This is a genomic window from Oleiphilus sp. HI0043 (genome assembly GCF_001634935.1).
On sequence record NZ_LWEY01001689.1, the window covers coordinates 1 to 57,671 of the forward strand.

The 57,671-nt window shown below is 43.0% G+C and carries 51 protein-coding genes and 3 tRNA genes (1 of these 54 running past the window's edge); 30 read left to right on the top strand and 24 right to left on the bottom strand.

Features of this window, described 5'->3' with window-relative positions; translation table 11 throughout:
- Window positions 1-98 precede the first annotated feature (98 nt).
- Window positions 99-1,163, top strand: a complete 1,065-nt coding sequence (locus tag A3729_RS25550) for a hypothetical protein (RefSeq protein ID WP_068634421.1) — start codon at window positions 99-101, stop codon at window positions 1,161-1,163.
- Window positions 1,164-1,201: 38 nt separating this feature from the next.
- Here A3729_RS25550 and A3729_RS31865 read toward each other — a convergent pair whose 3' ends face one another.
- Together A3729_RS31865 and A3729_RS25555 are read right to left on the bottom strand one after the other, a co-directional pair.
- Window positions 1,202-1,366 carry a hypothetical protein gene (locus A3729_RS31865; RefSeq protein ID WP_156495079.1) on the bottom strand — a complete coding sequence of 55 codons (165 nt, stop codon included), beginning with the start codon at window positions 1,364-1,366 and terminating at the stop codon, window positions 1,202-1,204.
- 196 nt (window positions 1,367-1,562) lie between these two features.
- Window positions 1,563-2,378: a competence protein CoiA family protein gene (locus A3729_RS25555; protein ID WP_068634422.1), complete on the bottom strand. Its 816-nt coding sequence runs from the start codon at window positions 2,376-2,378 to the stop codon at window positions 1,563-1,565.
- A gap of 290 nt (window positions 2,379-2,668) precedes the next feature.
- On the opposite strand from A3729_RS25555, the gene A3729_RS31870 reads away from it, so the two are divergent.
- Window positions 2,669-2,740 (top strand) — tRNA-OTHER (locus A3729_RS31870).
- A 50-nt stretch (window positions 2,741-2,790) separates the two neighbouring features.
- On the opposite strand, the gene A3729_RS25560 is transcribed toward A3729_RS31870, so the two are convergent.
- Complete coding sequence (locus A3729_RS25560) at window positions 2,791-3,801, bottom strand: hypothetical protein (protein ID WP_068507793.1); 1,011 nt, start codon at window positions 3,799-3,801, stop codon at window positions 2,791-2,793.
- A gap of 18 nt (window positions 3,802-3,819) precedes the next feature.
- Complete coding sequence (locus A3729_RS25565) at window positions 3,820-5,109, bottom strand: putative solute-binding protein (protein WP_156490486.1); 1,290 nt, start codon at window positions 5,107-5,109, stop codon at window positions 3,820-3,822.
- A gap of 626 nt (window positions 5,110-5,735) precedes the next feature.
- On the opposite strand from A3729_RS25565, the gene A3729_RS25570 reads away from it, so the two are divergent.
- The gene (locus A3729_RS25570) at window positions 5,736-6,536 is read left to right on the top strand and encodes a hypothetical protein (protein WP_068507789.1); all 801 of its coding nucleotides are present in this window, start codon (window positions 5,736-5,738) and stop codon (window positions 6,534-6,536) included.
- A 79-nt stretch (window positions 6,537-6,615) separates the two neighbouring features.
- Here A3729_RS25570 and A3729_RS25575 read toward each other — a convergent pair whose 3' ends face one another.
- Window positions 6,616-7,965: a DEAD/DEAH box helicase gene (locus A3729_RS25575; protein WP_068507786.1), complete on the bottom strand. Its 1,350-nt coding sequence runs from the start codon at window positions 7,963-7,965 to the stop codon at window positions 6,616-6,618.
- A gap of 241 nt (window positions 7,966-8,206) precedes the next feature.
- On the opposite strand from A3729_RS25575, the gene A3729_RS25585 reads away from it, so the two are divergent.
- The 5 genes from A3729_RS25585 (at window position 8,207) to pstB (ending at window position 14,273) form a co-directional block, all read left to right on the top strand.
- A protein-coding gene (locus A3729_RS25585) for an IS3 family transposase (protein WP_369808611.1) occupies window positions 8,207-9,375 on the top strand; the annotation gives its coding sequence in 2 pieces (ribosomal slippage) (window positions 8,207-8,459 and window positions 8,459-9,375; 1,170 coding nt in all).
- A gap of 15 nt (window positions 9,376-9,390) precedes the next feature.
- Window positions 9,391-11,229: a hypothetical protein gene (locus A3729_RS25590; RefSeq protein WP_068512729.1), complete on the top strand. Its 1,839-nt coding sequence runs from the start codon at window positions 9,391-9,393 to the stop codon at window positions 11,227-11,229.
- 182 nt (window positions 11,230-11,411) lie between these two features.
- Window positions 11,412-12,341 carry a phosphate ABC transporter permease subunit PstC gene (gene pstC / locus A3729_RS25595; RefSeq protein WP_068512730.1) on the top strand — a complete coding sequence of 310 codons (930 nt, stop codon included), beginning with the start codon at window positions 11,412-11,414 and terminating at the stop codon, window positions 12,339-12,341.
- Complete coding sequence (gene pstA, locus A3729_RS25600; RefSeq protein WP_068512727.1) at window positions 12,338-13,513, top strand: phosphate ABC transporter permease PstA; 1,176 nt, start codon at window positions 12,338-12,340, stop codon at window positions 13,511-13,513. Before pstC ends, pstA begins: the two co-directional genes overlap by 4 nt.
- Window positions 13,497-14,273, top strand: a complete 777-nt coding sequence (pstB, locus tag A3729_RS25605; protein ID WP_068512725.1) for a phosphate ABC transporter ATP-binding protein PstB — start codon at window positions 13,497-13,499, stop codon at window positions 14,271-14,273. Before pstA ends, pstB begins: the two co-directional genes overlap by 17 nt.
- 89 nt (window positions 14,274-14,362) lie before the next feature.
- Here the strand turns inward: pstB and A3729_RS25610 are convergent, their stop codons facing one another.
- The 7 genes from A3729_RS25610 to A3729_RS25640 form a co-directional block, all read right to left on the bottom strand.
- Window positions 14,363-15,064, bottom strand: coding sequence for an NrdJb (locus tag A3729_RS25610; protein WP_068512706.1), 702 nt, complete (start codon window positions 15,062-15,064; stop codon window positions 14,363-14,365).
- Between the two features lie 60 nt (window positions 15,065-15,124).
- Window positions 15,125-17,263: an adenosylcobalamin-dependent ribonucleoside-diphosphate reductase gene (locus A3729_RS25615; protein ID WP_068512703.1), complete on the bottom strand. Its 2,139-nt coding sequence runs from the start codon at window positions 17,261-17,263 to the stop codon at window positions 15,125-15,127.
- Between the two features lie 592 nt (window positions 17,264-17,855).
- Window positions 17,856-20,036, bottom strand: a complete 2,181-nt coding sequence (gene pta, locus A3729_RS25620; protein ID WP_068512700.1) for a phosphate acetyltransferase — start codon at window positions 20,034-20,036, stop codon at window positions 17,856-17,858.
- 96 nt (window positions 20,037-20,132) lie between these two features.
- Window positions 20,133-21,347, bottom strand: a complete 1,215-nt coding sequence (locus tag A3729_RS25625) for an acetate/propionate family kinase (protein ID WP_068512696.1) — start codon at window positions 21,345-21,347, stop codon at window positions 20,133-20,135.
- Window positions 21,348-21,389: 42 nt separating this feature from the next.
- Window positions 21,390-22,607 carry an EAL and HDOD domain-containing protein gene (locus A3729_RS25630; protein WP_068512688.1) on the bottom strand — a complete coding sequence of 406 codons (1,218 nt, stop codon included), beginning with the start codon at window positions 22,605-22,607 and terminating at the stop codon, window positions 21,390-21,392.
- Window positions 22,608-22,820: 213 nt separating this feature from the next.
- A tRNA-Glu gene (locus A3729_RS25635) sits at window positions 22,821-22,896 on the bottom strand.
- Between the two features lie 74 nt (window positions 22,897-22,970).
- On the bottom strand, window positions 22,971-23,312 hold the full coding sequence (locus tag A3729_RS25640; protein WP_068509768.1) for a hypothetical protein: 342 nt from the start codon (window positions 23,310-23,312) through the stop codon (window positions 22,971-22,973).
- A gap of 99 nt (window positions 23,313-23,411) precedes the next feature.
- On the opposite strand from A3729_RS25640, the gene A3729_RS25645 reads away from it, so the two are divergent.
- The 13 genes from A3729_RS25645 to A3729_RS25705 all read left to right on the top strand — a co-directional run bounded on the left by A3729_RS25645 (window position 23,412) and on the right by A3729_RS25705 (window position 37,041).
- Complete coding sequence (locus A3729_RS25645; RefSeq protein ID WP_068512686.1) at window positions 23,412-23,621, top strand: hypothetical protein; 210 nt, start codon at window positions 23,412-23,414, stop codon at window positions 23,619-23,621.
- Between the two features lie 189 nt (window positions 23,622-23,810).
- Window positions 23,811-24,653, top strand: coding sequence for a MoxR family ATPase (locus A3729_RS25650; RefSeq protein WP_068512684.1), 843 nt, complete (start codon window positions 23,811-23,813; stop codon window positions 24,651-24,653).
- 56 nt (window positions 24,654-24,709) lie between these two features.
- The gene (locus A3729_RS25655; RefSeq protein WP_068512682.1) at window positions 24,710-25,888 is read left to right on the top strand and encodes a VWA domain-containing protein; all 1,179 of its coding nucleotides are present in this window, start codon (window positions 24,710-24,712) and stop codon (window positions 25,886-25,888) included.
- A gap of 199 nt (window positions 25,889-26,087) precedes the next feature.
- Window positions 26,088-26,624 (top strand): AraC family transcriptional regulator, encoded by a 537-nt coding sequence (locus A3729_RS25660; RefSeq protein ID WP_156498140.1) that lies wholly within the window; start codon window positions 26,088-26,090, stop codon window positions 26,622-26,624.
- Complete coding sequence (locus A3729_RS25665) at window positions 26,618-28,378, top strand: lipopolysaccharide assembly protein LapB (RefSeq protein ID WP_068512669.1); 1,761 nt, start codon at window positions 26,618-26,620, stop codon at window positions 28,376-28,378. The genes A3729_RS25660 and A3729_RS25665 overlap by 7 nt, the downstream gene beginning before the upstream one ends.
- 71 nt (window positions 28,379-28,449) lie before the next feature.
- Window positions 28,450-31,266 carry a tol-pal system YbgF family protein gene (locus tag A3729_RS25670; RefSeq protein ID WP_068512667.1) on the top strand — a complete coding sequence of 939 codons (2,817 nt, stop codon included), beginning with the start codon at window positions 28,450-28,452 and terminating at the stop codon, window positions 31,264-31,266.
- Window positions 31,247-31,870 carry a tetratricopeptide repeat protein gene (locus A3729_RS25675; RefSeq protein WP_068512665.1) on the top strand — a complete coding sequence of 208 codons (624 nt, stop codon included), beginning with the start codon at window positions 31,247-31,249 and terminating at the stop codon, window positions 31,868-31,870. Before A3729_RS25670 ends, A3729_RS25675 begins: the two co-directional genes overlap by 20 nt.
- Entirely contained in the window at window positions 31,871-32,203 is a 333-nt protein-coding gene (locus A3729_RS25680; RefSeq protein ID WP_068506862.1) for a hypothetical protein, read from the top strand.
- A 335-nt stretch (window positions 32,204-32,538) separates the two neighbouring features.
- Entirely contained in the window at window positions 32,539-33,177 is a 639-nt protein-coding gene (locus A3729_RS25685) for a MotA/TolQ/ExbB proton channel family protein (protein WP_068512663.1), read from the top strand.
- Window positions 33,178-33,266: 89 nt separating this feature from the next.
- Window positions 33,267-33,791, top strand: coding sequence for a biopolymer transporter ExbD (locus tag A3729_RS25690; RefSeq protein ID WP_068512655.1), 525 nt, complete (start codon window positions 33,267-33,269; stop codon window positions 33,789-33,791).
- Window positions 33,788-34,282 (top strand): biopolymer transporter ExbD, encoded by a 495-nt coding sequence (locus tag A3729_RS25695; protein ID WP_068509548.1) that lies wholly within the window; start codon window positions 33,788-33,790, stop codon window positions 34,280-34,282. Before A3729_RS25690 ends, A3729_RS25695 begins: the two co-directional genes overlap by 4 nt.
- Before the next feature lie 2 nt (window positions 34,283-34,284).
- Entirely contained in the window at window positions 34,285-35,271 is a 987-nt protein-coding gene (locus tag A3729_RS25700; protein WP_068512652.1) for an AgmX/PglI C-terminal domain-containing protein, read from the top strand.
- A gap of 462 nt (window positions 35,272-35,733) precedes the next feature.
- Complete coding sequence (locus A3729_RS25705) at window positions 35,734-37,041, top strand: AarF/ABC1/UbiB kinase family protein (RefSeq protein ID WP_068512650.1); 1,308 nt, start codon at window positions 35,734-35,736, stop codon at window positions 37,039-37,041.
- Between the two features lie 5 nt (window positions 37,042-37,046).
- On the opposite strand, the gene A3729_RS25710 is transcribed toward A3729_RS25705, so the two are convergent.
- Window positions 37,047-38,201: an acyl-CoA dehydrogenase family protein gene (locus A3729_RS25710; RefSeq protein ID WP_068512646.1), complete on the bottom strand. Its 1,155-nt coding sequence runs from the start codon at window positions 38,199-38,201 to the stop codon at window positions 37,047-37,049.
- Between the two features lie 105 nt (window positions 38,202-38,306).
- Entirely contained in the window at window positions 38,307-39,068 is a 762-nt protein-coding gene (locus tag A3729_RS25715) for an SDR family NAD(P)-dependent oxidoreductase (protein ID WP_068512644.1), read from the bottom strand.
- Window positions 39,069-39,212: 144 nt separating this feature from the next.
- Here A3729_RS25715 and A3729_RS25720 point away from each other — a divergent pair, with 144 nt between their 5' ends.
- On the top strand, window positions 39,213-40,241 hold the full coding sequence (locus A3729_RS25720; protein WP_068512642.1) for an AraC family transcriptional regulator: 1,029 nt from the start codon (window positions 39,213-39,215) through the stop codon (window positions 40,239-40,241).
- Between the two features lie 6 nt (window positions 40,242-40,247).
- Here A3729_RS25720 and A3729_RS31875 read toward each other — a convergent pair whose 3' ends face one another.
- Window positions 40,248-40,646: a hypothetical protein gene (locus tag A3729_RS31875; RefSeq protein WP_068510814.1), complete on the bottom strand. Its 399-nt coding sequence runs from the start codon at window positions 40,644-40,646 to the stop codon at window positions 40,248-40,250.
- A gap of 226 nt (window positions 40,647-40,872) precedes the next feature.
- On the opposite strand from A3729_RS31875, the gene A3729_RS25730 reads away from it, so the two are divergent.
- Together A3729_RS25730 and A3729_RS25735 are read left to right on the top strand one after the other, a co-directional pair.
- The gene (locus A3729_RS25730; RefSeq protein ID WP_068510812.1) at window positions 40,873-43,275 is read left to right on the top strand and encodes a Lon protease family protein; all 2,403 of its coding nucleotides are present in this window, start codon (window positions 40,873-40,875) and stop codon (window positions 43,273-43,275) included.
- Window positions 43,259-44,122, top strand: a complete 864-nt coding sequence (locus A3729_RS25735; protein WP_082880459.1) for a M23 family metallopeptidase — start codon at window positions 43,259-43,261, stop codon at window positions 44,120-44,122. The genes A3729_RS25730 and A3729_RS25735 overlap by 17 nt, the downstream gene beginning before the upstream one ends.
- A gap of 60 nt (window positions 44,123-44,182) precedes the next feature.
- On the opposite strand, the gene A3729_RS25740 is transcribed toward A3729_RS25735, so the two are convergent.
- Window positions 44,183-45,616 carry a 3-oxoacyl-ACP reductase gene (locus A3729_RS25740; RefSeq protein WP_068510809.1) on the bottom strand — a complete coding sequence of 478 codons (1,434 nt, stop codon included), beginning with the start codon at window positions 45,614-45,616 and terminating at the stop codon, window positions 44,183-44,185.
- 116 nt (window positions 45,617-45,732) lie between these two features.
- Here A3729_RS25740 and A3729_RS25745 point away from each other — a divergent pair, with 116 nt between their 5' ends.
- Window positions 45,733-46,764, top strand: coding sequence for a hypothetical protein (locus tag A3729_RS25745; RefSeq protein WP_068510807.1), 1,032 nt, complete (start codon window positions 45,733-45,735; stop codon window positions 46,762-46,764).
- 31 nt (window positions 46,765-46,795) lie between these two features.
- Window positions 46,796-47,671: a hypothetical protein gene (locus A3729_RS25750; protein WP_068510805.1), complete on the top strand. Its 876-nt coding sequence runs from the start codon at window positions 46,796-46,798 to the stop codon at window positions 47,669-47,671.
- A 53-nt stretch (window positions 47,672-47,724) separates the two neighbouring features.
- Here A3729_RS25750 and A3729_RS25755 read toward each other — a convergent pair whose 3' ends face one another.
- Window positions 47,725-48,780, bottom strand: a complete 1,056-nt coding sequence (locus A3729_RS25755) for a methyltransferase domain-containing protein (protein WP_068510803.1) — start codon at window positions 48,778-48,780, stop codon at window positions 47,725-47,727.
- A gap of 190 nt (window positions 48,781-48,970) precedes the next feature.
- On the opposite strand from A3729_RS25755, the gene A3729_RS25760 reads away from it, so the two are divergent.
- Window positions 48,971-50,179: an HD-GYP domain-containing protein gene (locus A3729_RS25760; RefSeq protein ID WP_068510800.1), complete on the top strand. Its 1,209-nt coding sequence runs from the start codon at window positions 48,971-48,973 to the stop codon at window positions 50,177-50,179.
- Window positions 50,180-50,320: 141 nt separating this feature from the next.
- Window positions 50,321-51,865 carry a sulfotransferase gene (locus tag A3729_RS25765; RefSeq protein WP_068510798.1) on the top strand — a complete coding sequence of 515 codons (1,545 nt, stop codon included), beginning with the start codon at window positions 50,321-50,323 and terminating at the stop codon, window positions 51,863-51,865.
- Here the strand turns inward: A3729_RS25765 and A3729_RS25770 are convergent.
- The 6 genes from A3729_RS25770 to A3729_RS25795 form a co-directional block, all read right to left on the bottom strand.
- Entirely contained in the window at window positions 51,862-52,869 is a 1,008-nt protein-coding gene (locus tag A3729_RS25770) for a glycosyl transferase family protein (protein ID WP_068552770.1), read from the bottom strand. The genes A3729_RS25765 and A3729_RS25770 overlap by 4 nt on opposite strands.
- A gap of 30 nt (window positions 52,870-52,899) precedes the next feature.
- Window positions 52,900-53,232, bottom strand: a complete 333-nt coding sequence (locus A3729_RS25775; RefSeq protein ID WP_068513637.1) for a TusE/DsrC/DsvC family sulfur relay protein — start codon at window positions 53,230-53,232, stop codon at window positions 52,900-52,902.
- A 25-nt stretch (window positions 53,233-53,257) separates the two neighbouring features.
- A complete protein-coding gene (tusB, locus tag A3729_RS25780) occupies window positions 53,258-53,548 on the bottom strand; it encodes a sulfurtransferase complex subunit TusB (RefSeq protein WP_068513640.1) in 291 nt (96 codons plus the stop codon).
- Window positions 53,549-53,565: 17 nt separating this feature from the next.
- On the bottom strand, window positions 53,566-53,928 hold the full coding sequence (tusC, locus tag A3729_RS25785; RefSeq protein ID WP_068509772.1) for a sulfurtransferase complex subunit TusC: 363 nt from the start codon (window positions 53,926-53,928) through the stop codon (window positions 53,566-53,568).
- Window positions 53,929-53,939: 11 nt separating this feature from the next.
- Window positions 53,940-54,332, bottom strand: a complete 393-nt coding sequence (gene tusD, locus A3729_RS25790) for a sulfurtransferase complex subunit TusD (RefSeq protein ID WP_068513642.1) — start codon at window positions 54,330-54,332, stop codon at window positions 53,940-53,942.
- A gap of 75 nt (window positions 54,333-54,407) precedes the next feature.
- Complete coding sequence (locus tag A3729_RS25795; protein ID WP_068509429.1) at window positions 54,408-55,058, bottom strand: Bax inhibitor-1/YccA family protein; 651 nt, start codon at window positions 55,056-55,058, stop codon at window positions 54,408-54,410.
- Window positions 55,059-55,295: 237 nt separating this feature from the next.
- Between A3729_RS25795 and A3729_RS25800 the strand changes: the two genes are divergently transcribed.
- Window positions 55,296-55,386: transfer RNA gene (locus tag A3729_RS25800), tRNA-Ser, on the top strand.
- A 305-nt stretch (window positions 55,387-55,691) separates the two neighbouring features.
- Here the strand turns inward: A3729_RS25800 and A3729_RS25805 are convergent.
- The gene (locus tag A3729_RS25805) at window positions 55,692-56,684 is read right to left on the bottom strand and encodes a GlxA family transcriptional regulator (RefSeq protein ID WP_068515087.1); all 993 of its coding nucleotides are present in this window, start codon (window positions 56,682-56,684) and stop codon (window positions 55,692-55,694) included.
- Window positions 56,685-56,814: 130 nt separating this feature from the next.
- On the opposite strand from A3729_RS25805, the gene A3729_RS25810 reads away from it, so the two are divergent.
- A protein-coding gene (locus A3729_RS25810) for an acyl-CoA dehydrogenase (RefSeq protein ID WP_068515089.1) crosses the window boundary here: on the top strand, window positions 56,815-57,671 show its 5' end (the start). Its footprint extends 958 nt past the window's final position; only the first 857 of its 1,815 coding nucleotides appear in the window; the start codon lies at window positions 56,815-56,817; its stop codon lies off the right edge, out of view.

Genomic DNA, 57,671 nt, shown 5'->3' on the forward strand with positions numbered 1-57,671 from the left:
TTTAACTATGTATAATAACTATATATATAAACTAGGTAAAATAACTAGGTACAAATTTGTCTGGTTTTAAAAATAAGCTTCTAGGAAAGTAGTGCCATATGATTAGTAAAGATGAATTTGAAGATGAACTTTTCCAGAAAGATATTAGCGAGGAAAGAGTTGAGAAACTTTTAGCTGCAATAAAAGCTAATGAAAAACAGAATTCAGAAGAATCTTATTATGGCAAAAACTATGATGCTGATCTGATCGAGAAGAAGGATAGCGGGGATTATGGGATAGTTGATTATGATTTACCAAAGTACCATGCGCCAATATTAAATGTTGTGCTGCAATCAACTTTGTTTAGACCGATTAAAAGTGGAAGAGAGTCCGAGGAATTTCTAGATACTGGCGATGTAAGACATAACAAGGGGTTTAAATCTGAATACGCTATACACGGATCTGAGTGCAACTCAAAACTAGATTTTATTGTTTATGCAACCTTGTTGCGTTTAATTGATCAGACTGGATTTCAAAGCTTAATTATTTCTCCTAATGCCTTTATTCAAGAAATGGGTTTTGAAAAGAAAGTTAATAACACATCGTTCTTGGTGCGTCTGGACAAAGCTTTTAAGCGTTTGGAAAGCGTAGTGATAACTCTTACATCACATTGCCCAGAATCAACTATTGAGAAGAACTGCCGCGCGTTTGAATTGGTCAAGTCAGTTGAGGTAATCAAAGATGGACTTTTGGAGTTTAAGTTATCTAAAGATTTTTTCGAGGCTTATAGAGATAAAGAGCTATATCACCATCGAGCTATAGACATGAAATTCTTTTCGGGTATTGGCTTGGATACGGCTAGATCTTTATTTCTACTTTACGAATCATGGCATGATTCAAGTAAGGAGGTTAGTTTCGACTATTATGAGAGGGATAGACTGATTAAGCGTTGCAATCTAGAGACAGTTAGTAGAGATAACAATAGAACTGCGCGTTTAAAAGAGGCTCATGAGAAATTGATTGAATGTGGTTACTTAGCCCACTGCGATCATAATACAAAAAATTTCAAGACAACGTATTACGTTTATATCAATGGCAAGAAAACTGACCGACGATTTACAAAACCTAAATTGAGTAAAGCGGATATAAAACGTGCCGAAAAAGGGTGGGACTTGTCGTCGTAAGAATCCAATGCGCGCACTCTTGAAACAATAAAAATATTCTATAACTTGTATTGATACCAACTATAAAAATAAGAGGTAACAATATGAAAAAATGCAACGGAGAGATCTGTTTCTGCCAGCCGGGCAGTATCGTAGACTTTGCGATCAGCAATTCTGAAAATACTGACAGGCCACTCAAAGACTTCTTCGATGTGGGTAGCCATTGTCTTTTTCCCGCATAGGAATACCTATCACCTAATGACGTGATTTTATTGCTTTCCCACTTTCTTAAGCGGGTATCATTCAACGACGAAGGACTTATCACATACCTGCTTTCAAGAGCCGTTCTTCATCGTGTGGCTGACGAAATATCGGCCATTGATTCATGGCGCAGCACCATGGATGAATGTAATTAAAGATTTAAAAACACTGATTTGAAATAGAGGCGGATGGTTCAAAGCGGCTATACAGATATTTATCGCAATTTGGGCATTTGTGGTCAACATGCTCAGTTCCATACCATTCGTGCTTACAATTCAAACATGAGTAGGTGCCTTTAGCTGTTAGCTGTTTTTTTGTGGCTGCTATCAACTCATATTCAAGATGTTGTCTGGCAGCCTTGGCATTAGGGTGATAGAGCCAGCTTTTTAGATCGTTATCTTCTTCGATCAATGCTGTTAGCAATTTTGCTATTAGGTCAGGTTCGCTTGGCAATTTAGCATACTGGAACTTTAGGAAACCAATATCTACCTCTATTACACCTGCTTTTTCGTCATCTGGTTCTGGTGGTATGGCACGACCACCGTAGTAAAAGAAAAGATAAAGCGTGTAGCCGTTAATCTCTGTTTTTATGTCGGCGTAGTTCGACTCAGTAAATCGCAGGTCTTTAAACTGGTGTGGTGAAGTGACCTTTTTAGCTTTGGAGAATTCTGCGCGCTCACCAACGTAAACCTGAACATTTAATGCTGGGGTGGAGAGTGTCGATATTGCTCCATTGGTCAGCAGTTTGGAAAGATACTGCCTGCAACAGGACTCGAACGAAAGATCGCAAATTCGCTTTGGTTGAGTTGCGGGGTTTGGATCATGAGCGAAGTGCCATGCCTTTTTCTTTCCGTGGCGGGCGATGACACTTTGTTCGCAACTAGGACAAAAACAGTTGCAGTTTTTGCCCTTAGGAACATTGCCAACCTCAACATATTCTCCATTTTTGTCTAGAGCGAAAGGTATGTGGTTCATGCTTCTACTAAATCCTTGTTAAGCGTTGAAGACTCCATCAATTACCCACTTTATCAGACTTTAATTAGAGACAAAAAGCTAGATTAGGTACAATCTTTTTCAGGGAATATATTGAGCGAAATATTGAAGACCTCTACCATGAATTCGATTAAAATCGTCAAAAGAGTAGAGGTCAAACGTGGCAAAAAAAAGTGGTGACAAGTTTGTAAGTTGTTGATTTTAGGTGTCGAAAATGACGAAATTGACAGATTAAAAACTAATCAGAAATCTGTTTAATATACTGATAAATAAGGATTAAATGGTTTTTCTGCTCTCCCTTGACATGGTAGAGGTCGGCAGTTCGAATCTGCCTAGTCCTACCAATTTCCCTATTCGCTCCTTATTTTTATAGTTGTGGCATGTCGCGATCGTTCTAGCGATTTAAAAATACAAATTTTGGATAGCCTCCAAGTGCATAGCTAACCTCGTAAGTTGCTTCACCATTCAATTGCGATATTTCTAAACAAGGCCTCGGGAGAGATAGGTCGCAATCACCGTTGCTCAATATGTAATCTTTGTACGCTTGTATTGTAGTTGTCTGGAATAGGGAGTGGCGACCTGATAGATTTTGTTTGGGGAGTGTGAAGCTGCAGCAGTAAAAGGATAGCTCAGCGTTGGAGCTATTGTTTTTTGCTTCAGCGCAATATTTAACTGCGTGTTTTGGCGTTAGGTCTATTAACCTTGCAACCGGGTAGAATGTAGCGTTTGCAGAATCAGCGCTGTTATTCTTCACAACCTTAAGCTCTAAAGACACATTAATAGATTGTGGAATAAATATACCATGCGGCTTAAGTTGGTCTGCTAGGTTTGCCGTTATTTCTACTTGAGGCTCATGCTCAAGAGACTTCTGCATTGTTTCGCTGATGATAATGTCGAGTGTATCAGGGTGCTGGTATTCACAGGCATTAGCGTTGACAAGGTGACTGGAATACTTCGTTAATTCAAAGGCCTGTAATAGGCGTTCAACACTGTCAAGCGATTCTTGATGGATATCTAAAAAGTATGGTTCTATTTCATCAGAGCAAAACTGAGTTAGTAGCGGTAGTAGGAGCGTTGCGTAGGGCCCGCAGCCAGCGTAAAGAATTTTTATTGGCTGATCGATAGAGTTGGCTAATGTATCGCTTATAGCGGCATTGACAGCCTGAATGAAGGTTATGCTGCGCTGATGATCAAGTGTGCACTGAGCTGCTGCTTCCGAGCAAATAGCTAAGCCTTGAGGGAGGTATGAATCACTCGCCCATGCATCGAAGGCAGGAGATGCTGTTATACCGCCAAGATCACTACAGACCTTTGCATAGTCCTCTAAGGCTTTTGTTTTGTATGAATATGGCGACGACTTATCCAGGATAGCCTTCGTTATTTCTTCTAATTTGGAGCGGTTCATCGTTTGCTCTATTGCCGCTTAGATCCAGCCAAATAGAAAGTCCCATAAACTCCATGACTCTTTTTTCTCAAGCTCATTTTTTGCTTGTTCAAGTACGATGCGTTCTTGTTCTAAGGCTTTCTTTTCTTCTTCTAGCTTGAGTTTTTCTTGCGCTATTCGTTGTTCTTCAATACGGCGCTCTTCCTCAAGTCGTGCTTGTTCTTGCTGTTGCTGGGCTAGAAGCTGCTTTTCCTCTTCAAGCTTGCGTTGCTCTTGTTCTTTTTGCTCTTGAAGCCGCTTCTCTTCTTCTGCTCTTTGTTTAGCTAAGCGTTCAGCTTCAGCTTTTTTTGCGTGAGCGATGCGCTCGGCTTCGAGCTTCTTTTTAGCAGCTGCGTCTGCTTGGGCCTTTTGCTTCTCTATGTTGTTCTTTTTGACGCGTTTGCTAACCACCTTGGGCGGTGCTTTGCATTCGCCACGAGAAGGGTCTAGACGGCAGCGAATTTTCCAGAATAACTTCAGTGCGGTAGGGTTGTTGATCTGATCGTCTTGTAAGGCAAGTCTAATGCGTTTACTGAAGTGATCAATCTCATCCTTTACGAATTGATTAGTTTTAATCCAGTAGTGCTTGGGGATTTCCTCTTCGGCATCAACTACCATTTTGTTCATCGCTTTCATTCGTGTCAGCATGTAGTTTCGCATTTTATTCCCGAAATCCTCAGGGAACTGATCACGACGAGCAATGGTTTGAAGCATTCCGTAATATAGCCGGTAATCAATAATTCCTCCTTTATCTGCAAGACCCTCGTAAAGCTCAAAGGTGTTGTAGGCAAGAGCGGGCATGATCACAATATCAACTTCGCCGGTTTTAAATTTATCTGCAAAGTTTGATAGTGTTACCGTGACAGGTTTGGACTTAGATAAACTTGCAAATTTATACATTTGCGGATCATTATTCAAAATCGCAATCTTTTGACCAGAAAATTCGTCAATTGTGTCAATCGAGCGGTCTTTAACAAAGGCATACATCGAACCAACAGGGAAGGTTGTTACAACCTCATAATTGTTTTCGATCATCAGCTTGCCAGCCCTAGAGCGGCTTAGCGTAGCGATAGCAAGCTCAAGCCCTTTCTCTGAGTTAATTGCTCCAATTGCGTCCATTGTGCCGGCAAACTTAACAAACTGGCGCGACAGGATGCTCGTAAGAACGGCAGCCTCGCAGTTGCCAGCCTTAAATTGCTTAACAACATCGGTTTCTTCGGTGTAGGCGACAAATTTGAGCTTTAATCCCCAGGCTTGAGCTCGTGGAATAACGTCGGAATAAAATGTCATCACTGGGCCACTTCGGCCAACAGGATCCCAAACGCAGAACGTTTTAGATTCTAAAGAAAAAGCAGAGCTACTGAACAGGCTTATCAAGATGCAAAGAAATATAGAGAAGAGCTTCATACAGCACACCTCTGCTGAAGAGCTGGGCGGTATATATATGAATTCATGTGGCTGTTGAAAAAAAGCTGGCCAGTGAAATGACTAAATAGTCGAGTAGTCATTCGTATTCATCCTTGTTTAGAGCGTATTGTGGTGCATTATTTTTTGCTGGCAAAGCCTATCATAGTCCTTGGCTAGATAGGGTGAATCAGATAACAAAAATTATAATTAGGGGCAGAAAGGCTTGAATTGCTATCAACGTCCATGCTTTTGCAATTATATAGAAAATCCAGATGTTTCGTTTTATTGTCGAATTGTAAAATATTGTACAATATATGCTCAATTTACTGGTCGTGTTGATAAAGCTATGTTCTCATCTATATTAATAGAAACATTACGCAACATTGGTTCACGTATTACTCCCGCAGTTTGTTGCAAGCTTTAGACAATCGCTATGGTGATTTAGCTTGTCTTTAAGTAGTTGGAATACAGGTTCGTGCGAGAGAAAATGATGATAGGCGGGTAAAAATATGTACGCGACTCAACAAACAGAAAAAACGCGTCTAGGTGATATTCTTTTAGATAAAGGCCTAATAAACGAAACGCAGTTGAATGAAGCAATTGCTTCTCAGCAAGGCACTGATCTGCCCTTGGGTCAGATTCTCGTCGATAAAGGCTGGTTGAGTCGTAGACAGATTGACCAAGCTCTTAAAGTACAGAGTAAATTACGTAGCGCCATTGTTTCTTCGATTATTAGTTTATCTCCCTTGGCTTTGGTTGGTTGTGGCTCAGCAGCGACCTCTGACGAAGAACCTGTAGAAATTCAGCAAGTTGAAGAGCCTGGTGGGCAAGAGGCTCAGGGGAACAGTGAAGAGGCTTCCAACGATTCTTCAGATAATTCAAGCGATGCTGGAGATACTGGCGGCTCAGTAGTCGGTGGACAAGATGACAGTGGCTCTGACGACCAGCAAGCGGGCAGTGGGGAAAGTCAAAGCGGGTCGAGTGATTCTAGCGGTAGTGACAACGAAGGTTCTTCTGACGCTACTGACGGGCAGGAGCAAGAAGCGTCTCTCGGCGCTATAGAATTTAGCTGGGCTTATCCAAGTCAGCGAGCAGATGGTTCAGATTTCGAAGTTTACGAAATACAGGGCTTTAGAATCTATCAAGTTGCTGGTAACGGTGAGGTTGATACTGTTCATGAGGTCGATGGTCTAGATACCTCATATATTGTTACTGAGCTGGCCGATGGTGATTATCATTTTGCAATTACCGTTGTAGATACTGACGGCCTCGAAAGCGACTTATCCGACTCTATTTCTGTAACAATCTAATCGTCTTTTTTCAATAAAGCTCAGATTACCTGGATCTGAGCTTTTTAAGTTCTTTCAAAACAATTCTTAGTGGCTACGGCTACTTTTGTTTCCATATATCCTTGTTACTTGACTGGCTGCTTGACTGATTTCCGCGGGATTGCTTTTGAGTAGGGCGTCTTTTTGCTCTTCTAGGCTTATTTTTATCGGAGTCGGTCTTCGCCTGATTGCCGTGCTGCTCGGCTTTTGGCTTTTTGGGTTTCTTGGGCTTTTTTGCTTTGATCGGACGAGTATCTAGCTGGGATTCGGGTAGGGAGTGCACAGGTTCGAAGCCTTCGACCGTTCTACGTTGAATCACTTGTTTAGTTAACCGTTCAATACCTTTGAGTTCTTTAAATTCATCGGCACAAACCAAAGATATCGCTAAACCATCCGACCCCGCGCGGCCGGTTCTACCTATTCTGTGCACGTAATCTTCAGATACGTGAGGTAGCTCAAAGTTAACAACCTGAGGTAGCTGATCTATATCGATGCCGCGTGCTGCAATATCAGTCGCAACTAAAACTTGAATGACACCAGACTTAAACTCTTGTAGGGCTCGAGTTCGGGCACCTTGACTTTTATTGCCGTGAATCGCGGCAGCTTTGATACCTGCCCCTTCGAGAACTCTTGTTAGGCGGTTTGATCCATGTTTGGTACGACAAAAAACCAAAGTTTGTTGCCAGTTTTCTTCCTTAATCAATTGGCATAAAAGTTTTGATTTTCTATTTTTATCGACTGGGTATATCCACTGCTCAATTGTTTTTGCTGTTGTATTACTGGGACTAACTGAGACCTCAACGGGGTTATGTGTAAACTCTCTTGAGAGCATCTTGATTTCGTCTGAAAAGGTGGCTGAGAATAATAGGCTTTGCCTGTTCTTTGGAAGCAAGGAAATAATTTTCCGAATATCCCTTATAAAGCCCATATCTAGCATTCTGTCAGCTTCATCGAGAACAAGGATTTCGAGGTCTTCAAATTTCACTGCATTTTGAGAGTGTAGGTCGAGAAGACGTCCCGGAGTGGCTACAAGTATATCGAGACCTTTACGTAGCAGCATCATCTGAGGGTTAATCTTGACGCCACCGTAGACAACAGAAGAACGTAGAGGAAGGTGTTTCGAATACTGCTCAACACTTACGGCAATTTGTGCTGCGAGTTCTCTGGTTGGGGCGAGGATAACTGCACGAACTCGATTACCTTTTGGTTTTTCGCCTTTAACGAGACGATCTAGGATGGGCAATGTAAAACCAGCAGTTTTCCCTGTGCCGGTTTGTGCTGCTGCTAAAAGGTCATGGCCGGCAAGTACTTCAGGTATAGCTTTTTCTTGTATAGGGGATGGGGTTTTATACCCTAATTCTTCAATAGCTTTTAATAGTGGAAGCGAAAGACCTAAAGACTCGAAACTCATAAACTGCTCAACTGTAGGGGCTGTACAATAACAATACAGCCAAAATAAGGAGAGCGAGCTTATAGGATTCTAGTGGTTGGCGCTAGTATTGTTTTTGAGCGATAGCTGTTCACGATGTTTAAGAAATCAAGGCATAAACTCCTGATTGATCTTGTCGATCGAGCCATCCCGGTACTGACGTGGTCTAATAGATATGACCAGTCCAGTTAAGACATAATACGTCCTAACTGGAGAAGGTAAATTGAATACACGAAAAAAATATTCCCAAGAATTTAAATTGGACGCGATTAGTCTGGTGCTTGATCAAGGCCACACTAGGACAGAGGCAGCCCGTAGCCTGGGTATTAGCGCACAGGTACTGGGGCGTTGGATAAAAGAATATCAAAACGATTCAGGCAATGCTTTCAGAGGCAATGGCAAGCTTACGTCAGAGCAAGAAGAAATTAGAAGACTTAAGGCGCAGGTTAAGCGCCTTGAAATAGAAAAGGAAATACTAAAAAAGGCGACGGTCTTCTTTGCCAAAGAAACGAAGTGAAGTATGACTTTATCACTCAACATAAGAAGACCTGGCCGGTTGACCTGATGTGTCAGCTATTTGGAGTGAAACGAAACAGTTATTATAGCTTTGCCAAGCGCAAGCGTAGTCAACCAGATGACCCGGATCATCAGGAAATGCTTGATTGGATAACGGATATAGCAGAGTCCAGCGACCACACTTATGGAGAGCGCAGGATGAAGAAAGCATTGAACATTTTGGGTTATCCAGTAAGTCGAGCTAAAACAAAAAAACTGATGAATGAGGCTGGTGTGAAGGTGCGCCACAAGAAGAAATTTAAAGTGACCACTAATAGCAATCATAAGAAGCCTGTTTATCCAAATCGCTTAAAGCGAGAGTTTGATGTTGTTCAACCTAATCAGGCATACGTCGCGGATATTACATATATCTGGACTCAAGAGGGTTGGCTGTACCTAGCTGTCGTGATTGACTTGTTTTCACGGAAGGTTGTTGGCTGGAGCATGAGTTCACGCATGAAAGCGAGTCTGGTTTGCGATGCGCTTACCATGGCAATTTGGCAGCGGCGACCGAAAGCAGGCTTGATTCATCATTCGGATCGTGGCTCTCAATATGCGAGTGATGCCTTTAGAAGGTTATTGGATCAACACGGCATCCAAGGAAGCATGAGTCGGCGTGGCGACTGTTGGGATAATGCGGTAGTAGAAAGCTTCTTTGGAAGCCTGAAGCAAGAGCGCGTGCAATGGCGAAGTTACCAAACTCGCTATGAGGCACAGCAGGATATTTTGGATTACATATCCATGTTTTATAACAGTCGGCGGCTGCATTCTTACTTGGGCTACATGAGCCCGAATGAATACGAAGCTCAGGCAATTGAAATGAAAAAAGTATCTTAACTGGGTTGGTCAAAAATGCTAGACCACGTCATTGAGCTTTGGGGTGGTACGGTTGATGTTGATGGTCTGTACATCTACAACGCAGGTGATGATTCAATCGATACTGACCAGGGTTATATCGGCACTCTTTCAAACGTTTACGTTCAGCAAGTTGTTGTTGATGATGAGATTGACTCACGTGCAATCGAAGCTGACTCGCACAGCACTGACGATGCAGGCACACCAATTGCTAAGCCAACGCTTGAAAATGCAACACTAGATACAATCGGTCGCGCTATTCGTCTTCGTGAAGGTACAGGCTACGTATTTAACAACGTACAAGTTAATGTTAAGTCTTCAAGTGCTGATGCATCACTAATTGGGACACAGGTTGATGACGGTGAAGGTGGTACTGAAGAGTACACTGAAGCTGATTACATTGCAGACATCGCAGCAATCCGTGTAAGTGATACTGCTGTAACTGGCGATGAAATTGAAACAGCAGGTGCTGGTATCGCGATCAAGAATGACGCAGTTGAGTTAGTGATTGATGATGCTGTAACAGGCGACATCGGTGCTGACGGTATCATCACTAGTGGTAAGGGTATCTATCGTGACGAAGGTACACGTGAAATTTTCCGTGCACTTGGTGATGTACATGAAACAGTCGGTGTTTCTGGTGATATGGTTGACGAAACATATCTAGACTCTTCTGGTGTAGCATTTGCTGCAGAAGTTGATGCTGACAACGCTGTAACTGGTGTTGATTTGAGCATCTTCGAATGGGCATTGGCAGAGGTTAACGATCAGGCTGTTTCAGTTATTAGTGGCGACATCACAAGCGATACAACACTAACTAGCGATAGCTTGTATGCAATCACTGGTGAAGTGAATGTTGTTGACGGTGTTACGCTTACTATTGAAGCTGGAACAACACTTTTCGGTGCTTCAGGTAACTCTTACCTAGCGATAAACCGTGGTGCAATGATTGATGCTCAAGGTACAGAGTCAAACCCAATCATCTTTACGTCTGCTCAAGACGTTGCTGGTCTTAATACTGGTGACGAGCAGGGTCAATGGGGTGGCTTGACTATCCTTGGTCAATCTACCAACAACAAAGGCGAGCGTACTTATGAAGCTGGTACTCAGTCTTATGGTCCTGACGCTGGTGTAACGATTGCGGACGATAACAGTGGAACACTGACTTACGTTGCGATCAAATACTCTGGTTATGAAGTAGAAAAAGACAAAGAGCTTAACGGTCTTTCTCTTGGTTCTGTAGGTTCAGGTACAACTATCGAGAACATCGCAATCATTGGTTCTGCGGATGATGGTATCGAGCTTTGGGGCGGTACAGTAAGCGTCGACGGTTTGTATATCTACAACGCTGGTGACGATTCAATCGATACCGACCAAGGTTATATCGGTACACTTTCAAACGTTTATGCTGAGCAGAACATCGTTGATGACGAAACTGGTTCACGTGTAATTGAAGCAGATAGTCACAGCACCTCTACTGATGGTGACCCTAAAGCGCAACCTACTCTTGAAAACGCAATCTTGAAGTCAGTTGGTCGTGCAGTTCGCTTGCGCGAAGGTACAGACTACGTGTTCAACAATGTTCAAATTTTGGTTGAGTCTTCATCAGATGCAGACGTTGAGGCGATCCGTGTAAGTGACACTGGTGTTGATACTGATACTCGCGCAACGGTAACAGGTGCAGGTCTAGCGATTAAGAACAATGTAAACGCTAGTGCTGACCTGTTCACTGCAGGTTCTGAAGCTCGCTTCACTGTAGATGCTGGTAGCACGCTTTATACAGACGATGATACCTCTTTGACTATCACTGAGTACGATGCGAGCTGGGCTGAATAATCCCGCTTAAGTCTAAAAGTGTAAGGTCTTAGGAAGTTTAATGACAGGGATGTTAAGTCTAACTACAAGGAAGTAGTTGGACTTAAATAAATCAAAAGGCCCGCTGTGTAGTGGGCTTTTTATTTTGTAGGTATAAATTTAGCCACTCAGTTATTCGGCTCTTAAATAATGGAAGTATAGATTTGTTTCAAGTTGAATCCAAAAAGCGTTCAACCCTTATTAAAGAACGTTGTATTACTGCAACTCTCGCGATCTCAGCCGCAATTGCCATTGTTACAACTATTGGTATTTTGTTTTCTATCCTGTTCCAGGCGTTAGAGTTCTTTCAATTAAAAAGCCTTTGGTATTTTATTACAGGTACCGAGTGGCACATGAGCCATGGAGAAAGCTCCTTCGGTGCAGTACCGATTTTCGCCGGTACCTTCATGATCACAATTATTGCGTTAGCGGTATCGATACCCATTGGCTTGGGTAATGCGATTTATATGAGTGAATATGCCTCATCAGCTCAGCGAAAAATATTGAAGCCCTTGCTCGAAATTCTGGCGGGTATCCCGACTGTCGTTTATGGCTTCTTTGCTGCGTTGACAGTGGCTCCAGCTATCGTGGCAATAGCAGAACAGTTTGGTGTCGATGCTGCTTTTAACAGCGCACTAGCAAGCGGCTTGGTGATGGGCGTTATGATTATTCCGGTCATTTCATCCTTGAGTGATGACGTACTTCGTGCTGTACCAAGCAGTCAACGCAATGCCGCCTATGCGTTAGGTATGACGCAAAGCGAGACGATCAAAAATATAGTTTTACCCTCTGCGCTTCCGGGTATTATCTCAGCCTGTTTGCTTGGCTTTGCTAAAGCGATTGGTGAAACCATGATTGTGGTTATGGCTGCCGGTCTTAGACCAAATTTGTCGTGGAACCCTTTAGAAGATATGACCACCGTAACAGTGAGAATTGTTGACTCCCTTGTCGGGGATCACGCCTTTGACTCACCGCAAACGCTTTCGGCTTTTGCCTTAGGCTTGGTCTTATTTGTGATCACATTGATTCTCAATATGGTCTCGTTGTCCCAAATCCGTAAGTTTAAAGAAAAATACAAGATAAGCAGGCTATGACTTCAAAACAGAATTCTAACCCTTTTTACGACCCGACCTTAAGTAAACGGCATCGTGCCTCGCGATTTTTCAAACTTTTCGCAAAGAGCTCCGTCGTATTTACTCTGTCGTTTCTGATCTTCTTCATGGTCGATATCCTTAGTACTGCTGCGCCTGCTGTGAAGCAAGCTTATGTGCAAGTTGAAGTAGAGTTTTCTGAGCGAAATGCTAAGTCCACGCGTCGCGCCATTCCAAAAGGTTATCGCAAAATTGTAAGTAGGGCTTGGCTACGTACGTTAACAAAAACCATGCGAGACCAGCCTGAATTGATGGGTACAAGCCAAACAATGTGGGCATTGGCTGATGACCAGGTTGACCAGTATTTAAAAGGTCATCACTATAACCTGAAAGAAAAGCAGCTTGCCCTAGTCGATAAGTTGAAAGAAGAAGGTAAGTTAGAATTACGCTGGAATAGTGTTTTCTTCAGTAAGGGTGACTCTAAAATGCCAGAGAATGCCGGGATACTGTCTGCCATCGTAGGCTCGGTACTGACCTTGTTAGTAACAATGGCCTTTGCTTTCCCGATTGGTGTGATGACGGCAATTTACCTGGAAGAGTTTGCATCCGACAACCGCTTTACCCGTTTTGTTGAAGTGAATATAAACAACCTCGCGGCTATTCCTTCAATATTATTCGGCCTACTAGGCTTATCAGTATTTATTAATTTATTTGGTCTGCCAAGAAGCTCGCCATTAGTGGGCGGTATCACTTTAGCGCTAATGACATTACCAATTATTATTGTCAGTTCTCGTGCTGCACTCAGAAGTGTACCCGAGTCAATTCGCCATGCAGGTTATGGTTTGGGCCTTAACAAAATTCAAGTTGTCAAAGACCACGTTCTACCCATTGCGCTACCAGGCATCTTGACCGGTACGATAATTGGCATGGCGCAAGCCATGGGGGAAACCGCTCCATTAATCATTATTGGAATGATTGCATTCATCCCAGATTCACCTTCGTCGATCATGGAGGCTGCGACGGTACTGCCGGCCCAGATCTTTACGTGGGCGGGTATGCCTGAACGTGCATATGTAGAAAAAACAGCAGCGGGCATTGTTGTCATACTGTCGATATTAATCACACTGAACGCTGCAGCTATTTACCTAAGGAAGAAGTATGAAATCAAGTGGTAATAACATAAAGATCGTCGCTGAAGACTTAAACCTTCACTATGGTGATCACCATGCTTTACATGGTATCAATATGCAGGTGCCAGAGAATAATATTACGGCCTTGATCGGGCCTTCGGGTTGCGGTAAATCGACATTTTTGCGCTGCCTAAACAGAATGAATGACCTGATCGACATCGTTGATATTGCCGGAAGAGTAGTCATTGATGGTAAGAATATATATGACAAAGACGTAGACGAAGTTTCGGTAAGAAAGCGTGTAGGAATGGTGTTTCAGCAGCCAAACCCTTTCCCAAAGTCTATCTACGAGAATGTTGCTTACGGACCAATTAAGCATAGCCAGGTTAAAAAGGGTAGTACCGAATGTGATGACTTAGTTGAGCGTTCTCTTATATCGGCAGGTCTGTGGAATGAAGTTAAAGACAAACTGCATTCCCCTGGTACGAGTTTGTCAGGTGGTCAGCAACAAAGACTTTGTATTGCCCGAACGATAGCGGTTAAGCCTGACGTTATACTAATGGACGAACCTACCTCAGCACTCGACCCGATCTCGACACAAAAAATCGAAGAGCTAATGCTTGAGCTAAAGAAAAGTTACACGATTGTAATTGTGACGCATAACATGCAACAAGCACATCGTACTGCCGACATGACTGCTCACTTCCACCTAGGGAAGCTAATGGAGTTTGACCAAACGACAAAAGTTTTTGAATCGCCAAGTAATCAGGTAACGCAGGATTATATCGGTGGGCGGTTTGGCTAACTGTTAGAAATAGCGCCGCATAAATGCAAAAAAGGCCAAGTAAAATATTTACTTGGCCTTTTTCGTTTAGCTTATTTAGCTAGAAAGCACTAGCCGCACTTGCTATCACCGCAGTTCAAGCAAGTCTGGCAACCATCCATAACGATCACCGACTTATTGTGGCACTTCTTACAAAGCGTCGCGTTAGCAGGGAATGGGTTATCTTCAGGTGGCTCTTCAGTGTTAACGTGAGTAGCGCTGCCTTCCTTTTCGAACTGGGCTTTCTTTTCAGCAAGAATCTGCTTTGTATGATCGCTCATTTCTTCAGACTTGATTAGACCGATAGTCTTCATGTGCTTCTCGACTACAGAGCTAATCTCGGCTACTAATGATGGCATATAGACGCCACCTTTCTTGTAGTAACCACCGTTCGGGTCATAAACTGAAGATAGCTCTTCGATCATGAAGGTGATGTCGCCACCTTTACGGAAGACGGCAGAGATAACGCGAGTTAAAGCGATTACCCACTGATAGTGTTCCATCGACTTAGAATTAATGAAGACTTCATAAGGTCGTCTAATTTCGTGGTCAGTATCTTCATTAAGAATGATGTCGTTAATAGTAATATATAACGCATGCTCAGATACGGGTGGTTTAATTTTATAAGTTGAGCCGAGAAGATAGTCTGGTCGTTTAATCGACTCATTCATCTCTACTGGAACAACCTTTGGCGTGTTGTCTACAACATGCGCTTTATCACCGGAGTTGTCTACTTGATAACCGACGATTTTCTTTTCAATTTTAATTGCCATAATTTTTTACCTATCAATCTGCTACATAGTGAAGGGTGCTTAGTGTATTGCTCACTATGTCTAGTATTTTCCGTAGGTACCTTCTTTCAATGCGTCGAATAAGTTCGCTGCTGAATGAATTTCACCGTCGTATTCTATTTCTTCGTTACCTTTCGCTTTTACTTTTGTACCATCTTCTAGCGTAAATTCGTAGATGGTGTTCTCAAGATCAGACTCTTTCACCAATACGCCCTGGAATGCTTCAGGGTTAAAGCGGAAAGTTGTGCATCCCTTCAAGCCTTTCTCGTACGCGTACATGTAGATATCCTTGAATTCCTCATATGGGAACTCTGTAGGAATATTTGCAGTCTTCGAGATTGACGAGTCAACCCACTGTTGAGCTGCCGCCTGAATGTCTACATGTTGCTTAGGCGTTACGTCATCTGCCGAGATAAAGTAATCAGGTAATTGTGTCTTCGGGTCAGTAGAAAACGGCATTGCATCAGCATTGACGAAATGACGGTAAGCGAGAAGCTCGTATGAGAATACGTCTACTTTTTCTTTCGTCTTCTTGCCTTCACGAATAATGTTTCGTGAATAGTGATGAGCAAAACTAGGCTCAATACCATTACTTGCGTTATTGGCAAGTGAAAGCGAAATGGTACCCGTTGGTGCGATAGAAGTGTGGTGAGTAAAACGAGCACCTTGTTCGGCTAATTTTTCGATTAGTTCCGGCTCATGCTCACCAACTTTCTGCATGTAACGGCTGTATTTTGCGTGAAGTACTTTACCTTTTACTTCATCGCCAACCTGGTAGCCTTCAGCTCTCATTTCAGGGCGTTTAAGAAGCATCTCCTCATCAACGATGAAGGTCTCTTCCATGATTGGCGCAGGGCCTTTTTCTTCTGAAAGCGCTAGGCCTTGTTTCCAGCCTTCAATAGACATCTCACGGTTTACCTTTTCAGTAAACTCGATTGACTCAGGTGAGCCATAAGCCATCTTAAGCATGGTGCAGGTAGAGCCAAGACCCAGAATTCCCATACCGTGACGGCGCTTGAAGTTAATTTCGTTACGCTGGCCAATTAGCGGAAGGCCGTTGATCTCGACAACGTTATCAAGCATGCGCGTAAAGATGCCCACAGCTTTTTTATACTTTTCGAAGTTAAAAAAGGCTTTGTCAGTAAATGGACGCTCAACAAATTTGGTCAGGTTCACCGAGCCTAGCAAGCAGCTGCCATAAGGTGGTAGAGGTTGCTCGCCGCATGGGTTGGTTGCGCGAATGTTTTCACAATACCAGTTGTTGTTCATCTCGTTAACTTTATCGATAAGGATAAAGCCTGGCTCAGCGAAGTCATAGGTAGACGTCATGATGCTGTCCCAGATGTACTTCGCTTTTACAGTGTTATAAATGCGACACGCTACCTGACCTTCATCATTAGTAATATAGCTTGTTTTAACTGGGAAGCTACGAAATACGAATTGGCTCTCATCACTTAGGTCAAGATTGTCTTCTTCAACTTCTTCAGCAGTAACAGGGAAGGATAGCTGCCAGTCAGCGTCATTCTGAACCGCTTTAATGAAGTCTTCGGTAATTAGTAATGAAAGATTGAACTGACGTAGTCGGCCGTCTTCACGTTTTGCACGTACGAAGTCCAGAACGTCAGGGTGGTGTACATCAAAGGTCGCCATTTGCGCACCACGACGCCCACCAGCAGATGAAACGGTGAAGCACATCTTGTCAAAGATATCCATGAAAGATAGAGGGCCTGAAGTGGTTGCACCTGCACCAGCAACGTAAGCACCTTTAGGGCGTAGCGTTGAAAACTCATAACCAATACCGCAACCAGCTTTAAGAGTTAGGCCTGCTTCATGGTTTTTGAGCAAGATATCATCCATTGAATCGAACACAGTACCCGAGACAGTACAGTTAATGGTTGATGTTGCCGGCTTATGCTCGCCTGCGCCGGCATTAGACATGATTCGGCCGGCTGGAATAACGCCGTTTTCTAGTGCCCACTTGAAGTCGTTGTAGACGGTTTCTCTTTTGCCCTCTTCTTCTACAGATGAAAGCGCTTTGGCAACACGCTCATAGGTAGCGTCAATGTTTTGATCGACGGCCTGACCAGTTTTAGTTTTTAGCTGGTACTTAGTGTGCCAGATATCTTGAGAAGCGTCTTGCATTGGTAATGGAGAGACAAGTGGTTCAACTTTGGCGTTCATGTATGACCTCTATCTGGAATATCATTTTTTCAGTTGTTATTAATAGTAGGCTAAAACGGCTGAGTTAATGCTGATTAGCGCTTCTATATATAGTGTTAGTTTGGTACATCACTTTACCGCACACTGTTTCTAGCTTTAGTGGCATAAGCCGCTGACATCAAAGCTTGTTCAGTATGTAAAAACCCGAAAAAGGCTGGTCCATTGGGGGCTAATACTGTCCTTATTACATCAATATATAGGGGGCGTTTTGTTTTAGTATCCACTACATGTTGTTGTGTATGCGGGAAGTATAACACTATATTGTGGTGTGTGAAGTTTCTTTTCCGATTTTTTTATTGTGTAAATATCAAGGTGGTCGAGACTGGTTTGTCAATACTTTGGGGCGATAAAATATGAGGAAAAGGAAGGTGCTTGTATTTATGGGCTTTGCAGAATTAGTGCTTACTTATCTTTTTATGTTAGCACTAGATATAGTGTTTTGTTATAGGCATCTCAGTCCTAGATCTGTAAGCGGAATGTGTAGGTTTTGCTAATACTAGAGGCGAACTAAATGAAGGCGCTAAGATATAGCGCCTTAAATTCGGTTTGCTTTTTAATCGCCTTTTTGTTCAGACTGACATGCCTGTACGGCCGTTAGTGCAATGGTAAAGACGATATCTTCTATTAATGCGCCACGAGATAAGTCGTTAACAGGTTTGCGCAAACCTTGTAGCATTGGGCCGATACTGATTACATTGGCGCTACGTTGTACAGCTTTGTAGGTGGTGTTACCAGTATTTAGATCTGGGAAGATAAAAACGGTTGCTTGACCGGCCACCGGGCTGTTCGGTGCCTTTTTCTTGGCGACACTTTCAATCGCCGCCGCATCGTATTGGAGGGGGCCGTCAATTACGAGGTCTGGCCTTAAGTTCTTAGCGATCTCAGTAGCTTCACGAACTTTGTCGACGTCTGCGCCGGTGCCGCTTACACCTGTGCTATAGGAAATCATGGCGACTTTGGGGTCAATGCCAAATGCTTTGGCTGAGTCGGCACTTTGTATCGCAATATCGGCCAGCTGTTCGGCATTCGGGTCTGGGTTGATGGCGCAGTCACCATATACAAGTACTTGGTCGGGGAGGCACATGAAGAAAACTGAAGACACTACCTTGGCGCAATCGTTTGTTTTAATCAACTGAAGCGCGGGGCGCACAGTGTTGGCTGTTGTGTGAACAGCTCCTGATACAAGCCCGTCAACTTCATCTAGCGCCACCATCATCGTTGCGAGTACGACATTGTCTTCTAGCATTGCTCGCGCCATTTGGTGACTCACGCCTTTATGCTTTCTGATCTCTGTCATTGGGATGACATAGCGTTCACGTGCTTCGTCAGGGTCGACGATCTGAATATCACTCGAAAGCGTAACACCCTGAGCACTTGCGACCGCCTTAATTTCATCGGGCTTCCCGATTAGTATGCACTGAGCTAGTTCTCGCTCATGGCAAGCAATAGCGGCACATATCGTTCTTGGTTCATTGCCTTCAGGTAATACGATCGTCTTAGCTGCACTGCGCGCATTTTCAGATAATTGATAGCGAAATGCCGGCGGAGAAAGGCGTGTTGCGCGTTCTTTATCGCAGTGTAGCTTGAGCCAGTCTATATCCAGATGGTCGGCAACTGTCGTCATTACCTCATCCATTCTATTTAAATCATCTAGCGGAACTTTGTTTTCAAGCTTGGATAATGCGACGGCGGTTTCAAAGGTGTCATGATGCGTACTAAGCAGTGGTAAGCCGTTTTGAAGTGCCGGGCGGCAGAAGTCGAGAATACTTTCGTCGGGTTGGTAGTTGCCCGTTAACACGATGCCCGCTAGAGGAAGGCCATTTTGTACCGCCATTCCAGCAGCAAGTAGCACGTCACTCCTATCGCCAGGGGTTACCAGCAGGCAGCCTGGGGTTAGGGCACTGATGAGATTGCTAACACTGCGCGCGCAAATGGCGATCCTCGTAACCCTTCGGGTACGCAAAATCTCCTCGTTACCCGTTCCGGGTACAACCTTCATTTGTAGCTCATTTGCGATATCAAAGACTCGCGGCGCCTGTAAAGCCGGTACAAGCGGTATCTGGCCTATAGAATGAAAACTTTCACTAAGCACTGTGGATGCTTCTATTAAGGTGCTGGTGCTGAGTAGTTGTTGGCAGTTTTCGACCTCTGTTGCTTCGGTGAGCGAAATCGCATCATCGTGCAGTTGTTTGGCGTTTTGTGCGCAGCCTACTTTATTCAAAATACAGCCAATGACACCGGCTTTAATTGAGGAGAATAGGCTCAAGGATGTTTTTAGGTGGTCATCGAAGGTATCAACTGAACAATTGCTTGGCAAGGAGGTCATTGGCACAAGCAGAATGATTTCTGCGTCGAGACTGTTTGCCATTTCCTTATTGAGCACGCTGGTATGAGCTTCGTCTGTTGTTGGAACAATTCCTTCAATGATTATTACGTCGTACAGCTTTTTTATCTTATGGAAGTTTTCGATTACTTCTTCCATAAGAAGGTCTTTGTCGCCGCGTGTAAGGTAATCTTGTGCTGTCTTCAGTGGAATAGGCTTTGGGCTGTCTATATGATTGATTGCATTAGCAAAGTGGACAGAGTGATCGGGGTGACTTTGGGTAATTTGTGTAATCGGCTTAAAAAAACCAACTCTTACACCTATCTGGTCAAGCGCTCTGAGTAGGCCAAGGCTGACGGATGTTAAGCCGGCATTTTTAGCGGTTGGTGCAATAAAAAATGACTTAGACATATTAGACTTTCCTTAAATCTGTTCTCAAATATTCTAAGGGTTTGAGAGCATAATGGTTCGTTGCAATAGCTGGTAGAAGTGGCCGCATAGCATTTGTTATATTAGCGATAGAGTGTCTTCTACAATCATAGCTTCTTCGTCAGTTGGGATGACGAGTACCGGGATAGATTGGTCTTCATGAATAGAAAGCCCGTTGTAGCATTCGTTACGTGAAGAAGGCTGATTGTTTGCTGCATGGTTAATAGTAAAGCCGAAAATTGACAAGTGTTTGACAATATTTTGCCTAACGACAGCTGAGTTCTCGCCAATTCCACCGGTGAACACCAGTGCATCTATTTGTTCTAGTGAGGTCATCATGCCGGCCAGGTGTTTGGCCGCTCTAAAGCAAAATACCTCCAAAGCAAGTTTGCATTGGGTATGACCTTCATCTGCCTTCTCACAAATTGTGCGCATATCGTTGCTCAGCTCAGATATACCGAGTAAACCGCTTTGCTTGTTTAGGAGTTCGGATATCTCCTCGGGTGAGTAATTCTGACTGATTAGAAAGTCAAAAATACCTGGGTCGATGTCGCCAGATCGGGTGCCCATTACAAGCCCTTCAAGTGGGGTCATGCCCATACTTGTATCAGCGCTTTTACCGTTTTTTATTGCCGCAACACTTGCGCCGTTACCCAGGTGAGCGGTAATAATGTTTAGCTCTGGCAATGACTTATTTATCGTTTCAGATGCACGCTTAGCAATATAGCGGTGACTGGTACCGTGAAAACCATAGCGGCGAACATTATGTTCAGAATAAAGCTTGTAGGGTAGTGCGTAAGTATAAGCTTTGGCTGGCATTGTTTGATGGAATGCCGTATCAAATACTGCAACTTGTGGGAGATTAGGGTGCAGCACTTGTAAGCTCTCGATACCCACTATATTGGCTGGATTATGCAATGGAGCAAGGGGGATGCAGGCTTTGATCTGCTCAAGTACTTGTTCGCTAATCACAACAGATTCGCTAAAGATATTACCGCCGTGAACAACTCTATGTCCGATGGCCTTGAGTTCTTCTTTGATTGGAAAGTGCCGAGCAAGTTTCTCTATTGCTGCTTGTAGGGCAAGCGCATGGCTGTTGCCAAGTTCCGAAGATAGGTTTAATAAGAGGGTTTCTTTCTCACCTGAGTGCTTAACAGTAAGTTTGCCTTCTGTCTGATTAAGCGACTCTGCCAAGCCTTCTGCGAGAAGGCTTGTTTCAGGGTGGGTTGAGTAGAGTGCAAACTTTAAAGATGAACTGCCACAATTGATAACAAGAATAAGGGAGTTAGCCATGCTAAATAAACGTTTCCTAAGTTTATTGGGGTGGCCTGAGTACTAATTCTCTGCAGAAATTTCCAAGGCCCTTCGAGATGATTCGAAATAGATCTCATTGATTTGTTTAGCATTTAACTCGAATTTGGCTAATGCTGTCCAGTCTAACTTTTGCCATTCAGACTGTTCAAAGGCAATTGTGGTGGATAGGGCAAGTCCGGCATTACCTTTTAATAGAGTGAGCGCATCATTTATTCCCGGTGCTAATGAAATATGAGAGACGATATCGCTTAGTGATTGATCAAAAAATGCATCAAGGCAAGAAAGCAGGCCGACGGTGTAAAACTGGTCTTTTAGGCTTGGTTCAATATATTCCGATAGCCTTTCACACATTAGTGCACGTACCAGCGCCATATAGTGCAGCGCTTCGGGCTTGTCGTCCAACTTGCTTAATGCCAGCAAGCTGGCCCAGCTCTTAATTTTATCTATGCCCAGTAAGGTGACAGCCTTGTGAATAGAGTCTATGGTGTTGCTTCGTTTAAAGGCGGCGGAGTTAATAAGCTTGAGTAGCTTGAAGCTTAGTGCCGGGTCTCGGGAAATGATGGAGGTTAAGCCATCCATATCAATCTCGGGTGCTTGAATTTCAGAAATTAGGTTAATTATTGTCATTTTTCCTGCAGCGATTTTCTTACCTTTAATTATCTCGGGCTTGGATAAAAAATAGCCTTGGAAGAGGTCGCAGCCAAGTTCGTGGCAGCGCTTAAATTGCTCAGGTGTTTCGATCTTTTCCGCCAGAAGAGTTACGTCATGCTGCTTAAGGTTTTTAATAGTTGCCTGTAATTCATCATCGTCCATTTCAGGTAGTTCTAGTTTAATAATGTCTACCAGTGGCAATATGCGTTGATAACGTTCATCCATAATAAAGTCATCAAGTGCTAGCGTGAAACCGCGTTGTTTAAGCTTTTTTAGGCTGGAAACAACCTTGTCTGTAATTTCGATATTTTCCAGTACTTCTATTACCGCCGTATCAGGGTTGAATAGTGGTGGGTTATGCAGGAGTTCAGCAGTAAAATTGACATAGGCAGGCAGGTTATTCGTAATGCTTGATATATCGCTTTCTGTAAATAAATTAAGTAAAACCCGTGACGTTGCTAGGTTGCCATCAAAGCTACTAATGGGGGTGTCGCATTCACTGCGAAAGAGTAGCTCGTAACCAGTGACTGTTTTTGAACGGTCGTAAATTGGTTGTCTGGCAAGTAATACGTCGTTTTTATCGGTCATACTTTGTCTCAATAGAAAATCCCTAAATCGCACCAAAACTTGTTCGGATAAGTTGGGCGCGTAGTTTGTCTATAAGCAGTTTAGTTGACGCGGGTAAAAACAGGTGGAAAATGGTGCAAAAAAACGTAAAAAGATTGGGTTGGTATCTATATCTAGGGGGAGACTAAGTTCTTGGAAGTATTCGAGAGGTATTGGAGAAGTTAAGAAGGAAAATGGCGTCCCCTAGGGGAGTCGAACCCCTGTTACCGCCGTGAAAGGGCGGTGTCCTAGGCCTCTAGACGAAGGGGACGCAACTGCTTCTCCGTCGAAGTGGCGCGTATACTAGAGAAGAGGCTCGACCAAGTCAACACTTTAAATAAAAAACTATTCAATTTGTTGTAAGCAAGCTTTGAGATTGTTTGCAGTGAGGTCAAATGCTGCAAGAGTGCCCTTACGTTTTATTAGATTTTGGTACTGTTTTAATACTTTATGATGCGTAGTAGGAATCTGAGCTTCTAATTTTTCTTGCGAAAGTCCCTGGTCGATGAGCAGGATAATCTCGAATCGAAGTTTGTTTTCACCAGAGCAAAAATAGTATGCGTGCTCGGCCAAATCTATGGCGGGTAGACCTTTGTTCTTGTATACAAGAGTTGAACAGCGGGCAAAATTTGTGTTGATATCGGAATAGGCGTTTAACGTACCAATATCTTTGGCCAGTTGATACACATACTCGACGCGCTTACGGGCTTTTCTGCTTATATCTGGTAGTGAATCAATTGCGACTTGTTGAGGTAGTCCTCGTTGGAATAATTGTAAAATTGTTAGATGTTCGCTGGTAATTATGGCGCAGGAAAGGTGGGTCTGTTTATTGCCGACTTCGCTAGGGCTTTGTTGGGCGTTTGTGGTAGTGGTGAAGAAGCAAATAAACGTCACTATCAAGAAAAAAACTTGTTTCAATTGGAAGAGCTCACTGATGATTTAAGGTTATTAATTGCACAAATTCCACATGCTTTAGTACCTTATTATAGCGCTTAAAACTCAATATGGATGGTTTCTGGAACACACTGTTGTTGAAATAATCTATTGCCAGGATTTCCGTTGCACTTAAAACTAGAATAGAATTCACGTTTTTCCTATTCAGGCTTTAGTTTCAGTCTGTCTATTTGTTGGTTTTAGTTTGTCTTGGCTGCTTGAGGCAAAGAGTCTATATCAAAAGGTATTAGTATGAGTTTTAAGGGTACTAGCGATTATGTAGCGACCGGTGATTTACAGATGGCTGTAAATGCTGCGATTCAATTAGAAAAGCCTCTTCTTATTAAGGGTGAGCCAGGTACTGGTAAAACTATGCTGGCTGAGCAGTTAGCAGAATCACTTGGCACGCGTTTAATTCAGTGGCACATCAAGTCGACAACAAAGGCTCAGCAGGGCTTGTACGAATATGATGCTGTGTCACGTCTAAGAGATTCCCAGTTAGGAAATGACCGTGTTCACGATATATCTAACTACATAGTGAAAGGGAAGTTGTGGGAAGCCTTCGAAGCAGAAGAGCGTGTTGTGCTATTGATTGATGAAATTGATAAAGCCGATATCGAGTTTCCAAACGATTTGCTTCTTGAAATCGATAAAATGGAATTTTTTGTTTACGAGACACAAGAACGTGTTGTGGCGAAAAATCGACCAATTGTATTGATTACCAGTAACAACGAAAAAGAACTACCGGACGCATTCCTAAGACGCTGCTTTTTCCATTACATCAACTTCCCAGACCACGAAACAATGGAGAAAATTGTGGAGGTTCACTACCCCGGCTTGAAGCAGAGCTTGGTTAAAGAGGCGCTCGATGTGTTTTTTGATGTGCGTAAAGTTCCTGGCTTGAAGAAAAAGCCTTCAACAAGCGAATTGATCGATTGGCTTAAACTATTGATGGCTGACGAAGTATCCGAACAAATTCTACAAGAGCGAGACCCCTCTAAAGCAATACCACCCTTGTATGGTGCATTGATTAAGAATGAACAGGATGTCCACTTGCTGCAGCGCTTGGCATTTATGGCAAGGCGCAAGGGTTAGCCTAAAAGTATTTTTTACTCGCAATCGGTTTGTATTAGTAGAAAAGAGGTATCTCGATGTTAATAGAGTTTTTTCAGGAAGTGCGCCGTTCTAAGGTTCCAGCAACGCTTAAGGAGTTCTTAGACTTAATGGAGGCGCTTGAGAAAAATATAGTCTTTGCTGATATCGATGAGTTTTACTATTTAAGCCGCTTGTGCCTTGTAAAAGATGAGAAAAACTTCGACAAATTTGATCGCGCCTATGGCAAATATTTTGAGGGAATCGAAGCGCTTGATGATCTCTTCGAAGAAATGATTCCAGAAGATTGGCTCAAGGCAGAGTTTGAGAAGAACTTAACTCAGGAAGAAAAGGATAAAATCGAAGCCATGGGCGGCCTCGAAGAGCTAATGGAAGCGTTTAAAGAGCGGATCGAGCAGCAAAAGAAAAAGCACCAAGGCGGGAACCGGATGATTGGTACCGGTGGTACATCACCTTTTGGTGCGAATGGCTATAACCCTGAAGGTTTTCGAATTGGACAGAAAAACGGTCGAAATGGTCGTGCTGTTAAAGTTTGGGAGAAGCGTGGCTACAAAGACCTTGATGGCGATGTAACGCTTGGGATTCGAAATATCAAACTTGCGCTGCGTCGTTTGCGTAAGTTCGCTCGTCAGGGGGCAGCTGATGAGTTGGACTTGGATGATACAATAAGGTCTACCGCGCGTAATGCCGGTTACCTTGACCTTAAGCTTGTGCCTGAGCGCCACAATACTGTGAAGGTGCTGATCTTCTTTGATATTGGTGGTTCAATGGACCCTCATGTAAAAGTTTGCGAAGAGTTGTTTTCTGCGGCGCGTGTTGAATTCAAGCATATGGAGTATTTCTACTTTCATAACTTTATTTACGAAAGTGTATGGAAGAACAATATTCGTCGTTCAAACGAAAGCATGCCGATCTACGATGTGATTCACAAATATTCTTCTGACTACAAAGTACTCTTTGTTGGTGACGCATCAATGGCACCTTACGAGATAACTCAGCCAGGTGGCAGTATCGAGCATTGGAATGAAGAAGCTGGCGCTGTATGGATGCAGCGTGTGACCGATCATTTTGATAAAGTGGCTTGGGTTAACCCTCTGCCAGAGTCATACTGGGGGGAGGGCGGCTCTTTGGGGATAACCAAGCAGCTCTTAGAGGACAATATGTACCCAATGACGGTTGAAGGGCTCGAAGACGCAATGCGCTATCTCAGTCGCTAAGTTGGGGTGTTTGGATAATCTTTAATCAATATTTCTTTCACGATTACAATTACTTACTTATTTAGTGACATAGCACAGATTTTTTTCTTTAAGACTTGCTATTATCAGAATAACAATCACTTATAAAATTTTGAAGTTTGTTATGGGTATCCAGCGGTTTCTTGTTTTCGTTGTTCTAATCTCTATATCGTGTATGCAGTTGAATGCAGCGCCCCCTGTTGCTCAGCCCGCTAACAATAGCCTTCCTGCAAGCCAGTCTCAGAAATCTCCTGTAAAGAAAAAGTCTCCCGAGTTGGTTAAGCTTGCCAAAGAGGCCGAACAGATCAAGTCAGACTTAATTGAGCTAAATAGAGAACTTTATAATTTTGAAGAACAGTTACTATATCCAACTGAAACCCAGTTGGCTGTTTTTCTATCCCTTGATGCCAAAACTACTTTTACGCTTGATTCAATTGAAGTTCTGTTAGATGACAAATTAGTCGCTACGCATTTGTACAACAAGTCTGAGTTGGCAGCCTTAAAGAAGGGCGGGGTTCAAAAAATCTATCTTGGAAGTTTGGCTGATGGACAGCACAAATTAACAGCCCAGTTTAACGGACAGGGTGCAGATAATAGCTATTTTCGTCGTAAGAAAGCCTTGAAATTCACTAAGGAAAATAAGGCTAAATACATACAGATGGAAGTTATTGAAAGTGCTGGTAAGCGAGAGCCCTTGTTCAAAGTTAAGCAATGGTAGCTGTCATCATGCTTTCTATGTCAGGTAGTATTCTTCAGTTCTCATCTCGTTATGTTGCCTTGCAATGTACCAAACTTTTTAGCTTTGCTCTTGCGTGCCTGACTCTTTCTATTCTGCTATCTGTTCCAACAGTTGTACTTGCCGCCAGCCAAAGCAAAGGCATTCCAGAAGAACTCTACGAGGGCATGGTCAAATTCAAGCTAAATAGCGGTGACGTCTTCAATGCACTGGCGATGATGAACGAGCCTTATATTTCAAAATATCCTGCCGACTATAACGCAGCCTTACATGGTTATAGCATGTCTAACAAAGCGCGTAAGCTGTTAGATATCAATGGCAAGCAAAAAAACAAACTTAGTGATTCTGAGCGATTTACGCTTGGTGAAGTCTACTATAACGATAACGATTGTATTAATGCGCTTAAGTCATTCAAGGGACTAAAGAATAAGCTGTCACTAGATGATAAACAGCGTTGGACTTTTTATAGAGCAAACTGCTTTATAGAGCTCGGTAGCCCACAGAGAGCAGCGAAAGCACTAAGGGATTTGGTCGGAGGAGTCTGGGCTGCTTATGCTTATTACAATCTTGCTATAGCTTATGCTGAAGCGAGCCATGACAAAACTAAAGCGCTCGGCACGCTTTGGATAGCGAGTTCACTGAATAAAGGTAAAAGCGAAGAAGAGTTGGCTTTGGCTGACCGAATTAATCTTGCGTCCGGCTCACTCTATTTGGAGGGGGGAAAGCCAGACCTTGCTTTAGAGTTTTTCAAAAAGGTTCGCCTTGACTCTGACAGTACGGCTGCAGGCTTATACCTGAATGGCTTGGCACATCTGGAGCTTGGTGATTTTCGTGCTGCCACTCAATCCTGGTTTAGTACCAAGACTTACCCTCTTACAAATCAAAGTGTTGCTGAAGCAGCATTGGCCATTCCTTACGCATACGAACGCTCCGGCTATATAAGTCAGGCTCTTGAAGCCTATAAAGAAGCCAGTTCCGGCTTTGAAAACGAATTGAGAACGATTAACAAGCTAGATACGGCGCTTGAAAAACATGGTGCGCATGCAGTGTTGATTGATGGTAGTGAAATTAAGGGGCTGGAGTGGTTTTTGTCAAAAGGTGTTGTTAAGAATACTACACGCGCTGCTTATTACCGTTATTTCGCTCAGGATAGGGATATTCATGACGATATTAAGCTATACACCGAGATGCACAACCTAGTGGTAAATATCGAGTATTGGCAGACTCAATTATCCGTATTTTCTCAGGCCTTGAACTCTAAAAAGAGTAATTTCAGTAAACAAATAAAGCGTTTTAATTCTGTTGAAATTGCTAACCGAATTAATGCTTATGATAAAAAAGTTGGCAAACTTTCCTCAAGTAACTTGATGACGCCAAAGCTTAGTAAGAGCTTGCAGATTGAGGCAATGAAAAACGGTGTAGATACTTTGGCAAGTAGGCTTGGTAAGCTTCAAAGCAAAGTAAATAATGGTCCTAAACTACTTTCAAGCCAGTTATCTGAAAGCGCAGCTCTAGGGCAGCGACTCGCAGCGAAAAAAGTGAAGATAGAGGCTTTGCTAGATAAGTTGGATAGCGAGATTACTAATGTCTGCCGGCAGCATCTTTCTGAGCTAAGAAAGGTGATGATGTCCAATTATGAGAGAGCTGAGCAAGGCTTGGTGCATATTTTCCAGGGTATCGCTGAAAATAAATCGACTAAGCGAAAGAAAAGTAAAGACGGGCGCTATTCTCGATGATGTATTTTATTAAATCGACTAGAAACAACGTTCCTAGGCTTTATTCTTGGGTACTTCTTTTAGCTGTAGGTATGTTTTCAAACACTTCTTATGCTGCTAGTGATGACCCATTTATTTTTGAGTTGAAAAGTGATCTCGAAACCATTGGTGATATCAAACCGAGCTTTATCGTCTACCAAGATAAACCTTTACCCAAGGTCTCAATTAATTACATCTTAAAGCGCTACATAAAATTATTTGAAAACGCTAACTCGCCTAATGTAAAAATTGATGCTTTGAATCGTATTAATAACTTAAGGGAAAAGTACAAACTCGATAGCAAGAAACTTACGATTGATAAAGTTACTCAAAGTCAGGTGGTGCTCGATAGCTATGATCGTATTGTCGATTCAGGTGTATTTTATCAACGCATGGATGAATTGCTTTACCAAACAGCTAAGGCAACAAAATTTATAGGTAATTCTGAAGAATCTATAAAACGACTTAAATTGTTAGTAGGTCTTTACCCAAAGTCTGATCTGGTTGATGAAAGTATGTTCCGAATTGCCGAGACATATTTTGATTTGGGTATGTTTGATAAAGCTGAAGCGCAGTATAAGAAAGTACTGGCTTTTACAAAAGATTCTACCTTCCATCATAGAGCAAACTTTAAGTTAGGTTGGGCTGTTTTTAGACAGGACAGGTTTGCCGACTCAGCAGTTCATGCTAGTAAGGTATTAGATAAGTACCCTGAGCTAAGGAATGCAATCGGGTACGATACCTTGGGCCTCAAGGATCAAGATATTGTTGACGATACCTTCCGACTTTTCTCTACTATGTTTTCTCAAGACAGAAGCGGCGAGAGTATTGAGGTGCTACAACAGAGTATCGGGCATAAGGACTATGCATATTTGCTTTATGACTCCTTATTTCGATTCCACCTAAGATCTGAGCGATTTCGTGATGCGGGTCTCGTAGCCAGGGGCTTTACCGATAACTATCAAATGAATTTTGATGCTTATCGAATGGCACAAAATGAAATACAAACCTATCGTCGTGGTAATTTCGATATTCTAGAATGGGAAGCGAAAGAAAATTTTGTAAAGAATTTCGGTGTTCATAGCCCTTATTGGAAAACGCTTGAACCCTCTCAATTAGAGATTGTCAGACCTTTGCTTGTTGAGGCCCTAGATGAGTTGGCACACCTATATTATGTAAGAATGCAAACGGCTTACGCCAAAGACTCCGAAGTTAAGAGTGAGCCTGCTGAAATTTCAGCTAAAGCGTCAAGCTATTATGTATTTGGTAAGCAGGCTGCAGACTATTACGAAGAGCTGGTTCTCACGCGAGGTCAAGATCGCTATAGCGGTGAGAACCTTTACCTTGCAGCTGAGGCTGCATATAAAATTGGTGATTATCGTCGTGCAATTTCTCTATACGAACGTGCAGCTTATGAAAATGTTAGCCATCCAAAGGCAGTTCAAGCTGGCTATGCTTCAGTTCTGACATATGACGACATCAAAGTTTCAAATAGCGGCAATACCCAAGATCTCGGGCCATCTGATAAGCTACTTCGCAGAGAAGCGATTGAGCGTTTTGCTGCGCATTTTCCTATGGCTAATCAGACGGCAGGATTGTTGAACGACCTAGCAAATGAATATTATCGCGAACTAGACTATATCAATGCAGTAGAAGTTTCTTCCCGAGTTGTACAGTCCAGATCGGCACCTGCTGCGATATTGTATTCTAGTTGGTTGGTTAACGCTCATAGTCATTTCGAGCTAGAAAACTATTCTCTTGCAGAAAAAGCCTATCAAAAACTTGTTACTTATAATAAGAAGTCTGATGTAGAGGTCTTAAGCGAGCGCTTAGCTGCGTCTGTTTACAAGCAAGCAGAGAAAGAAAGTGCGATTGGGAAAAGTGCCGAACTTTATTTGAGAGTCGTCGACCTAGTGCCGGATTCGAGTATTGCTCCTACGGCACTTTTTGATGCGTCGACACAGTTTCTACAAATACAAAATTGGCCGCAGTCCATCGCCACCTTAAACGTTTTCCAAGAGCGTTTTCCTGATAGTGAGTTGTATGAGGATGCCTCAGATAAGCTCGTCTATGCTTACTTGGAGAATGAAGAGCCAATTCCTGCTGCAGAAAAACTAGTCGAGATATCGAATTCTACTGCGGACTTGGCTAAAGCGTCGAACTCACTTTATCGTGCTGCAGAAATTTACTTAGAAAATGACTTTGCCTATGAAGCTGTTGGGCTTTTGGACGGTTTTGTTAAGCGCTATCCCGATCAGTTCGAGTTAAATATTGAGGCATATTTCCAAAGTATTCGCTATTTTGATCGTCGAAAAGAGGACTCTAATGCTAATAAGTGGCGTGCAGCGCTTGTAGAATATGAACAGGATAGGATCTCTCAGCGAAACGGGCGTTCTGCTTATGTTGCAGCAAATGCAGCGCTTAGGCTATTAAACAAAGACATCCTTCAGTTTGAAGCGATTAGCTTAAGCTTACCGCTCAAAAAGTCTTTGGATCAAAAAACACGAAATCTAAAAGCCTTGGTAGCTAAACTCGAAAGCCTTGCCGATTACGAAGTGTCCGAGGTTATTTCAGCGGCTACTTATAAAATCGGAACGATATATAGAACCTTAGCGCAAGATATCATGTCTTCCGAAAGACCCGACAAACTTACAGAGCTTCAGTTAGAGCAATACGACATTCTACTGGAGGAGCAGGCGTACTCATTCGAAGAGCAAGCTTTGGAGATTTATCAGATTAACCTCGATAAGGTTCCTGATGGTGAGTACGATAGATGGATTGCAGCCACCTATGAAGTGTTAGCTGAAATGAATCCAACAGAGTTTGAACGTAAATCAAAGGCGATCTTACATGCTGATGAATATTTCTAAGCCTATGAGTCATATATCTAAGGTAATCCTTGTTATAGGTGCTTTGTATTTTGTCGTAGCTTGTTCAAGTACTAGCAAAAAAATAGAGCCTATCCAGATTGAGAAGCCGGCTAGCGCTATTGTTAAGCCAATCCTCACGGAAGACGATAAAATTGCATACAAGCAAGGTCTAGCTCTTATCAAAGAAAAATCTTACGTTGAAGCAGAAGAGATATTTAAGGGCTTAATTGATAGATATCCGACCCTGGCTGGTGCATACGTTAACCTTGGTTTGATTCGTCATTCAAATAGGCAGTTAGCTGAAGCTGAAGGCTACTATCAGCAAGCACTAGATATTAATCCTAAAAACGTAAACGCTTTGATTCAATTATCTTTGATTAGCCAGGATGAAGGTAAGTTTCAGGACAGTGAACGATTTTTAAAGTCAGCCTTAGCAAAGGATTCAAATCATCCGATGGTTAATTACAATCTCGGGGTACTTTATGAGTTGTACCTACGTGATTACGACCAAGCAATTGAACATTACCAGGCTTATGTTAAAAATGCGGGTGAAGACGACACAAAGACTGTAGAGCGCTGGATAAAAATGCTGGAGCGTAAGTAAATGAATTTGATCAAATTGAGAAGGATTAAAGCAATTTCTTGTCTGATATCTGTCATTTTGTTGCTTATGTCTCCTTTTGCGGTTTCTAAGTCGAATCAAGATGAAAAGAGGGTTGAAACGCTGTCGGAAGTCTCTATTATTGGCAGCTCTGAACTGCCAAATGTAAGTTTTGATCTGCCATGGAAACTACCAACTATAGAGAAGCGTGATGAAGCGTCTCCGCCAAAAAGTATTCCTGGCATTTTAGATAGCATTGAACCTGTCCGGTTCCGACAGCAGATTCATTTTTCAAGGTTTTTGGAAGTCGATTCTCCGTCTTTCAAACCTCGATAGTGTAATGGAAAGCGTAAAACCTTGTAAATTTGTAGGGAATTTATGAGCGTGTCCCGGAATTCCTGGGTTGCTGTCTATACACTTGCAATCACATAGTCGTTCGTCAACAAGGAACGTGAACCTGTTCATACGTATTAAGGTGCAGGTAAAGACATAATGAAAATCAGCATTATAGCTGACGACAAACTCTGTTTTATTTCGTTGATGTTTATTTAGTCATCAACGCCGAACAATTACTTTGAATACAAAAAATAGATGCGGTAGCGATTCTATGAGCATTACGTACTCGTAGTATTTGCAAAACGCTTTAATTAGAACATTAAGGGGCACAAATCATGTTAGATACGATCTTGCGATTTTTTCAGGAAGGTGGGGCGTTTATGTACCCAATCGCAGTCGTTTTAGTAATCGGTTTAGCGATTGCTATTGAGCGTTTTATATATTTAACCGCAGCAAAGAACTCTAATAGAAATGCCTTTGATAAGGGGCTGTTACCGATTCTTAGAAAGCGCGATTACCCAAAAGCGCTAAAGTTTGCTAACGACTCACAGGCTGCTATTGCAGCAATTATGGGTGCGGGTTTAAGTCGTTTATTAAACAATGCTAACCGGGATGAAATTGAGTTCGCTATGGAAGAAGGCTTGATGGAAACACTTCCTCGCCTTGAAAAGCGTACACAGTATTTAGCGACATTAGCTAACGTATCTACCTTGCTTGGTTTGCTGGGTACTATCATTGGTTTGATTGCTGCGTTCACTGCAGTAGCCAATGCCGATCCAGCAGAAAAAGCTTCTCTTCTTTCTCAAAGCATCTCCGTTGCAATGAATACAACTGCTTTTGGTTTGATGGCTGCTATTCCTCTATTGCTTTGCCATGCAGTGCTACAGACTAAGACCAATGAAATTGTCGATAGTTTTGAGATGGCTGGTGTGAAATTACTAAATATGATTTCCGATAAAACTGGTCAGTCCTAGCACTCATCTTTTTTATGAACTCAATTGACAGTAGTTTATTTATTCAAAAGATAGATAACTAACCGGTATTACTAACTAGCGATATATATATGGCACGAAGGAAGCATAGAAAGCTTGTTCAGCAGGCAGAATTGGACATCACTGCGTTCATGAATCTCATGATTGTACTTGTGCCGGTATTGCTATTAAGTATGGTTTTTTCTCAAACAGCAGTATTAGACCTTAATTTTCCAGTACTGGACGATGCGCAACTCCCAGATAATTCCGAAGAATTGCAACTGCAACTAATAATACGTAAAAACAGCCTGACATTGGCTGATACGAAACAGGGTTTAATAAGAAAGATTCAGAGTAGTGAGCAAGGTTACGACTTTGATTCCTTAGTGAAAGTCCTTAAGCAGTTAAAAAACAGGTTCCCTGAGAAGACTGATATCACATTGCTTTTGGGCGAAGAGATAAATTATCAAACTCTTGTTAGTGCCATGGATTTAACTCGCTCTTATGAGACTGTTGTTGCAGCAAGTGTTGTTAATGCAGAGCTTTTCCCCGATATATCTATTGGTGACGCACCCATTTTGGATGTTGAAAGTACTGGTGGGGGGGCGACACCATGAAACTATCCAGAAGAGCGAAGAGGATGCAACGTCATTACCGACGAATGCATAAAACCGGTGGCTTAAACCTTGTGTCACTCATGGATATTTTTACCATTTTAGTTTTCTTTCTGATGGTGAACTCTTCAGATGTAAAAGTACTTCAGCAGGATAAGTCTGTTGAGTTGCCGCTGTCGGTGGCTAAGCAGCAGCCTAAGGAAAATATCGTAATTGCTGTAAGTGGCAGCAATATCCTTGTTCAGGGGCGGGTAGTATCTAGCATTAGTGAGGTTTCAGATGACGGTCTATTTCCTGGCTTAAAGTCAGAGCTGGACTATCAAGCAAGTAAAAATCAGTCTTTGCAGAATGTTCGTGATGGATACCCTGTTACTTTAATCGCAGATAAAAACGTGCCTTATAAGCTGTTAAAAAAGATTATGGCAACTTGTACTGCCGCCAGCTATACCCGGGTTTCCCTGGCTGTATCAAGAAAGCTTGAAGGTAAGGGGTAGGGATGATTTTTCCACAAGACCGCTTAAATCTACCTTGGACGAAAGAAGCTGGTGAAAGTAAACGTTTCAGCAGTATTCTGCTTACCTTGCTCATGGTCTTTTTGGTACTAGCGGTATGGATACCTAATGCATCTGTGCCTGAAAAAGATCGCAAATCACTTGAAAAGCTCCCACCGCAACTAGCAAAGTTAGTGAAGAAAAAAGAGCCACCCAAACCCAAGCCAGTCAAAAAGGAAGAGAAACCTAAAAAGGTTGAAGAAAAGCCTAAAGAAGAAAAACCTAAACCTAAAGAAAAGCCTAAGCCTAAAGAAAAGCCTAAGCCTAAAGAAAAGCCTAAGCCAATTAAAAAGCCGGAGCCGATTAAAAAACCTCTGACTACAAAAGTCAAAAAAGCGAGAGAAGTTGCTAAAAAGTCCGGCTTGTTAGCTTTGCAGTCAGATCTTGCTGAACTTAAGACAGTCGTCGATGTCGCTGCCTTGAAAAAGAAAGTTGCACCAAGTAAGCAGGCGACCATTGCCGCGAAAGCAAGCGGACCTGCTAGTTCAGAAGTGCTCAAGCGCAGTAGTGGGATTTCTACTGAAGCCTTAGCGGCTCCAGCGGAAACCGTTTCACTAAGTGCGCGTGAGAATGAGGTGCTAGATGCAACAGAAGATGAGATATCTTTAGCTCTTGCTGAAGAAGAAGCAGCTTCGGGTATGCTTTCGCGTAGCGAAGAAAATATTCGTCTCGTCGCCGAGTCCTTAAAGTCAGCCTTTAACAAATTATACGTTCGGGAATTGCGAAAAGACCCTTTTCTTGAGGGCTTGTTAATGCTAGAAGTGATAATCGAACCAAGCGGGGAGGTTTCTTTCTGCCGTATCGTAAGTTCCGAGCTTAATCACCCTGTTCTCGAGAATAAAATTGTTAAACGAATGTATTTAGCTGACTTTGGTGTTGAGAATGTAATGCAAACCACCATAAATATCCCATTCCCTTTTCGCCCAAACTAGGTCGTTTGGCAAGGTAAGCGATGAGGGAAAGGAGTGAGCTAGTGTTTATAAAGTGAGACTACTTATTCAGGCATAAAAAAAAGGCACTAGTAGCCGAAAATACTAAGTGCCTTTTAAGGAGAATAAATTATCAGTTCTAACATGCCAATTAAGGAACCTCGTTAGATAGCTGCAAACAGGAAGAAGTTAGCGGCCTGAGTGCTCTTCTTCCTGTTTACCGATGAGGGAATAATACAGGCGAGGGGGGCGTAGTTGAATCGTCCAAAGGGCTTAGTTTGGGCGTAATTACCACTTATTTCACTTTGTTAAAGTAAATTCTAGGACTAAAGCGCCGTTATTCAGTCCCAACTAAGCCCCTCTTTGTTGCAGAGCACCTCAATTTAAGTGTTAAATAGATTAACGTAATCGTTAAAATGACAGCTGTTTGTCAAAATCACCCTTTAATGCTTCTCGATATAAACTATGCCCAAAAAAACAATTAGTTCCCGGAAAGGACGTTTTATCAAATTAGCTGGAATGACAGCCTCTGTAGCCGGTCGTTATGCCTCTGACCGGGTCAAGTCGGTTTTTAAATCTGATGATAATGCTGCCTTAAGTAAACGCGAAACCTATTCTAAAATGGCTGGTGATGTCGTTGATACTTTAGGTGAGCTTAAGGGGGCTGTGATGAAAATCGGACAGATCGCATCACAAACTCAAGATTTATTGCCCAAAGAGTTTTCAGAAGCATTAGTAAAACTCCAGAAAGAAGCGCCCCCAGTTGAATTTAGTATAATTAAGGCTCAGATTGAGCTCCAGTTAGGCGCGCCTTTGGATGAGCTTTACAGTCGTTTTGATGAAGAGCCGCATGCCGCTGCTTCAATTGGGCAGGTTCATCGTGCCTGTACTAAGCAAGGGCAAGAAGTTGTCGTCAAAGTTCAGTATCCAGGGGTTGCTGAGTCATGCGACTCTGATTTAAAGCAGTTGAGGTTAGCGCTTAAGCTAGGTGGCTTGCTGAAGATGCCAAAAGAAAGTGTAGACGCTCTATTTGCCGAGATTAGGGATCGTTTACATGAGGAGCTCGATTATAATAATGAGGCTGCAAATATTGCGATGTTTCAAAGTTTTCATGATAAGCATCCAAAGATACTCATTCCATCGGTTATCGAAGACTTATCAAATAGGCATATTCTAACGATGGAATACCTACCAGGAGACGATATACAAGCACTAAAGCGTGAGCAGTATACTCAGGATCAGATCAATCAACTCGGCGAAAGACTATTTGAAGTTATGGCTGAGCAGCTATTTGACTTCAAACAGATTCATGGCGACCCGCACCCCGGTAATTTTGCTTTTCGAAAAGACGGTTCAGTTATTGTTTATGATTTTGGTTGTATTAAAACGCTTAAGCATGAAGTTTTAGCAGCCTATAAAGATGCGATTGTTGCTAGTTTGGCGGAAGATTATGATGCGCTAGATGATGCGCTTATTAGATTAGGTGCGCGGGTCGAGAGTAAACCTTCACCAGGTTCAGACTACTACAAAGTTTGGCGGAATATTTTATTTGAGCCCTTTCTGACAAATGACGACTATGACTATGAATCTGCTTCTTTGCATATCGAAGCGGCCAAACAAACTCATTTGTTCTTTAAACATATGTCGCACTTTAGCCCGCCGGTTGAAAGCTTATATATTGACCGGATGATAAGTGGTCAGTACTGGATACTCAAAAGTATGGGGGTTAAGGCGGAATTCCGTTCTAAGTTGGCCCCTTATCTGCAAGGCTGATTAAGCTATGCTTCACTGAGTATTTGTTTAGCAATAATAATGCGCTGTATTTCACTGGAACCTTCGTAGATTGTTGTTACGCGTGCATCACGAGTAAGACGCTCTATAGGATAATCTTTAATATAGCCATTGCCTCCTAACAACTGCAGTGCTGTATAACAAGCTTTGTTGGCGGCTTCTGTTGAAAATAGCTTGGCCATTGATGCCTGTTTTGAAAACGGCGCGCCAGAATCTTTTGTGTAGGCCGCGCTCATAAGGAGCAAACGTGCAGCTTCTAGTTCTGTGTAGGTGTCCGCTAACATCCACTGGATACCTTGAAAGTTCGCGATTGCCTTGCCAAATTGCTCACGTTCTTTTGTGTATATCGTTGCATAGTCGATGGCTGCCTGAGCAATACCAAGTGCTAATGAGCCGACGCCTATTCTGCCGCCGGCCAGTTCGCCAACGGCGACACGATAGCCTTTGTTTAGATCACCCAAAAGTGCACTGTCATCAATGTTGCAGTTATCGAAACTAAGCTGACAAGTAGAAGAGGCTTTTTGTCCCATCTTTTGTTCGGGTTTTCCTATTATTAGGCCGGGAGTCCCCGCCTCGACAAGGAAACAAGAAATGCCTTTTCCTTTTGCCGCACTCTTATCCGTCAGAGCCCAGACAACAAATACGCCAGCATATTCTGCGCTGGTAATGAATTGCTTGCTGCCATTTAGCGCCCAGCCCGAAGCTGTTTTAGTAGCGGAACATTTCATTGATGAAGGGTCCGAACCGGCCTGAGACTCAGTCAAGCAGAATGCTCCGGCAGAATATTCACCAGAGCAAAGTTTTGGTAGATAAGAATGTTTCTGTTGTGTGCTGCCAACAGCCTGGATAACCTCAGCAACCATGTTTGTTACCGATGTTGTAACTGCTGTCGAAGCGCAAGCCTTGGCTATTTCAGTGATGGCCAAACTAAAGGAAACGGTACCGGCATTGGTACCGCCGTATTCACTCGAGATATTGAGCCCCATAAAACCGAGCTCAGCCAGTTTCTTTAGATTCTTAACAAAGGTTTCCTGTGCCTCCCCCATATCAAGCTTATCGGCGATAGGCATCAGTTCAGAGCTGGCAAATTTACGTGCCATACTCTGAATCATAATTTGCTCCTCGTTCAGTGATAAGTCCATATGGGTTCCTCTTTTAGTGAGTTAGTGTTTGTATAATAGCGGACTATTTAGCAGCTAGGTCACGTGTAACGACTTTATGATGTTCCCAAAATGCCGCGCTTGGTATTATTTTGCTGCCAAACGGACAGCGGAATCAATACGTATCACTTCACCGTTAAGTATTGGGTTCTCAACAATATCACGCACTAGCCTACCAAACTCATCGGGTTTACCTAGTCTAGATGGAAAGGGTAATGTTGCAGCAAGGCTGTCTTGTACTTCTTGAGAAAATGATTCCATCATAGGCGTTAGGAAGAGGCCGGGTGCGATCGCTAATACGCGAATGCCAAACTTTGCGAGCTCACGTGCAGCGGGAAGGGTCATTGATACGATCCCTCCCTTCGAGGCAGAATAGGCAGCTTGACCAATTTGACCTTCATAAGCCGCTACTGAGGCTGTTGAAATGATTACGCCTCGCTCACCGTCTGCGTTTTCTTCTCGGCTTTGCATGTCTGCTGCCGCCAGCCTTAGTACATTAAATGAGCCAACAAGGTTTACTTGAATTACGGTATTAAAAAAGTCTAAAGACATTGGGCCGTCACGCCCAAGAATACGTCCTGGATTGCCAATGCCGGCGCAGTTAACAGCTATACCGCAGGGCCCGTGAGTTTCGCGTGCTTTATTGATAGCTGCTTCAACGCTTTCAGCACTTGTTACATCGCATTCAATTGCAATGCCACCTATTTCTTCAGCAAGGGTTTGCGCTTTTTCGATTTGTAAGTCAAGAATCGCGACCTTGGCGCCGTAACTTGCAAGATAGAGTGCAGTGCCTTTTCCAAGACCTGATGCACCGCCAGTTACAATTGCGGGTGTACCTTTAATGTCCATTGAATTTACCTATAAGAAAAACTAAAAGTTTGATCGAAGACTGTGCGCCGGGCAAGAGCAAATCAGGATATGGTTTGACAAAATAGGACGAAAACTAGCTAAATGATACATATACTATGTATAAACTTTACCTAAGCGGACGATATGGACAAGCGAAATTCAATTTCACTGTACTATGTACATGCACTTCTGCAGGGTGCCTTGAGGGCCCGAGTCGATGTAAGCAAGGTGATGAGTGATTGCGGTCTTAGTTCAGGTATTCTCTCTGTCAGCTGCTATGGGGGGAGCGATCGTATTTCATCTGAGCGAGTATCAACACTAATTCGTTCTATCTGGCGACTAATGGATGATGAGTTCATGGGCTTTACCGATCAGCCCTGTAAACAAGGTGTTTTTGCCATCGTAGCTAAACAAATGATAAGGGAGCAAACTATTGGTGAAAGCATAAGGCGGGCAAGCTTGCTCTACAGTACCTTTAGAAACGATATCGTGCTGCAACTTGAAAATACTACGGAGGGAGCTCGTCTTATTTTTCAGCCTGTACGGCCCGAGTTGGATACTGCCAATTTCCTCGTAGAGTTTTTTTTATTGGTTTGGCATCGCTTTGCAAGCTGGCTTGTTACTGAACGATTACCTTTAAAATATGTTAGCTTGAGTTACCAGAGTCCACCGCATGTTGCGGAGTATAGTTTGCTCTTTCCTTGTCACTGTAGGTTTGGTGAAACGCAAAACGCACTAGTCTTCGAATCAGCTCTTATGGATTTGCCTATTAAACAGGGCCAGAAAGAGTTGAATACTTTTTTACAAAATTCGCCAACCGATTTGCTGTCAAAGCCGGACTTTCAACGAAGTTTTAGTACTCAAGTAATGAATATGATTGTTGATGATACGATGCAGTTTAAGAAGCTTGATGATTTGGCCAGTGAACTCAATATGAGCCCAAGAAATTTAAGGCGTGTCTTGGAAAAAGAAAACACTAGCTACCAACAAATTAAGCAAAAACTACGATGTGAAAAAGCGCTAAGCCTGCTAAATGATAGTAATCGATCAATAAGCGAGATAGGGTTGGAATTAGGCTTTGATGAAGCCTCGGTATTTTCTAGAGCGTTTAAAACCTGGATGGGCTTATCACCGCGTGCCTATCGTGATAAACACTCGATTGGAAGTGCTTGAGAAGAGTTAACCGGCTTCTTTTGTTTGCTGGTTATAAAGGCTTTCAATTCTTGAAAGAGCATTATCTGTCTTGCGGCAGTATTCTTTGCTGTCTTTTGCGTAGCTGAAAACAACACTGATTCGGTAAAAATGCCGAACTTTCACACACTCGGTGACGATGCCCCCAACCTTGGAAAGTGAAATATACTTACCTCTAAAGTTAATTAGAATGCGTTCTTTGGCCTTAAAGGGACGACGCGACCTGATCGCCATACCATAGCGATTGATATCGAGGCATTTAACTTCCTGTGAGGAGCTGAAGAATTTTCTTAAGCCGACAGGTTGTATTGATATTCGTAAATCAGGCGCTTTATGGCGTCTTTTAATGCGGCGCTCTGCCCAATTTATGAGTTTAATTTTATGCATAGGTATAAAATGGTATGGGGTTAGGTCGAATCAGGAGAGGGATATTAAACGCTAAACACCCAACAAATCAACTTTCAACTGACAGCTGTTCTTATAGTAAATGAATATAGGTTAAATTGTTGGTAAAAATTAGTCTTGTTAAGCCAGTCTGTTTTGTTAATATCGTTTAGATACTTTGAACTAATGCTTTGCATGTAATCATTTTCATAATATTTAAGGGCTCACATTGAAACCGCTATCTACGAAACAATTATACAAAACATGTGATGATGCTGACTTGGGCTTTTCCAGTACTAAAGCTCTGCCGCCATTAAATGAATTTGTAGGTCAGGACCGTGCACAGGAAGCTGTCCGCTTTGCGATGTCAATGCCTGACTCTGGTTACAATGTGTATGCAATTGGCCGCAATGGCTTGGGCAAGCGTACGATGATCTTGCGTTTTCTAGATCATCACCGTAAAGAAAATAGAGAGTTATACGATTGGTGCTACGTTGCTAACTTCGATGAGCCTAGATCACCCAAAGTACTTAAGTTACCGGTTGGCATGGGCGCTAATTTAAAAAAGGATGTCGAAAAGCTTATGACCCGTTTGGTCAAAGGCATTCCTCAGGCTTTCGAGAATGATCAGTACTTTCAGCGCTCAGAAGCACTCAAGCTAGAATACGCTGAAAAGCAAGAAGCGGCATTAGAGAAAGTCGCTAAGCAAGCGAAGCGAAAAAAGGTAAAGCTATCTTTGACAACCCCTGGTGGATACCGTCTCACTGCAATGAATGGTGAAGATGTACATACAGTCGAAAGCTTTGAAGCACTTGCGGAAGATGAGAAAGATCAGTTTGATGATGTAATCACTAAGCTTGAATTAAAGCTAAGAGGGGTGATTAGAAAAATAGCAAACTGGGAACAGGAGTTTGTAGATAAGCAGCAAGCGCTCAATGAAGAGGTTGTACTGGGCGTTACACAGCACCTGGTTGAGTCACTTGCTCACAAATATCATAAGCACTCTTTAGTAATTGATTATTTGAATGATATACAAAATGATATCGTCAATAACTTAGATATTTTTCTCGAAGACAGCGAAGAGCAGGGCGCTATGTCCAATGCAACGCTTGAGAAGAAACTACCTCGTAGATATCAGGTTAATGTACTGGTTCAGCACAAGGACTCTAAAGAGCCTGTTATCGTTGAAGAAAACCCAAACTATCACACGATGTTTGGTTATGTGGAGCATGTGACCTACAAAGGCACGGTGTTTACCGACTACTCCTTAATTCGCTCGGGTTGCTTACATCGTGCCAACGGTGGCTACCTGTTGATTGATGCGGCGAAGGTGCTTGAACAACCTTTTGTGTGGGACGGGATCAAGCGAGCCCTGCGTTCCAAGGAACTGCAAATCAATTCCCTGGAAAGAGAAGTGACTTTGTCTGGAACGATTTCTTTGGAACCGGAACCGATTCCATTAGATGTTAAGATTATTCTCTTTGGTGACCTCGAAACTTATCTATTGCTTCAGAATTACGACCCTGAGTTTGAAGAACTGTTTAAAGTGACAGCGGACTTCGAAAACGAAATGAATCGTACGCCTGAATCACAGATGCTTTACGCAAAATTCATTTCTAGTCTCGTACACGAAAAAGGCTTTCTTCACTGTGACAAGAAAGCGGTGGCTCGGGTAATTGAGTTTAGCTCCCGCCAGGCTGAAAATCAGAATAAGTTGTCACTTCACGCCTCTGAAATATCTAATTTGCTGCGAGAGTCAAACTACTGGGCGCGTGAGCAACGTTCAACAATGATCAGACAGTCTCACGTAGAGCGCGCTTTAGAAAGTGCCGAACACCGCAATGGGCGAATCAAAGATCAACTGTTTGATACGATAAGAGATGGCTCTACTTTGCTATCCGTTAGCGGTTCGGTTGTTGGGCAGATCAATGCACTGTCAGTGTACTCCACGGCGGGTTCGGAGTTCGGAATGCCAAACCGTGTTACTGCAAATTGTTATTTTGGTGATGGTGATATCACAGATATCGAGCATCATGCCAAGTTGGGCGGCAATATCCATACTAAGGGGATTTTGATCCTATCGTCTTATTTGTCATCCTTATTTGCAAAAGATGATCTGATGCCTCTATCTGCAAGTATTGCTTTTGAACAGTCTTACGGTGAGGTTGATGGCGATAGCGCGTCGATGGCCGAGTTCTGCGCCTTAATTTCTTCACTTGCTGATGTGCCAATTCTTCAGCACTTCGCAGTGACCGGCTCAGTGAATCAGTTTGGTGAAGTTCAGCCAATTGGTGGCGCAAATGAGAAAATAGAAGGCTTTCTCGATGCTTGTGAGTTAATCGGCAGTGATCAGAAGCAAGCGGTTATTATCCCTAAAAGCAATATTGCCAATCTTATGTTAAGCCAGAAGGTGATTAATGCCGTTAAGAAAAAGCGCTTTAATATCTATGCAGTAACGCATGTTAATGAAGCATTGGAATTGCTAACGGGTTTAAAGACGGGAACGCTTAAAGACGGTATGTACGAGGATGGCAGCATCTTCGGCAAAGTGCACGAGAAGATGGCCAGCTTACGTGAGAAAGAAGAGAGTAAAGATAGCGAAGAAAAGGGTGCTCATGAGAAAAACGCTTAAGCGACTAAAGCGAACAGGTTTTACACTCCTTATAGTGACTTGTGCTAATGTCTTTGCGGATGACTTGCTCTCAGAAAAGCTAATGACCGACGACGTGGTGCTTGAGGGGGTATTTGCACAGGGCGGTTTGTTAAAAGGTAATGTTAAGCCTTCGTACGACGTAAAACTGAATGAACGCGAAATTCGGCTTACGCGAGAAGGGGATTTTATTATTGGCTTTGGTCGCGATGCTGCGCCGGAGCACAAATTAACATTCAGCGCTCCTAATGGTGAACGTCATTCTCTAATTATTGATGTGAAGCAAAGGACTTATCCGACTCAAAGTATTAAAGGTGTTCCTCAAAAAACCGTGACACCCAGTAAGGATAAACTAGCCCGTATAAAACGCGAAACGGCGCTGGTTAAAAATGCTCGTAAAACTGATTCCAGCTTGCTTTACTTTTTGGATGACTTTACGGCACCTATGAGGGCGCCTATTACTGGTGTCTACGGTAGTCAACGGATTTACAACGGTACACCAAAGCGCCCACATTATGGTGTTGATTATGCTGGGCCAGTTGGGGCGCCAGTTTATGCTCCTGCTAGCGGTAAAGTTACGCTGGTCCATGAAGACATGTTTTACTCCGGTGGCACTTTAATTGTTGACCATGGTTATGGACTATCTTCAACCTTTATTCATCTAAGTGAAGTTGTCGTAAAAGAAGGTGAAGATATTGTGGCAGGCCAGGAAATTGCCAAAGTAGGGGCTGGAGGTCGTTCTACAGGTCCGCACCTTGATTGGCGTGTTAATTGGTATGGTACGAGAATTGACCCTCAGCTGGTTCTTTTGATAGCTGGTGATAAGTAAACTTAAAGCGATGGCATTCTTGCTGCAAGATGGTCATCGCATTCCATTCCATTATTACATTTACTTACCTAGTAAACTCAAACCGCATATACGAAGTACATTTCCGTTAAGCGCATTAGCATCGGGGCGGCTGAAAAAGCTCACTCCCTCTGCGATATCTAGCGGCAAGCCACCCTGTGATAATGCATTCATACGTCGCCCTAGTTCACGAGTCAATAAAGGGATTCGCTGGGTCATATCAGTTTCTATAAAGCCAGGTGCAATGGCGTTAATAGTTAGCCCCTGAAGGCCCTGGTCGGCGGTGTGTTGGCTCATCGCTTCAACATAAGAGGCTATTCCGGCTTTAGAGCAGGCGTAATTACTTTGTCCGAAGTTACCTGCAATCCCGGAAATAGAAGATATACAGATGATGCGTGCATTGTTAGCAAGTAGCTTCTTTTCTATTAGCGCACGATTGATATCCAGCACCCTGGACAAGTTGATGTTTATCACTTGATCCCAAAAGTGCTCTGGCATGTTAGCAATAGTCTTGTCGCGAGTAATGCCAGCGTTATGAACAATGATATCTATTACGCCGAGTTGCGCACCAATAGTATTGCATATAGAGTCGACCGAGCTTTCTGCGCTTAAATCCAATGCAACACTGTGTCCAGAAATCTCTTTAGCGAGAGCTTGTGTAGCACTTTCATTGGCAGGTATATCCAGGCAGACGACTGTTGCACCATCGCGCGCTAATGTTTTTGCGGTGTGATAGCCAATCCCCTGAGCAGCTCCAGTTACAAGAGCAGTTTTGCCGAGTAGTGGCTTAGCCTGGTCTGTTCTTTTCTGCTTGGTTGCTTTGTTGCAAAGCTGAATAGATTGTCCGCTTATGTAGGCTGACTTGGGCGAAAGGAAAAACCTGAGAGAGCTGTCTAGATATTTCTGAGCGCCTTTTTCCAGGTAAATAACATTGCTGGTGATCCCTTTTTTACCACACTCTTTAGCTAGCGATTTTGCAAACCCTATTAAGGAGCCTTGCAAAGAAGCGCTTTCCGGTGATTCAAGTTGCGAAGGTGATTGCCCAATAATGACAAAGCGTCCATTAATACTAATTTTCTTAACGGAACGAGTAAAGACGCTGTACAATTGCTTCAGTTCTTGGCTTGTTTTTATTCCCGTCGCATCAAAAACTAAAGCTTTAAACTTTTGATCTTCAAGGTTGTCGATCTGAATTTCTGTACATTTAGCTTTATAACTCGTAGGTGCGGCCGATAAGTTTAGTGTCTCGGTATTAGAGCGTGCACTAAACAGGGTAATGTTGTCGGAGTCGAGAGCCTTAAATACACTATTAGTCGCAAAATTATGCTTAGTCGCGGCAAGCAGGATTTTACCGCTAATATTATATAAGCTTTCATGTTCGCTACGAGCAAGATTAAGAGGTTTGGGCAAGTTCAAAGCTTGGATGATTGGCTGTGTATACTGAGAGTTCGCAAGCTTTAGATATAGATCACTCATGTCGACTTTTTACCCTTTAAAAAATAACAATAGAGCCTCGTGCGCGGCATGCGCTAGTGTAACGCAAACTATTATAATATCTTACAAAAAATCTATTTTTCTTGAGATAACGTTTTATGACGACACATGACAATTCCTTGAATAACGCTGACCAATATGCGCAGCAGTGGATAAATGATCTGCGCAAGCGCAATAGCCTGCTTAACGGTACGTGGATAGTCACTCTTATCATGGCCTTGGCTTTCGGGCTCTCAGCATTTTATTTTTATCACCAGGGTCAAACTGCACTCCTGGACAGCGTCTTATCTAAGCAAGAAATAGGTAAGCTCGAACTTCAGCTTAAAAATCAGCAAGCCAAAATGTCTACGTCTGGACAATCTCTTGCTGAAACCAAAGCTGAGCACGAGCGTTTGACAAGAGAAAACCAGGCTCAGCAGGAAAAAATACAGGAGTCGGAGGGTGCGCTTGCGGTCAATCAGGATATTATCGACAACCTGAATTCACAACTCGCTTTGCTTAAAGAGGAAAACGAGGCCCTAGCAGCATCCTTGAGTCAGGTTAGGGCGTCTTTGTTGAGTGGCGCAAGCAATAGCGAAGTGCTGGCCGGAGAAAATTCAAGATTAAGCGATGAAATCAAGGTATTAAATAAGAAGTTAAAAGATAGAAAAGGCGCTTATCTTGCGGTTGTAAAACGTCAAAAAGAGACACGCTCAGAGATTGATTATCTTGCATCGAACAACGATAAACTCAATCAGGAGCTAGAGTCTAAGGAGCAGCGGATTACTTCGCTACAAACACAGATTTCACAGTTAAGCGCTTCGAAGACATCTTTGACGGAAGAACTTACCACTGTTAAAAGCGACTATAGCTTACTCGAAGATAAACTTGCTAGCCTTATGGCGCCGATAGGTCCAGCTAGTAACCCTACTGCTTCTAAACCAGCGTTAAGCAACACGCTAAGCGCGCCAAGCAATAGCGCCCAAGGAGCAAACGCTACGGCAAGTGGCTTTGATGGCTTGGAAGAAATTAAGATACAGAAGCCGCGTGTACTTATGCCAATTCCTTCTACTAGCGCCCCCGCCAAAGATAAGGCCACTGAAAAAGCTAAAGCTTCTACCTTTGACTATGACAAAATAGCTATTCCATAAAGAGACTGTGTATTAGCGGGAAGTAAAAAACATGGATAGTTACAGAGGGGCGCATTTCCTTGCTGGCTCAGGACCAAGTTTTGTAACGGTTGCGAAAAGTTTATATCGTCGTCGATACCCTAATGTTGTAGTGCAAGGTGACTCCTGGTTTGATTACCCTGGCAGGCAGAAACATTTTTTCTACGGACCGAATAATTTACATCAGGCCCTGATGCAGATTATTCCTACTGGCGCAAACTGGTGGGATAGTAGCGTCTCAATGGCTACGGCAAAGCAGGTTTCGCGTGAATCCAGTGTATTTCGCTATGCTAAATACAATCGAGTTAGACTCGATGTATATTGTCTAAGTATGGGCGGGAATGATTTATTCGCTGGCTTAAAGTTTATCCTTAAAGATTATGATGATAAAAATCAATCGCCTTCAGAGTGCTTTAATTCAGGGAAAGAGCGCTTACTTCAAAACATCAGAGATGATTATCATAAGGTATTGAGAGACCGAGACCGATATCTACCTAGCGTGCCTGTCCTTGCGCATTGTTATGCGTCGCCAGATCAACGCCAGCGAGGCTTCAAGTTGGCATTCCTAAAGGCCGGGCCTTGGATAAAAACAGCATTTGATGCGAAAGCTTATCCACCTATGCTTACTTCTAATATAGATAACTGTATAAGGAGGCGGGCGATTCGCTATCTGCATGCGCAGCTTTCTGAAACAATTATAGGCGCAATGGGGCAATATCAGAATACGCTAAGTTATGATGCTTTTGGTCGGGGAGTAGACTTGTCAGCAGCAAAATATTGGGATGATGAAATTCATTTAAGCCCGAAAGGGTGGATTATGTACGCGAAAGATATGCAAGAGTATATGATCGAAAATGGTCTAGATATTAGAGCGTTGAAGAGGAGGTGAAGAGCTAAGCGGATAGTTATAGCTTAGCTCTTCAGATAGAGCGCTAGCTCAAGTTAGCAGCAAGAAGAGCCGCCGTCACCTGTTTCGAATATAGGGTCACCATCGAAGGGTAAGCTAGATCCACAGCCTTCAAAAATGCCGTAATGAGTGTTCCAGTCACCAATAAACTCGAAGTACTTTTTAAATCGTGTTTCATTCAGCATGCGCCAGGTATTGCCGCAAACAGGGAAAATCCTACCTTTTTCGATGATATGGTGCTTATCAAGAACGAAAGCGTGTTCAAAGTGCTCGATACCGCCTTTGTAAATAACAGCCTGGCCATAATCTTCACAGTGCGGTTCAAGGTCTTTTATTTTAAATAAACGGTAGGTTGCCGAATAAAAACCGATATGGCCGACTTTTTCTTGCACCGATTCATTTTCAATAGTGATGACATCGTCTTCTACAAGCCTCGGGTCCAAAAAACCGACTTTTTTAGCTAGGTTTTCAAAATCGTTCCAGTAAAGTGCGCCGCTCAAACACTCGCCGTATAGGACTGGGTCCTCAACAAGGTGTTGGGGAACTCTCCGGTCTGAATAGACGTCAGAGAAGTAAAGCTCACCTCCTGGTTTTAGTACTCGATAGGCTTCTCGCAATACGGCTTCCTTGTCTGGTGAAAGGTTGATAACGCAATTTGATACGATGATATCAAAACTGTTTTCTTCAAGGCCAAGTTCGTTTAAACGTTCGATATAACCCAGCTTGAATTCTGTATTCTTGCTTGCGTAGCCGAATTTCTCGGCATGGTAAGATTCGTGCTCAAGTGCAATGGTAAGCTGCTCTTCTGTCATGTCGATACCTAAGACACGGCCTTGTTCGCCAACCCATTGGGATAGAACGTAGCAATCTCTGCCAGACCCGCTGCCAAGATCCATTACCTGCATTCCTTCAAGCACGGGTGGGGCAATTAGACCGCAGCCATAGTAACGGGCTAGTACCTCATCATGAACCTTGGCTAATGCCGTCTTTACATGTCTAGGTAAACCAGCGCTTGTACAGCAGGCGTTGGTTTTAAGATCTTCGGTTTTTTCTAATACTTTCCCGTAATAGTTTTTAACATCATCATGCATGCAGGGAGATCTCTCTTTGAATTGTTAGCGCGTGTTTCTGAACTTGGAGACAAGTAAGACAAGCAATAGTCTTAAACGTTCAAATATATAAAACGAGTAAATTATCACGCTTTCGTCTTTGAATATATAGGGCTTGTAGCCTATCTTTAAATCATACCTTTTTCGAACATTGTCCTGGAAATTTAGTGCCATGAGTGATAGCAGTTTTGATTACCTTGGCGGTAATTATTATATCAGCGCAGCAAGCTTGCTTCTCGAATACCGGATGTTTATTGACTCCCATCCGACGCTTTTCAAAATAAACCAAGCCAATTCATATTGGCCAAAAATGGTTTTCTTTTGCAATGAGCTTGAAAAATTTCCTGAGATCATGAAGGCACTTACTCGTGTCCATGTTTGTTCGCAAATCGACTTCGAAAGGGCTTTGTTTTGCAGTTGGTGTGCGTTATTGATTGGCCGGTCAGCTGGCCTCACAGAAGCTAACCAAAGATTGCTGTTCGTCGCTGGTTTACTGCAAGATATTGGTAAACACGCACCCGATACCGAGACGATTGAGTTTCCCACAAAGGTTAATGGCCCTTTCTTTTCTCCAGCTAGCTCGCTTGACGGCAGAGATATTCACCCTCTGATTAGTTCACGTTTAGTTGAAAAGTACCTACCTGAGCTAGAAGGGCTTGCGGAGCTGGTTCTACACCACCACGCACGAAATGACGGAACTGGCTTTCCAAATCTCATTGGTGAGCCTCAACTTGGTCTAGACGCCCAGATTTTAGTGATCGCCAATGAGTTAAGTGACCGCCTTGATCAGCTAGGTGGTCACAATCAGATATCTCATACCTTATCAAACCTTAGGCTCAATTCTTTTTTGTATTTTGAAAGGGCGCATCAGCATTGGATCACCTTAGTTGAAGCGCACCTGTCTAGCCCGATCGAGTCACCAAAGAACTCAAATCTGTTTCTTGATATTGAAAGCAAGATTAAAGAGCTCGAGAAAATGCTGTCGTGCTTACTCGTCGTCAGTGCTGAGCTACTTCCGTATGATTTTGACCTGAGTGTCCATGGTTTGCGTTCAATGATTCATCGTCTCGTTAGGCTTTCAACCGATACCGGAGTGTTTGATCCGAGCCTGTTTAGGCAGCGCACTGAGGGCGTTATTGGGATGAAGATCGATAACGACTGCTGTGAGCTCCATAATATTCATGAATGTACTGTTGTTCGTGACATAGCTATCATTTTAAAAGGATTACCTGAGATTCTCTCTCGAATGAGGGTACTGACGGGTGATATTCTTTCCTCCAAAAAGTATGATGCCAATTACAATTTAGTCGCCAATGCCAATGAACTTTTATATAAAAATATTAAGTTACTGGAAGGCAGTCGTTGTAGCATTTTTCGCTAGTCTGTTCGTCTAGCTTGGTAATCAATCTTTTGTTTCTATTTGGGTAACTAGCGCTATTAGTTTTACTCGAAAGTAGAGCACATACTTGGCTCATTTTTGTGCCATTATCTACTGTAAACTGACTCTTAACTAGGTAAGTCAATGCAAGAAATATTCAATCAGGCCCTTGCACTACATCAGCAAGGCAAGCTAGCGCAAGCAGAAAATATCTACCGTCAGATTCTTGATAAGGCGCCAGGTCAGCCCGTGATATGCGCACAACTTTCTCTATTGCTTCAACAAGCTGGAAAGCTGCCGGAGGCTTTCTCTTTCGCAAAAAAAGCAATTGAAGCCTTGCCTGAAGAGCATGAAGTCGCTTTACAGGGTGCTGGCTTGGCAGTACAGCTAGGTCATAATCAACAAGCCGAAACGTGGTTAAAGCAAGCTCTTCAACTTAAGCCCAAGCATGAAAAAGCTTTAGAGCAATTGGCTGGCGTCTTAATTGGGAATCACAAAGAAAAGGATGCCTTAGGCGTTTGTAAATCTTTAATAAAAGTCTCACCGAAAAATGCAAATGCCTATAACTTAAAAGGCTTAGCGCTAAGTCGTTTAGGTGAGGGGGAAAAAGGCTACAGCTGTTTTCAAAAATCTTTGAAACTCAACCCTGGCCAAATAGCAGTGATTCGGAATCTTATCTTGTATGGTAAGGGGAGAAAAGAGCCTCTATTAGAAAGCATCATTCCTCAGTTGGAGAAAAGCTTTTCTCAGCAAACACAAGCGCCAGCAGTTCAAATGAACGTCGCGTATATTCTGTCAATGTATTATGAGCGAAGTAAGAAGACCGATAAATCATTCATGTACCTGAAAATGGGAAATGACATTGCTCGCAAAGGCGTAAATTATCAGCATTCCCAGACAGAAAATGACTTCAAAGCTATCTTAAACGCTTTTGACGAAGGTTTTTTAAATGAAGTAAAGGGGGCGCAACTTTCAGATGATTCACCAATATTCATATTGGGTATGCCGCGCTCAGGAACGACGCTAATCGAGCAGATTATATCTAGTCACTCGCAGGTCGAAGCGGAAGGAGAGATTCTTGACCTGAGAGAAAGCTTTAGAACGCACGGCGAGATATTGAATAGCGATATCTCAGCAGATGATAAGGCTAGCGCGTGTGTCGCAGTCATGACTGCTTATTTAGATAAGCTTAGAGCTAGACAGAAAGCTACGTATTTTACAGACAAGATGCCCTATAACTTCATGTTTGTTGGGCTTATCTTAACTGTAATGCCTAACGCTAAAGTTATTCATTGTACACGTGACCCGCTTGAAACCTGTTTTTCTATTTATAAACAAAATTTTTCTGGTTCCCCAGCATACACTAATGATTTAACAGAGCTGGGCCAGTATTATATCGCCTATAAAGACATGATGAAGCATTGGCAGAACCTATTTGGTGATCGTATTTATGAGGCTAATTATGAAGCGATGGTGGATAACTCAGAGCACCAGATTAACAACTTACTCGCCTTTTGCCATTTGGAGCCAGAGGGTGGCTGCTTCGAATTTCATAAAAATAAGCGCGCAGTGAGAACAGCGAGTGTCGCGCAAGTAAGGCAGCCTATATATAAAGATGCCAAGCGAGCATCGGCGCCGTATGAAAAATATTTGGCGCCTTTGATAGAGGTTTTACAGAACGTAGATTAGATCAAGTCTAATTTGCGTTCACTCCAAAGTTTCTCGGCAAATGCGAAGGCGTCCTTCTGTGAGAACTCTGGTTTTAAAGATTTTAAGGCGAGGGCTGTTGTACCGATAATGGCACCTAAGGCATATTCGTCTTCTTGCTCACCACGCCAAACTTGCTTAAGGTAGTTAACCGTTAAATCCTGCCCTTTAACGTGTCTTCGCTCAAATTGAGAAGGCCACTCTTCTTCAGTAAGCTCTCCCTTAATCGCTGACTTTACGACCATGGCATTATCAGGATTTCGCTCAATCTCTCCGCCTTCACCTTTTATTACTGAAAGTGATCGGTACCCTAGTAGTGCTCCAGCCTCTTGATGAAGGCCGCTATAGGGGGGGTGGAATATTCCTTGGAGTACGCTATCTGCGTTCAAGGGATTGATCAGTCGCGATAAAGAATGAACAGGGGAACGCAGCCCCATCAAGTGACGCATATTGATCATTTCGGCCAAGCGTGGGCTAATCGCATCGAGTGGCAGGTAAGCAAAGCTTCTAACATTCATACTGTCTGCAACTTCTTCCCATGAGCGTGAGACTGGTATTCCTAGTTCATTAAGAATATTTTCAGTATACAGGCGGTTTGCAGTATGACCACTTGCGCCGTGAATCATGACTCGATAACCGGCTTGAGCCAGCAAGAAAATTGCTGGCAGGTACCAAGGTAGGTGGCGTCGTTTTCCGGCATAGGATGACCAGTCAAGATCGGCCGCGATTGCGGGGGTATTAAGTTGCTCTTTAACGGCCTTTACAAAGCCGCTGAGCTCTTCAGCAGATTCTTCTTTAACGCGTAATAGCATAAGGAAGGCGCCCAGCTGCACGTCTTCGACTTCTCCCTTTAATATCATGTTCATTGCTTCAAAAGCTTCTTGTTCAGTAAGGGAACGGCTGCCTTTTTTACCTTTGCCCAGTATTCTTACAAAGGGTGCAAATGGGTGTTCTGCTTTCGCTTGTTTAATATTTACGTCTGTCATACGGGGTCGACTTCCTTAAAAAAGGTAAGTTTATAGGCAATTGGTTGGTTTGGGTAAGCCTGCGATCTTACTGGCTAGCTTTGCGGGGCTTCCCGGAAACAGGGTCATCAAATAGATGCTATTTCCTTTATCTTCCCCTAAGGTCTCTTTTATATGCTTAACAAGAATGCGCATAGCAGGTGAGAGATCGTATTCGAGGTAAAAGCTGCGCAGGGCGTCTAATATTTCCCAGTGTCCGGGCGTTAGCGTTAAGCCTTCCTGCAGGGCTATTGCCGCAGCAATGTCGCGTGACCAGTCATCCAGGTTTACTAGAAAACCTTGCTCATCAAACTGGATATTTTTTAGCGTGTCTTGATCGCTCATAATATGTGTTTAGCAAAGGCTAGATTTAATACCAGCTATGCACTTTTTCATGCTTGATGGTAAGTTCAACCAAGTCATTGTAATCAATTTTACAATAGTCTACCGGGATTTTTACACCCCTAGCCAAGGCATCTTCAGTCAGTACAAAAATCGTCGCGGCAATACAAGACCATTGACTGGCTTCAGACGAGGTTCCCAGGCATTGGAAAACCCCATCTTCAATGAGTACTACGCAGTCACCGTCCAGGATCGTGTCTGAAAGTTGCTGGTTCACAGCGACTTCTGAGGGTGGTTTGTTCAGTATATGCAGGGTCATAAAGTGGGGCCAAGAAGCTAGAATCTTAAAATAATGTCGGAATCGTTAAGCTTATTGCTTACTTGTGCTTTACTAAGTTCGCTTATCGCAAGTGAGCAATCGCTTAACGGGATGTTTCGGTCTTCAGCGTCTTGTTTATCTATATGCACTTTATCTACACCATAAATAGCAAGCGCTTTCATCATTTGGCGAATATTCTTCTGGTGTATGTTTGCAGGGTCTTGATCTTCCAATAATAGATAGCAGCCATCAGTTGCGAGTAGCAGGCTGATATCTTGCTCGAAGGTACCCGCAGCCAGCACAAGGTCGAGAGCTTCTTTTGCATCGCTGGAGCCGAACGGGGCTGAGTTTAATATAATGAGTATAGATTTCTTATCCATCTTGCCTCTGTTTAAGCTCCAAAGGTTATGAAGCGGTCAGAAACGGCCATTGCTTCTACTAGTTGCCCAAGCCCGGAAAGCTCGAAACCTTCAGCGAGATTGTTTGCGTCCTTTTGATGGCGAGCTTGCTCTGTGTTATCGATCAAGCCTCGGCGTGCTGCGGCGGCAATACAGATAACCAGGTCAAGGTTGTGCTTGGTACCAAGGTCTTGCCAGGCTTTATAAAGATCAAACTCGTCTTGTGGTGGTGTCGCGAGTTTAGTACCGCTATGAATACCGTTTTGATAGAAGAAGACGCGAGAAAGCTTGTGCCCATTCTGAAGGGCAGCTTTAGTGTATCGATAAGCGCTGTAAGACGACTGTGAATCGTAGGGAGCGTTAAGGACTAATACAGATATGTTCATATTTTAAAGGGCTAAAAACTAAAAAAGCCATGCTTAGTACAGACCAAGGCATGGCTTTAAAGGGTTGCTTATTTCTTAATCGTCCCCGCTAAATGCCATGAGTAGCTGAAGCAAGCTTAGGAACAAGTTATAGATCGACACAAATAGTGTCACGGTAGCTAGAACGTAGTTTGTTTCGCCGCCGTGAATGATCTCACTGGTTTGATACAGAATGATCATAGACGAGAAAAGTACAAACCCCGCAGAGATCATTAGCTGTAAACCCGCGATATCGGTAAAGATACCAATAACCATTGCACCTAAAAGAACAAAGAAACCAGCAGTAATCGTACCTGCCAAGAAGCTAAAGTCTTTACGTGTGATCAAGGCATAAGCCGAAAGACCAAAGAATACGAATGCGGTTAAGCCAAGTGCGTTAGCAACTAAGTGGCCAGCGCCTGCGCCAATGAACATGCTAAGGATGGGGCCAATTGTATAACCCATAAAGCCTGTCAGTGCGAAGGTAAGTACAAGACCCATGCCGCTGTTAGCCGTTTTGTGAATACCGAACAGTAAACCGTAAAAACCAACCAGCGTTATGATCATGCCAGGGTGTGGCGCGTTAATAACCATTGCGATATAGGCAACGGCAGCTGAAAAGGCCAGCGTTAAACCTAATAGCATGTATGTGTTCTTAAGTACCGATGAAACATCAGCACCTAAAGCCGCTTGCGAATTAGCACCCATAATATTGGCGAGGTTATCACCTTGAGTGTGAGCCGCCTGAGCTTGTGGATGTCTATTATCTTGCATGTAATGCTCCGTTTTAAACCAAGTATGTTTAGTTAGAATAATACTACATTTACATGCCTATAATAGTGGCGAGTATAGAAAATTCAACTCTCAAAAACTTTAAAAATAAATCGTTGACACCGCTAAAAAAATCATTAGTATACACCTCGCTTTCGACATGAAAGCAATTGCGGTGAGCTGCCAGAGTGGTTGAATGGACTGGTCTTGAAAACCAGCGTGGGTTAATAGCCCACCCGGGGTTCGAATCCCTGGCTCACCGCCATTTATTTCTTCCAGAAATAAGTGAAAACTTTCCTACGCTAAATCATTGTCTAGTTTCTAGAAATATCTTCTCAACTCTATTCTTGATTTTACTGTTTGATCAAATGGTTCAGACTCTAGTGAAATAAATAGACCGGAGTATCCAAGTACCCAGCCTTGTAACCAAGTACTCTGACAAGGTCTCGTTTGGTAAACTAAGATTGGCCTTGGTTATTTGTCTGCTGTACCTCTCGTGAATAATCGATAGAAATTTCCTCTCAGAAAGGACTAGCGTTCTTGCTGCACAGGCCCTGTGCTTCCAAGTTGTTAGCTCGGCACTTCAGGCCTACGTGAAAAACGAACACGAAAAGCGCCAGGAGACATAGATGTATGTTTTTTAAACAGGCGAATAAAAGAAGACATATCGTTGTAGCCGACTTCTTGGGTGATCTGTTCTAAAGACTTTTTACTGCCTTCTAGCATCCTTTTGGCAGATTCAATCCGAAGCTTCTGTACGTAGGTGATTGGTGTATCACTGGTAGCCGCTTTAAAGCGGCGTTTGAATGTCCTTGGTGTCATGTTGATACGCTCGGCAAGTTCGTCGATTGAAAAGTCTTCAGCAAAGTGATGTTCTAGCCAGTTTTGTAAGCTTATGATTTGCTTGTCTTGGTGGTAATGTTTGCCGGGTATACGTTTAATGCTACTAACCTTATCTTGGCCAATGTCGAAAACATATGACCGGGAGCTAGCTTGCGCGAGTTCATAGCCACAATAGCGCTCAATCAGAAACAGGCTCATATCAAACCAGGCCGTGCCGCCACCAGAGCAAAATATTTGCCCATCTTCTGTAATTAACTGGTCCGGCTGTAAGTCTACCTTTGGAAATTTCTGTGCAAACTGCTCGACGAAGCCCCAATGCGTCGTCGCTTTTTTGTGATCTAACATGCCTGTGTCGGCAAGCAGAAAAGCGCCGGTACAATTACATGCGATATCGCAGCCACCTTCATATAGTTTTCTGATCCATGGGAGTGCTGCTTTATTTAAAGCCAGTGTCTGAGCAATATCGCCAGCGATGGTCGGTATGACAAGCAGGTCACTTGAACTGATTTCTTCAATGGTTTTATGCGCATTGATTTCAATATTATTAGCACACCGAATTTTACCACCGTTTAAGCTAGCAATTTCGACATTGAATTGTCTGGATAGCTTATCTCCATGAATGTAATTCCAAGTAACGCCAACCGAAGCGAGTAAATCTGCCATACCGATAATTGCTGTAGCAAAGGCGTAATCAAACCCGAGAATGGTGACTTGCTTCATTGTTGTGTATCCAAGAATACTGGTGGCATAAACGGCATAGTTTAAGTCATAAAAGCCAGTTATGTAATCCCTCTCGATATGAGACAGTGATAGGTAAATAACCTATTCATCATTAAGAGGCTTGTAAGGCATGGAAACCGATTTATTAAATGAAAGAGACGTTCAGTTTCAGTTGTATGAAGTGCTTGAAACCGCCGCACTTACTGAGCGCGCTCGTTTTAATGAACATAATGTTGAAACCTTTAATGCAGCGATCTCTACAGCAAGACAAATTGCTGAGGATAAGTTTGCTAACCATAATGCCAAACTAGATTGTAATGAGCCCAGTTTTGATGGTGCGAAGGTAAGCATTCTGCCAGAGGTAAAAGAGGCCTTTGATGCGTTGGCTGAAGCAGGCTTTCTTGCAGGGCGAGATGACTACGAGTTAGGTGGGATGCAGTTGCCAGAAGTTATTATGGCTGCGTGTATGGGGTATTTCACAAGTGCTAACGCTTCATCAGCGGGTTATCCATTTTTAACGATAGCCGCAGCCAATTTAATCAAAACTTATGCTTCGGATGCGCTAAAAGGTAATTTCTTAAGCCCTATGTTAGCCGGTAAGTTCACTGGCACCATGGCAATGACAGAGCCTCATGCTGGGTCATCTTTAGCCGATATCACAACCCGAGCAAAAGCATCAGACACCGCAGGTCAATACCTGATCAAAGGAAATAAGATGTACATTTCGGGTGGCGATCATGAAATGGCCGACAATATTGTTCACCTTGTCTTGGCTAAAATTGACGGTGCGCCATCGGGCGTAAAAGGAATCTCGCTGTTCCTGGTTCCTAAATATAGATTGGATGACGATGGTAAACCGGCAGATCGTAATGATGTTGCATTAGCTGGGCTCATTCATAAATTGGGTTACCGCGGTACGACCTCGACCATGCTTTCATTTGGTGATAACAATGAATGTGTAGGGTATCTGATAGGCGAAGAGCACCA

Bases quoted from the DNA above. Each gene is read 5' to 3' on its own strand.
- A3729_RS25685 (WP_068512663.1), top strand. From the start codon at position 32,539: ATGTTAGATACGATCTTGCGATTTTTTCAGGAAGGTGGGGCGTTTATG.
- A3729_RS25670 (WP_068512667.1), top strand. From the start codon at position 28,450: ATGTTTTCAAACACTTCTTATGCTGCTAGTGATGACCCATTTATTTTT.
- A3729_RS25570 (WP_068507789.1), top strand. From the start codon at position 5,736: ATGTACGCGACTCAACAAACAGAAAAAACGCGTCTAGGTGATATTCTT.
- A3729_RS25555 (WP_068634422.1), bottom strand. From the start codon at position 2,378: ATGAACCACATACCTTTCGCTCTAGACAAAAATGGAGAATATGTTGAG.
- A3729_RS25690 (WP_068512655.1), top strand. From the start codon at position 33,267: ATGGCACGAAGGAAGCATAGAAAGCTTGTTCAGCAGGCAGAATTGGAC.
- A3729_RS25760 (WP_068510800.1), top strand. From the start codon at position 48,971: ATGAGTGATAGCAGTTTTGATTACCTTGGCGGTAATTATTATATCAGC.
- tusC (WP_068509772.1), bottom strand. From the start codon at position 53,928: ATGGATAAGAAATCTATACTCATTATATTAAACTCAGCCCCGTTCGGC.
- A3729_RS25560 (WP_068507793.1), bottom strand. From the start codon at position 3,801: ATGAACCGCTCCAAATTAGAAGAAATAACGAAGGCTATCCTGGATAAG.
- A3729_RS25770 (WP_068552770.1), bottom strand. From the start codon at position 52,869: ATGACAGACGTAAATATTAAACAAGCGAAAGCAGAACACCCATTTGCA.
- A3729_RS25755 (WP_068510803.1), bottom strand. From the start codon at position 48,780: ATGCATGATGATGTTAAAAACTATTACGGGAAAGTATTAGAAAAAACC.
- A3729_RS25565 (WP_156490486.1), bottom strand. From the start codon at position 5,109: ATGACATTTTATTCCGACGTTATTCCACGAGCTCAAGCCTGGGGATTA.
- A3729_RS25625 (WP_068512696.1), bottom strand. From the start codon at position 21,347: ATGGCTAACTCCCTTATTCTTGTTATCAATTGTGGCAGTTCATCTTTA.
- A3729_RS25645 (WP_068512686.1), top strand. From the start codon at position 23,412: ATGTTCGCTGGTAATTATGGCGCAGGAAAGGTGGGTCTGTTTATTGCC.
- pstB (WP_068512725.1), top strand. From the start codon at position 13,497: ATGAAATCAAGTGGTAATAACATAAAGATCGTCGCTGAAGACTTAAAC.
- A3729_RS25745 (WP_068510807.1), top strand. From the start codon at position 45,733: ATGACGACACATGACAATTCCTTGAATAACGCTGACCAATATGCGCAG.
- A3729_RS25695 (WP_068509548.1), top strand. From the start codon at position 33,788: ATGAAACTATCCAGAAGAGCGAAGAGGATGCAACGTCATTACCGACGA.
- A3729_RS31875 (WP_068510814.1), bottom strand. From the start codon at position 40,646: ATGCATAAAATTAAACTCATAAATTGGGCAGAGCGCCGCATTAAAAGA.
- A3729_RS25675 (WP_068512665.1), top strand. From the start codon at position 31,247: ATGCTGATGAATATTTCTAAGCCTATGAGTCATATATCTAAGGTAATC.
- A3729_RS25590 (WP_068512729.1), top strand. From the start codon at position 9,391: ATGCTAGACCACGTCATTGAGCTTTGGGGTGGTACGGTTGATGTTGAT.
- A3729_RS25700 (WP_068512652.1), top strand. From the start codon at position 34,285: ATGATTTTTCCACAAGACCGCTTAAATCTACCTTGGACGAAAGAAGCT.
- A3729_RS25805 (WP_068515087.1), bottom strand. From the start codon at position 56,684: ATGAAGCAAGTCACCATTCTCGGGTTTGATTACGCCTTTGCTACAGCA.
- pstA (WP_068512727.1), top strand. From the start codon at position 12,338: ATGACTTCAAAACAGAATTCTAACCCTTTTTACGACCCGACCTTAAGT.
- A3729_RS25775 (WP_068513637.1), bottom strand. From the start codon at position 53,232: ATGAGCGATCAAGACACGCTAAAAAATATCCAGTTTGATGAGCAAGGT.
- A3729_RS25550 (WP_068634421.1), top strand. From the start codon at position 99: ATGATTAGTAAAGATGAATTTGAAGATGAACTTTTCCAGAAAGATATT.
- A3729_RS25715 (WP_068512644.1), bottom strand. From the start codon at position 39,068: ATGGACATTAAAGGTACACCCGCAATTGTAACTGGCGGTGCATCAGGT.
- A3729_RS25765 (WP_068510798.1), top strand. From the start codon at position 50,321: ATGCAAGAAATATTCAATCAGGCCCTTGCACTACATCAGCAAGGCAAG.
- tusD (WP_068513642.1), bottom strand. From the start codon at position 54,332: ATGAACATATCTGTATTAGTCCTTAACGCTCCCTACGATTCACAGTCG.
- A3729_RS25665 (WP_068512669.1), top strand. From the start codon at position 26,618: ATGGTAGCTGTCATCATGCTTTCTATGTCAGGTAGTATTCTTCAGTTC.
- A3729_RS25750 (WP_068510805.1), top strand. From the start codon at position 46,796: ATGGATAGTTACAGAGGGGCGCATTTCCTTGCTGGCTCAGGACCAAGT.
- A3729_RS25710 (WP_068512646.1), bottom strand. From the start codon at position 38,201: ATGGACTTATCACTGAACGAGGAGCAAATTATGATTCAGAGTATGGCA.
- A3729_RS25655 (WP_068512682.1), top strand. From the start codon at position 24,710: ATGTTAATAGAGTTTTTTCAGGAAGTGCGCCGTTCTAAGGTTCCAGCA.
- pta (WP_068512700.1), bottom strand. From the start codon at position 20,036: ATGTCTAAGTCATTTTTTATTGCACCAACCGCTAAAAATGCCGGCTTA.
- A3729_RS25720 (WP_068512642.1), top strand. From the start codon at position 39,213: ATGGACAAGCGAAATTCAATTTCACTGTACTATGTACATGCACTTCTG.
- tusB (WP_068513640.1), bottom strand. From the start codon at position 53,548: ATGACCCTGCATATACTGAACAAACCACCCTCAGAAGTCGCTGTGAAC.
- A3729_RS25575 (WP_068507786.1), bottom strand. From the start codon at position 7,965: ATGAGTTTCGAGTCTTTAGGTCTTTCGCTTCCACTATTAAAAGCTATT.
- A3729_RS25615 (WP_068512703.1), bottom strand. From the start codon at position 17,263: ATGAACGCCAAAGTTGAACCACTTGTCTCTCCATTACCAATGCAAGAC.
- A3729_RS25735 (WP_082880459.1), top strand. From the start codon at position 43,259: ATGAGAAAAACGCTTAAGCGACTAAAGCGAACAGGTTTTACACTCCTT.
- A3729_RS25630 (WP_068512688.1), bottom strand. From the start codon at position 22,607: ATGACCGATAAAAACGACGTATTACTTGCCAGACAACCAATTTACGAC.
- A3729_RS25740 (WP_068510809.1), bottom strand. From the start codon at position 45,616: ATGAGTGATCTATATCTAAAGCTTGCGAACTCTCAGTATACACAGCCA.
- A3729_RS25680 (WP_068506862.1), top strand. From the start codon at position 31,871: ATGAATTTGATCAAATTGAGAAGGATTAAAGCAATTTCTTGTCTGATA.
- A3729_RS25795 (WP_068509429.1), bottom strand. From the start codon at position 55,058: ATGGGTGCTAATTCGCAAGCGGCTTTAGGTGCTGATGTTTCATCGGTA.
- A3729_RS25650 (WP_068512684.1), top strand. From the start codon at position 23,811: ATGAGTTTTAAGGGTACTAGCGATTATGTAGCGACCGGTGATTTACAG.
- A3729_RS25705 (WP_068512650.1), top strand. From the start codon at position 35,734: ATGCCCAAAAAAACAATTAGTTCCCGGAAAGGACGTTTTATCAAATTA.
- A3729_RS25610 (WP_068512706.1), bottom strand. From the start codon at position 15,064: ATGGCAATTAAAATTGAAAAGAAAATCGTCGGTTATCAAGTAGACAAC.
- A3729_RS31865 (WP_156495079.1), bottom strand. From the start codon at position 1,366: ATGGCTACCCACATCGAAGAAGTCTTTGAGTGGCCTGTCAGTATTTTC.